This is a genomic window from Blastocatellia bacterium, from assembly GCA_035275065.1.
Classification (GTDB): Bacteria; Acidobacteriota; Blastocatellia; order UBA7656; family UBA7656; genus DATENM01.
Window position 1 is genome coordinate 1 of the sequence record DATENM010000001.1, and the last position, 57,671, is coordinate 57,671.

A 57,671-nucleotide genomic window follows, 5' to 3' on the forward strand; every position below is an offset into this window, starting at 1 on the left:
GCCGCCGCGCGCCCCTGCCGCCGAGGGCGCTGGCGCGAAAGCGGCTCCGCCGGCCGGGCAGAAGCCCGCGCCGCCGCCGCGCAAAGGCCCTGCAATCACCACAGAGATCACCGGCGACCCGCTCGTTGACCGCATCAAGAAACAGTTCGGCGACGCCATCACCGAAGCCGTCGCCACGCTCGGCCAACAGGTTTTGCGCGTCAAGAAAGATTCGTACCTGACGCTCTGCCGCTTCCTGCGCGATTCGGGCGACGTACGCTTCGATATGTGCAACGACCTGACGGCGGTTCACTGGCCTGAGCGCCAGGGCGAAGAGTTCGAGGTCGTCGTCAACCTCTACTCGGTCGCCTCTAACCGCCGGCTGCGCCTCAAGGTGTCGCTCGCCGATGGCCAATCCTGTCCGAGCATCGCGCCGCTCTGGAGCGGCGCCAACTGGATGGAGCGCGAAGTCTACGACATGTTCGGCATACGCTTTGACGGCCACCCCGATTTGCGGCGCATCCTGCTGCCGCCGGACTGGCCCGGCCACCCGTTGCGCAAAGAGTACCCGATTGAATACCGCGACAACGAGTGGACGGACAAACACCTCGACTATCGCGAAGTGGATTACGACACCAGCTTGATCGATGTGAAGTACCGCGAGCGCCGCTAAGCGCTCACGCTTGAGCCCGGGCGATGGCCAGCCGCAGGCAGGTTGATATGCAAGACCAGGAAGTCATCAACGAACACGAGCCGCTTTTCGACGCCGAAGAGATGGTGCTCAACATGGGGCCGCAGCACCCGAGCACCCACGGCGTCCTGCGCGTCATCCTCAAGCTCGACGGCGAGACCGTCACCGACCTCGACTGTGACATCGGCTTTCTGCACCGCGGCGTCGAGAAGATCGCCGAGCACGACACCTACGCGATGATCACACCCTACTGGGATCGGCTCGATTACGTCGCGGCGGTCTCGAACGACCTGCTCTACGTCGAAGCGGTCGAGAAGCTCTTGCAGGTCGAGGTGCCGAAGCGCGCTCAATACCTGCGGGTCATCCTCACCGAATTGCAGCGCCTGGCCTCGCATCTGCTCTGGCTCGGCACCCACGCGATGGACATCGGCGCGGTGACGGTTTTGCTCTACTGCTTCCGCGAGCGCGAAGAGATTCTGAAGCTCTTTGAAGATTTCATCGGCGCGCGCCTGACCGCGCATGCGTTCCGCATCGGCGGCTTCTGGTGGGACGCTTACCCGGAATTCGAGCAGCGCGTCCGCGACTTCCTGAAGATTCTGCCGTCGCGCATCGAAGAGTACGAAACGTTACTAAACGCCAATCGCATCTGGTTGCAGCGCACCGTCGGCATCGGCATCATCTCGTCGGAAGACGCCATTGACCTGAGCCTGACCGGCCCCTGCCTGCGCGGCTCGGGCGTGCGCTACGACGTGCGCAAGGCAACGCCTTACGCGGCCTATTCCGACTTTAACTTCGAGATTCCCATCGGCGAGAACGGCGACACCTATGACCGTTACCTCGTCCGCCTGGAAGAGATGAAGCAGTCGGCGCTGATCATCGAGCAGGCGCTCGACGGCCTGCCCGAAGGCCCGGTGATGGCCAAGGTGCCGAAGATCATCAAGCCGCCGGTGGGCGATGTCTATCACACCATCGAAGCGCCCAAAGGCGAGCTCGGCGTCTATCTGGTGAGCGACGGCACGGGCAAGCCATATCGCATGCGCGTTCGCCCGGCGTCATACATCAATTTGCAATCGCTCAAGAAGATGGCCGTCGGCCACCTGATTGCCGACGTCGTCGCCATCATCGGCACGCTCGACATCGTGCTCGGCGAAGTGGATAGATGAAAGTGACAAGTGACAAGTGACAAGTGACAAGATGAACCGCTTGGCTTCTTTCTTGTCACTTGTCACTTGTCACTTGTCACTGAAGCAGATTATGAACGTCATCATCACAACCCTGCTGTTTGCCGCGCCGGAGTGGGTGCGGACGGCGATCACCCGCGAGCGCCAGCCGAACGTCTTCTGGTCGGAATATGTCGTCTGGCCGCTGATTCAAATCCTCATCGTGCTGTTCATCGTGCTTACGGTCGTCGCCTATCTGGTCTGGGTCGAGCGCAAAGTGTCGGCCTTCATGCAAGCGCGGCTCGGCCCGATGCGCGTCGGCCCGTGGGGATTGTTGCAGCCGCTCGCCGATGGCTTGAAGCTGCTGCTCAAAGAAGACCTGATCCCGAGCAAGGCCGATCAAAGCGTCTTCACCATCGCGCCCATCATCTCGGTGGTCGCGGCGTTTGTCGTGCTGGCCGTGATTCCGTGGGGTTCAACCTGGGCGACCATCGCCAACATCAACATCGGATTATTGTTCGTGCTGGCGGTCTCGTCCATCAGCGTGCTGGGGCTGGTGCTGGCCGGCTGGTCGTCGAATTCCAAGTACTCACTGCTCGGCGCGCTGCGCTCGTCGGCGCAGATGGTGAGCTACGAGATCGGCATGGGCCTATCGATCATCGGCGCGCTGATGTTCGCGCGCACGCTGTCGCTCAACGGCATCATCGAAGCGCAGCAGGCCGACCGCATCTGGTACGTGCTGTTCCAGCCCGTCGGCTTTGTGGTTTATATCGTCAGCGCGCTGGGCGAAACCAACCGCGCGCCCTTCGATCTGCCCGAAGCCGAGTCCGAGCTGGTCGCCGGCTACCACACCGAATACTCAGGGTTTCGCTGGGCGCTTTTCTTTATGGCCGAGTACACTTCGGTGATCGTCACCACGGCCATCGCCGTGACCCTGTTCCTCGGCGGTTGGACACTGTTCGGACTGGAGAGCCGCATCACGCCGGTGGCCTTCAGCATCGTCGTCGCGGTGTTGCTGGCGCTGCTGGCGCTGTTGATCTTCTGGCGCGGCGTCATGGGCGAGCCGCCTTCGATCATGCGCACGGTCGGCATGGCGGCGGCGGCGCTCTTCATTCTGGCGGCCATCGCGCTGGCCGTCACGCATCCGTTCACCGAGCAAGGCGCGCGCGTCTTGTTCAGCGTCGGCGTCTTCGCCGGCAAGATACTGGTGCTGATCTATGCCTATATGTGGTTTCGCTGGACGTGGCCGCGCTATCGCTACGATCAATTGATGGCGCTCGGCTGGAAGTGGATGATTCCCGCGGGACTGACCAACATCGTGCTGACCGGCATCTGGTTTGTGCTGGCGCTTCCCAAACCGCAAGGCGTCTTCGGGTTGATGCGCGAGCAGGCGGGCCGCCTCTTGCCGACCGGCAAAGGCATCGCCTATTTCATCGCCACGGCCTTCGTGCTGACGATTCCCATCACCTGGACGCTGCTTGCGACGATCAACCGCCGCACCCGCGACTTTAACCTCGCCGAGCAGCGGCAGCTACAGATGCGCCTGCGCCGCGAGCGGCTGGAGAAACAGTTGCAGAAAGGCGCGCGGGAGAGCGAACAAGCGCAGGTTTAAGATTCCCTCGACATGGTGACTTATGGCAGCAGCAACGACACCAGCAAAGAGACGAACGTTGGGGCAGATCATCAGGCGGCTATTGCTGATTGACCTGTTCAAAGGATTGGCGCTGACGTTTCGCTACAACGCGCGGGCATTGTACGAGCCGCGCGATGGCGGTAACCCTTTGCAGGCGATCTACACCGAGCAGTACCCGAAGGAGCTGGCGCGCGTTTCGGAACGCTTTCGCGGCGCGCCGCGCCTGAATCTCGACCCTGAGAACGGCGCATCGCTGTGCATCGCCTGCGACCTGTGCGCCGTCGTCTGCCCGGTCGATTGCATCGAAGTCGGCTCGATCCGCCGCGAAGTCCGCGACGGCGATAAGGTGAACAAGAAGAAGGTGCTGACGACGTTCATCTTCGACACCTCGCGCTGCATGTTCTGTAACCTCTGCGTCGAAGCCTGCCCGACCGATTGCCTGGAACTGACGCAGAGCTTCGAGCTGGCCGTTTATCATCGCTCAGGTTTTCGCTGGGATCGCGAGATGCTCGAAAAAGGCATCAACTACGTGCGCTACACCAAATGATTTTGGATTTTGGATTTTCATGGCTTAGCGCTTCGCGCTGGCGATTTTGGATTAGCAGAACAAGTCAAGCCGTCAGCAGCCTGTAGTCTGTTCCCCAATCCAAAATCCAAAATCGAAGGGGTCTATGCAATTACACGGCTGGGAAGGCGTGCTGTTTTATGTGCTGGCGATCATGACGCTGTTTATGGCGGTCTTCGTCGTAACGGCGCGCGTCGCCGTGCATTCGGCGCTGTTTTTGATCGCCACGCTGGTCAACGTCGCGCTGTTGTTCATCTTGCTGCGCGCCGAATTCGTCGCCGGCGTGCAGATACTGGTTTATGTCGGCGGCGTCATGGTGCTGTTCCTGTTCGTCATCATGCTGGTCGAGACGCGCGCCGAAGAAGAAGCGCGCGTGCAGCTCTATACGCGGCAGACATGGCCCGCGGTCATCGTCGCTTTGCTGCTGGCGCTGTCGTTTTACTTTGCGATGAACCCGGCGCAAGCGGCTTTCCGACCGTCTGCCGAGGCGACGGCGGCGGCAGCCGCGGCGGCGACCGACACCGCCGAACGCAGCAGCGCCGGCGCCGGCCTCTACATCTCGCAAGACACCGAGAACGTCGGTGACGCGCTCTATCGCAAAGCGGCGCTGCCTTTTGAAATCGCTTCTGTGCTATTGCTGGTGGCGATGGTCGGTGCCGTCCTGCTGGCCCGCGGCACCCGGCAAGAGAAGTATTACGAATAATCTGGAGGTCGCTGTGACCAGTTTTTTGTTGGGCGCGTTCGCCCTGATTACGCCGCTGTTGCTGCAAGCGCAAGCCTCGCCGGTCAAACGCTTCGAACCGACGCTCATCAACTTTCTCATGCTGAGCTTTCTGCTCTTCGTCGTCGGCGTCGCCGGCGTGCTGTCGCGCCGCAACATCATCATCATCTTCATGTCTATCGAGCTAATTTTGAACGCGGTCAATCTGAACATGATCGCCTTCTCGCGTTATCTGGCGATGAACCAGAAGGCGCTCACCGACGCCAAGCTCATCGTCGAGCCGCTGACCGGGCCGGTCTTCACTATCTTCGTCATTGTCGTCGCGGCTGCCGAGGCGGCGGTCGGCCTGGGCATCGTCATTGCGATGTACCGCAACCGCGAAACCATCGCCATTGACGAGATCGATTTACTGAAGTGGTAAAACAAAGTGATGCGTGAGGCGTGATGAGTAACGGGTTGAGCCGCGCCCGACTCTGACCACGCCTCACGCATCACGCATCACTGACTTATGCTAAAACTTGTCTGGCTCATTCCCGTCTTTCCGCTTCTCGGCTTCCTCATCAACTTTCTGCTTGGCCGGCGGCTGCGCCTCAGCGAGCGCGCCGTCAGCCTGATCGGCTGCGGCGTCATCCTGCTGTCGCTGCTGCTGACCATCGGCGCTTTCTACGAATACGCGTCGAGCTACGCGCCGGCCCACGACCGCCAGCCGTATGTGACGAGCGGCGGCTTCCCGCAATCGTTCGAGTTCCTGCCCGGCGGCATGGCGCACATAACCGCGGGTCATGAAGCCGGACACCTGGCGGATTTCAAAGTCGAGTGGAGTTATCAGATCGATCAACTGTCGCTGGTGATGATGTTCGTGGTCACCTTCGTCGGCCTGTGCATTCATATTTTCGCGACCGGGTATATGCATGGCGACCGCGGCTTTTATCGCTTCTTCGCCTACATGAACCTCTTCATGTTCATGATGCTGGTGCTGGTGATGGCGTCGAACTTCGTCGTCATGTTTGTCGGCTGGGAAGGCGTCGGCCTCTGCTCGTACCTGCTGATCGGCTATTACTTCGACCGCAAGGAGGCGGGCGACGCCTCGAAGAAAGCCTTCGTCGTCAACCGCATCGGTGATTTCGGGTTTTCGCTGGCGATCTTTGGAATCTTTGCGACCTTCGGCACAGTGAACTTTGCCGAGCTGCGCTCGGCGGTCGCCGCTTATCCGGTCGAGCAGCTCTGGACGTGGGGCTTGATGTCGTGGCTGGCGCTCGGACTCTTCATCGGCGCGACGGGGAAGAGCGCGCAAATCCCGCTCTACATCTGGCTGCCCGACGCCATGGCCGGGCCGACGCCCGTGAGCGCGCTGATTCACGCGGCGACGATGGTGACCGCGGGCGTCTTCATGGTGACGCGCACCAACTTCATCTTTCAACATTCGGTGACCATGATGATGATCGTCGCGCTGGTCGGCTGTTTGACGGCATTTGTCGCGGCGACCATCGGCATCACGCAGACCGACATCAAGAAAGTGCTGGCCTACTCGACGGTCTCGCAGCTCGGCTATATGTTCCTGGGCGCGGGCGTCGGCGCGTTCGTCGCGGCGATCTTTCACGTCCTGACGCACGCCTTCTTCAAGGCGCTACTCTTCCTCGGCTCGGGCTCGGTCATTCACGCCATGCACCACGAGCAAGAGATGCCGCGCATGGGCGGCTTGCGGAAGTACCTGCCGACGACTTACTGGACGATGGCGGCGGGCTGGCTGGCCATCTGCGGCATCGTGCCGTTTGCCGGCTTCTTCTCGAAGGACGAGATTCTCTGGAACACCTTCAGCACCGATGTGTTTGGCGGCGCGAAGATTCTCTGGTTTGTGGCGCTGGTCACCGCGGGGGTGACGGCGTTCTATATGACGCGGCTGATGTGGCTGACCTTCAGAGGCGACGAGCGCTTTCGCCAGCGGCACGCCGGCGGCGAAGCGGATGAGGCATTCGCCGCGGCGCACGACAAAGGCTTACAGCCGCATGACGCGATGGTCGCATCGGCAGGCGACCGCCCGCATCATCAGCCCGGCGAGCACGTCGGCGCGCACGACGCCGGTGACCGGCTGGACGCGCATGGCATCCCCCACACTCATTTCGAGCCGAAAGAATCGCCGCACAGTATGACGCTGCCACTCATCGTGCTTGCGGTCGGCTCCGTCCTCGTCGGCTTTGTCGGCATCCCGCACCTGAGCGCCTTCGAGCACTGGATGGAGCCGGTGATTGCCCGCGTCGAGCAAGCACCCGTACAGGCCGAGGCGGCTCATGCGACCGCGCAGGCCGCGGCGCAACACGCCACCGCCGAGCATGCCTCGTTGGGCGGCCTTGAGCTGGGACTGATGGCGCTGTCGCTTGCGGTCGCCGGCCTCGGCATCTATTTAGGCATTCAGTTCTACGGTAAGCATCCAGAGTTGCCGAAGCAGTGGGCCGCGCGCCTCAAACCGCTTTACCGGCTCAGCTTCAACAAGTGGTACTGGGACTGGCTGCTCGACGTGAAAGGCGTCGAGGCGGGCAAAGCCGTCAACAACGCCCTCTGGCGCGTCGATGCCGGCGTCGTTGATGGCGGCGTCAACGGCACGGGCTGGCTGACGCGCGTCAGCGCAATGCTCAGCGGCTGGTGGGATAAGTGGATCGTTGACGGGCTGGTGAATGCGACCGGCTGGATCACGCGCGCCGGCTCGGTCGTCTTCCGCACGGCACAGACAGGGCTCTGGCAGAATTACGCGCTGCTGTTTGTGGTTGGCCTGTTCCTGGTCTTCGTCTGGTATGTCTATCCGGCGATCACGACGACGCTCAAAGGTTTCATTGGCAAGTAATGATGGCGCGCAAGCTGACGGCTCGCGCCACAACGCGCAAGGAGGCACTCTCGCATGCCTGAGATTAAATTTTTCGGCATCGGCATTCTCTCGTGGGTGACATGGCTGCCGGCGGTCGGCGCAATCATTCTGCTCTTTTTCAATAAGCTGAGAAACGACCGCATCCGCTGGTTTGCCAATCTCTGGATCGTCGTCTGCTTTTTGATCTCTATCCCGCTGGTCACAGGCTTTCTCGGAAGGGGCGCGGGCTATGACCGGGGCCTGGGCGGCTTGCAGTTCATCGAAGACCACGACTGGATTCCTGTCATCGGCGCGCGCTATCAGCTCGGCATAGACGGGCTCGCGCTGGTGCTGGTGATGCTGACGACGCTGTTGGGCGTCGTCTCGGTCGTCTGCTCGTGGGCTTACATCCGCGAGAAGGGGCGCGAGAAAGAGTACTACGTCATGCTGCTGCTGTTGCAGACCGGCATGCTCGGCGCGTTCGTGGCCGCCGATCTCTTCCTCTTCTTCGTCTTCTGGGAAGTGATGCTGGTGCCGATGTACTTTCTGATCGGCATCTGGGGCGGCAAGAATCGCCTCTATTCGGCCATCAAGTTCTTCCTTTACACGCTGGTCGGCTCGGTGGTGATGCTGCTGGCGGTGTTGAAACTCTTCTTCATTTTTCCGGGCGTGGTCGCGGCCCAGCGCCCCGCCGTCGAAGCCACGGCGCGGCAGCTTGCCACCAACGTCCAGACCAATCGCTTCAACGACGCGATGTACAACTTGATCGATAACGCGATGGCCCGCGTTGACGGCAAAGACAAAGCCAACGCCCAGCGGCTGCCGCCGGAATACTCGCGCGGCTCGTTCAACATCGCCGCGCTGACCGCCGCGGGGCCGCACATCAAGGCGGTCTTTGGCCTGAGCGTGGTCATCTGGATGTTCATCGGCTTCGCGCTGTCGTTCGCCATCAAAGTGCCGATGTTTCCGTTTCATACCTGGCTGCCCGACGCGCATTACGACGCGCCGACCGCCGGCTCGGTCATCCTGGCGGGCGTGCTGCTGAAGATGGGCACCTATGGCTTCATGCGTTTTTCGCTGCCGATCTTCCCTGACGCCGCGTTGCACCCGACGGTGCGCAGCGTCATGGTGGTGCTGGCCATCATCGGCATCGTTTATGGCGCGCTGGTGGCGATGGCGCAGAAGGATGTCAAGAAGCTGATTGCCTACTCTTCGGTGTCGCACCTGGGGCTGGTGATGCTCGGCTTGTTCGCACTGAACCCGCAAGGCATCAACGGCGCGGTACTACAGATGATCAACCACGGCATCTCGACCGGCGCACTCTTCATGCTCGCAGGCATTCTCTACGAGCGCCGCCACACCTACGAGATCAAAGAGTTCGGCGGGCTGGCGCATGTCATGCCGGTCTATGCGACGATCTTTTTAATCGTCACGTTGTCGAGCCTGGGCCTGCCGCTGATGAACAACTTCCCCGGCGAGTTCCTGGCCTTGAGCGGCGCGTTTCAGGCGCGACCGCTGTGGGCGGTCTTCGGGGCCATCGGCGTCATCCTCGGCGCGGCGTATTTGTTGTGGCTCTATCAGCGCGTCTTCTTGGGGCCAGCGGCGAGCGAAGCGAATCGCCATCTGCCCGACCTGAACCGCCGCGAAGCCTGGCAGTTCGCGCCGCTCATCCTGTTGATCTTCTGGATCGGCATCTACCCGACGCCGCTGCTCTCTTACATTCAGCCGCAGACCAACGTCGTGGTCGCGCAGGTGCAGCCCGATTTCTTCAAAGCGCCGCCGCTCACCGAAAAGGTCGCGGAAGAGAAAGCCCCCGCGCCGGCTGAGCCAACGCCGGTGGGCGGGACGAGATAATACCTGGGAGCGCGGGCGTCTCGCCCGCCGCTTTCGCAAGCGCAAAGTCTGCGGGCGAGACGCCCGCGCTCCCAGCAGGAAACCAAACTTATGCTCGCACTACTTCAAGCCGCCACCGACCTTTCGGCCATCGCCCGGCAGACGGTGCAGTACATCACGCCGGAAGTCATTCTCACCGTCTTCGCCTGCGGCGCGCTCATCCTCGATGTGCTGCTGCCGCGCGCCCACAAGCGATGGGTCGCATGGACGTGCCTTGCCGGGCTCGGCTTCGCCTCCGTTTCGCTTATCATTCTTTACACCGACATCGTTCGCAAAGGGTCGCCGCGCACCGCCTTCTTCGACATGATCGTGGTGGATAACTACGCCGTCGTCTTCAAGGCCGTCTTCCTGGTCGGCGCGGCGCTGTCGATCCTGCTATCGATCAAGTACCTGGAAACCGAAGGCGAGCAGCGCGGCGAATATTACGCGCTGATTCTCTTTTCGGTGATCGGCATGATGTTCATGGCGTCGGCGGTCGATCTGCTGTCGCTGTTCATCTCGCTTGAGCTGATGGCGGTGTCGGTCTATATCCTGGTCGGCTATCTCAGACGCGATAAGCGGTCGAGCGAAGCGGCGATGAAATACTTTCTGCTCGGCGCTTTTTCGTCGGGCGTGTTGCTCTATGGCATCTCGCTGATCTATGGGATGACCGGCACGACCAACCTGGCAAAGATCGCCGCCGCCTTGCCCATTGTTGCCTCGCCGAACTTCAACCCGCTGGGGACGCCCGCGGACGTGCGCTATCTGGTCTTGATGGCGATGATCCTGATGTCTGCCGGAATGTTCTTCAAGATCGCCGCCGTGCCGTTTCATATGTGGGCGCCCGACGCTTACGAAGGCGCGCCGACTCCGGTGACTGCCTTCATGTCGGTGGCGGTCAAAGCCGCCAGCTTTGCCATGTTCGGTCGGCTCTTTCTCTATGGCCTGCCCGACCTGCGCAGCGCGCTGGCGGGCGACCCGGCGACGGGGGCGCCGGTGCTGCCCGGCTGGGCATTGCTGCTGGGAGTTGTAGCCGCCATCACTATTGTCTGGGGCAACCTGGCCGCGCTGACTCAGCAGAACACCAAGCGGCTGCTCGCCTATTCCTCCATCTCGCACGCGGGCTACACGCTGACCGGACTGGTCGCCGGCAACCAGACCGGCTACACAGGCTTCATCATCTACATGGTGGTTTACACGCTGACGAACATCGGCGTCTTTGGCTGTATCATCGCGTTGCGTCGGCACGGCATCGTCGGCGACCGCCTGGAAGACCTGAACGGCTTGATGAAGAAAGCGCCGTTGCTGACCGTGATGATGACCGTCTTTCTGTTGTCGCTCGGCGGCATCCCGGCGACCGCCGGGTTTATCGGCAAGTTCTATCTCTTCGGCGGGCTGATCGAAACCGGCAACCCCTGGCTGGTGCGCCTGGCCATCCTCGCCGTCGTCATGAGCGTCGTGTCGCTTTACTACTACATCCGCTTCATCCGCGCCATGTACATCGAGCCCGAAGCCGAAGCCCAGCCGGTGCTAATGGCCGCGCCTTTGCGCGTGGCGATGGCAGTGGCCGTGCTGCTGGTCGTCTTCATCGGCGTCTACCCGCAACCGGTCATCAGCTTCACCCAGCGCGCCGCCGCTTCGCCGGGCTTCAGAACGGCGGGCAGCCCACCGCCAACGCCGCCCGCGCAGGCCGCGCCGCCCGGCAGCAAGGGACAACCCGCGCCGCCTGAAAACGACGGCGGCCCCATGCGATTGCCACAGCGATAGCCAGCCGCCGCGGTTGCATTTCGCGCCGTTCTGTTGCTCAATAACCGTATGCCGACAGACGATGAAAGCGGGAATAGCGGCGGCATCAGTTGGCGACAGGCGACGGCGACCATCGGGCTGGCGCTGGCGATTCCTTCCATGCTCTTCGTCCCGGCCTTGTTCGGCTGGTGGATAGATCGCAAGTACGGCACCACGCCGCTGTGGCTGATCGTCGGCCTGATCCTTGGCCTGGTCGGCACCGCCTTCGACGTTTACCGCCTGCTCAAACGACTCGGACAGCTCAAGTGAGGCAGGAGGCAGGAGGCAGGAAGCAGGAGGCAGGTAATAATCCACGCATGACTTGCTGTGATGCGACGGAATGTTGAGGATTCTGATAACTGCCTCCTGCCTCCTGATGACAGAGGGATGCATGCTAGATTTTGCTATTCGTGTGGCGCAGGACGCGGGGCGGCTGTTGCGCGACCGCGTCGGCACCACGATTGATATCGGCCACAAGGGAGCCATCAACATTGTCACCGACGTTGACCTGGCCAGCGAGCGCTTGATTCGTGAAGCCATCGCGTCGCATTACCCGCGCCATCAAGTGCTCGGCGAAGAAGGCGGGCTCGACGACAGCAACTCGGATTACCGCTGGGTGGTTGACCCGCTCGACGGCACAACCAACTTCGCGCACGGCTTCCCGGTGTTCGCCGTTTCGATTGCGCTCGAATACAAAAGCGAAACGATTCTGGGCGTCGTCTACGACCCGATGCGCGACGAGCTGTTTGCCGCCGAGCGCGGCGCGGGCGCAACCCTCAACCGCCGCCCGATTCGCGTGTCCAACACGGCAGAGCTTTCACAGAGTTTGCTGTCAACAGGCTTCCCTTACGACATCCGCACGTCGAGCTTCAACAACCTCGATCACTGGAAGAATTTTGCGATGAACGCGCAGGCACTCCGACGCATCGGCTCGGCGGCGCTCGATCTGTGTTACGTCGCGGTGGGGCGCTTTGATGGTTTCTGGGAGTTGAACCTTGGCGCGTGGGACAGCGCCGCCGGCGCCTTGATCGTCACGGAAGCCGGCGGACAAGTCACCGATTTTTCGGGCGGCCAGTTTTCAAAATACAAGCCGGAAATTTTAGCCAGCAACGGCTTGATTCATCAGCGCATGATGGAAGTGCTGGCAATGGCTAGGCCCGCGAATTAGTGACACCGCTCGTTTGATGAATAGAGATGCGGCGCACTGAGATCACCATTCCCGCTTCGACTTCAAACCTCGGGGCCAGCTTCGATGCGGTCGGACTGGCACTGGCGCTCTACCTGCGCGTCACGGTCGAAGAAGCGGCAGAATCGTTTATCATCAACCCCACAGGCGAAGGCGCGGCAGCGGTCGAGCGCGGCGAAGCGAACCTGATGGCTCTCGTCGCCCGCTTTGTTGCCGCGCAACGCGGGCACGCGATCAGCGGCGCGCGGCTGACGGTTGCGAGCGAAATCCCGCTGGCGCGCGGGCTGGGCAGCAGCAGCTCGGCCATCATCGCCGGCATCTCGGTCTACGAGACGCTCAGCGGCGAGCGTTTGAGCGACGAAGAAATCTTCCGCTACGCGCTGCACTTTGAAGGGCACGGCGACAACCTTGCGCCGAGCTTGCTCGGCGGACTGGTCGTCGCCTGTGTGGTGGCCGACGACGACAACCAGACGCTTGCGACCGTCAAGCGCCCCTGGCCCGAAGCGGTGAAGATCGTGCTGGCGGTGCCGGATTACGAAATGAGCACCGCCGAGATGCGCCGCGCCCTGCCGCAACAGGTCCCGCTCGCCGACGCCGCCTTCAATGTGCAGCGCGCCGCGCTCTTGCAGGCGGTGATTTCGGAGCGCCGCTTTGAATGGCTGAGCGAAGCCTTGCGCGACCGCCTGCATCAGCCGCACCGCGCGCCTTACGGGCCGGGCCTGAGCGCCGCATTAGAGCTGAACAACGAAACCCGCGAACATCCGGGCCTGCTCGGCGTGGCCATCAGCGGCGCGGGCTCGACGGTGATCGCCTTTGCCAATAATCATTTTGCTGGAATCGCGGCGTTGCTCGAAGCGCGGCTGGCAAGCGCCGGCGTGCGGGCGCGAACCCTGACCGTTGCGGTTGACAATCGCGGGCGCGTCGTTGAAAGTATTGAGCCATAAGTTTTGAGTCCCAATAGCCGAGCAGCCCCTCTCCTCAGATTGCTCGCATGCGCTCAGAGCTTGTTGTCATGAAGTTTTTCGCTTGAGGTTCATCCGGTGCGCATGATTATCCGCGTTCTTCTGATCGCCACGGCGCTGCAATGCGCAGCCTGCGGCGGCGTGACCGTTCACCAGCAATTTACCGGGGCCGCCGCCGGTCACCCGTCCGAGCAAACGCCCGCCACGCCGCAAATCAGCAGCGAATTTCAACCGGCCATCGCGCAGCTCGCCGCCGAGGGCTTGCGTCTGAAAGAGGCTCTGGAAGCCAGTTTGGAACCCGGCGCGCGGCACCTGGCGGCCACCTTTGAGCGCGCCGGCACGAAAGACCCGGCGCAACGCAGCGAGTTCCGCATCCTCGAAAGCGATGGCCGCACGGCGCGGACGATCTTTCGCCGTCCCGACTTTTATTTCTCGTTTGCGGCGACCGGCGAGTTGCAGAAGCTGAACGGCACGGACATCAACGGCGACGGCGCGAAAGAGGTCATCGTGCAAAGCTCAAGCGGCGGCAACTGCTGGAGCTGCAACCCGACGGAAATCTACCGCGTCGCCAATCACAAGGCCGAGCTGATCGCCGCCGGCCCCATCCAGCGCATCGCTGATTTGCGGGGCGACGGCATGCGTGAATTGATCGTCGTCGACACGCGCTGGGAATCTTACGACGACCTGTCGCACGCCGCTTCGCCGACCGCCTTGATGGTTTATGCGTGGCGCGGCGGGCGCTACGTTTATGCGTCGAAAGATTTCGCCGACTTCTATCGCGGCGAGATGGCTCGCCTGCGCGCCGCCATTGAAGAAGCAACCGGCCAGATCAGCGGCGAAGAGTTTTCTGACGAAGCCTACGTCGGGTTGGCGCTGGCGCTGGCCGTCACTTACGCCCATGCGGGTGAAGCCGGGCGCGGCATCAAAGAGCTCGAAGCCTTGTTCAACGCCCATGCGGGTTCCGCCGCGCAGGCGAAGCACCGCGCCAACATGCTCGAAGACTTCCGCAGCGGTGATAGCGCGAAGAAGCTGCGCGAGATGAAATCGGGCGATGCCCTGCCGCTCGGCTAATCGGCTGGACGTGTAGGGATGATGTCTTCGGCAGGCGGGAAATCTTTATCAGCGGCGGCTGATGCCTGGCCGCGCTCGTCGGGCCGCATATCGGGCGCGACGGCGCTGGCGACGGCTTCATAGGTTCGGCGCGCCAGCTCGCGGGCTCGCGATTTCAGCTCGACGCGGCTCGTGCCTTCGGGCAAGCGCTCGACCGCGACCGGCGGGTGAAACGTAACCGTGAGCTTGGCGGCGCGCGGAAAGAGCTTGCCGACCGGCCATATCTTTTCGCCGCCGCTGATCGATACAGGCACGACCGGCACACCGTAGGTCAGCGCGAAGCGAAAGGCGCCCATCTTGAACGGCATCAGCTTGCCTGTGCGCGTGCGCCCGCCTTCGGGAAAGATCACCAGCGCTTTGCCTGTGCGCAAGACATCGTGCGCCGCACGCTGCGCCGAGGCGTCAGCCGCTTCGACATTCACCGGGAACGCGCCGAAGATGCGCATGAGCTGGCCGAGCACCGGAATCTTGAACGGCTTGTCCCATGCCATGTAGTAGACCCTGCGGCGGATCGGCACCGTGACCCAGATCGGATCGGCATAGCTGGCGTGATTCGGCGTGATCAGACACGCGCCCGTAGCCGGGATGTTTTCGACGCCATGAAACTCGGCCCGGAACCAGACGCGGCACAGCCAGCGCACAAAGGGCCTGAGCAGATTAATCACCAATTTCATCATCGCGGCATTCACCCGGCGAGGCGCTTGCAACCAGAGCCGCAGCCATTAAACACTGCCGCCATACGCGTGCGCAAGCTGACCGCCCTTGCGCAGGGCCGCGCCTCAGGGCCATTCAGTTCTGTGAAACAGGGATGAAAGAAAAACACAGAGGCACAGAGGCACAGAGGCAGGGAGAAGACACGGCGTCTCCTCTGTGTTCCCTCCGTGCCTCTGTGTCTCTGTGTTTAATTCACCTTTTGAATGTCGAGAACTGAATGCCCCTGCCCGCGCCCTGCTTGAAGCCGCGGCGGGGGCTGGTTACATTTGAATATGGTTTACGAATGCACCTACGATGATCTCGCTCGCGCGCTCGCGCCGCGTCTTGACGGCGCGCAGATGGCCTTGATCCGCCGCGCTTACGAGCTGGCCGAGGCGGTTCACGCCACACAGATGCGTGACGAAGGCACGCCCTACATCGTTCATCCGCTGCGCGTCGCCCGCGCGCTTGTCGCCGAGCTTGAGATCACCCGGCCCGTGCTGATCTGTTCGGCGCTGCTGCACGATGTCATCGAAGACAGCCCCGACTATTACGCGCACGGCCCCGTGACCCGCGATGACGTCAGCCGTGAGTTCGGCGAAGAGGTCGCCGAAGTCGTCTGGCTGTTGAGCAAGTTTGCAGACGTGACCCTGCCCGCCTACCTTGCCGCTATCGAAGCTGCCGCCCCGACCGGCGCGCCCATCGTCAAGCTCTGCGACCGCCTGGACAACCTGCGCTCGCTGGTTCGCTCCTCGAAAGTTGACAAGATTCGCCGCTACATTCGCACCACCGAAATCTTCTTTTTGCCCATGGCGCGGCGCACGAATCGCTACCTCCACCGCGAGTTGACGCGCCTGGTCGCAGACGCCCGCCGCCATCTTCAGGCGATCACCGGCGAACCCTCATAAAATCGAGGAAAATGGCTGATTTTTCGCGAGGTTTTGGCGCCTTTGGGGTTTGCGAAAAAGGGCCAAAATGGGGTAAAATTAGTCTTGCCCGATAAGACAAAATTCATCTCACACGCCTCCTTTTGCGGCTCACTCAACACGGCGGCAGGAACGTCGAGCCCACGGCTCGCGCTGCTCGTGTTGCGGGCGGCAAAGGCGCGCGCGGTCGGGTGTGGCGCAAGCTGTTAGCTTGCGCAGAGTCCAGGCGCAAGCTAACCGCCTTGCGCCACATGGCTTGCGCGGCTGCCGGGCTGAGAAACCCCATAACCATCCGAGACAGTAGATAACGAGAGAGAGAAAAATGGCTGAAGCAGCACAGAAGATTCCGATCAATATTGAAGAAGAGATGCGGCGTAGCTACCTCGACTATGCCATGAGCGTCATCATTGGCCGGGCGCTGCCCGATGCGCGCGACGGTTTGAAGCCGGTGCATCGGCGCATCCTCTACGCCATGCATGAGATGGGACTTACCCCTAACAAGGCGTACAAGAAATCGGCGACGGTCGTCGGTGACGTGCTCGGCAAGTATCACCCGCACGGCGACTCGGCGGTCTATGACGCGATGGTGCGCATGGCGCAAGATTTCTCGCTGCGCTACCCGCTGGTCAAAGGGCAGGGCAATTTCGGCTCGGTTGACGGCGACGCGGCGGCGGCCTACCGCTACACCGAAGCGCGATTGACGCGCATCGCCACAGAGATGCTCGCCGACATCGATAGGGAGACGGTTGATTTCGTGCCGAACTACGACGAGTCGCGGGTCGAGCCGACGGTCTTGCCGACGCGCTTTCCCAACCTGCTGGTCAACGGTTCGGGTGGCATCGCCGTCGGCATGGCGACCAACATCCCGCCGCATAATCTGACCGAAGTCGTCGAAGCAACCATCCATCTGATTCAGAATCCGAATGCGCGGCTTTCGACGCTGATGAATTACGTGCCCGGCCCGGACTTTCCGACCGGCGGCTTCATCTACGGGCGCGAAGGCATCCGCCAGGCGTACGAGACCGGGCGCGGCTCGGTCATCATGCGCGCCAAGGCTTCGATTGATCGCGCCGGGCGCAGCGCCGAGCGCATGGCGATTGTCATCACAGAGATTCCTTACCAGGTCAACAAGGCCAAGCTCATCGAGCGCATCGCCGAGCTGATCAACGACAAGAAGATCGAAGGCATCTCGGACCTGCGCGACGAATCCGACCGCGAAGGCATGCGCATCATGATCGAGCTGAAGCGCGACGCCATCCCCGACATCGTGCTGAACAACCTTTACAAGCTGACGCCGATGCAGCAGAGCTTCGGAGTGATCAACCTGGCCATCGTCAACGGCCAGCCGCGCGAGCTGAAGCTCATCGATACGCTGAACATCTTCATCGAGCATCGCCGCGAGGTCGTCATCCGCCGCACGCGGTTTGAATTGAAAAAAGCCGAGGCGCGCGCCCACATCCTCGAAGGCTTGAAGCGGGCGCTCGATCACCTCGACGAAGTGATCTCGATCATCCGCAAGGCGAAAGCCACGGTCGAAGCGCGCGAGGCGCTGATGCTGCGCTTCAAGTTCTCTGACCTTCAGGCGCGGGCGATCCTCGAAATGCAGTTGCAGAAGCTCACGGGCCTTGAGCGGCAGAAGCTGAATGAGGAGTACAAAGAGATCATCCAGCGCATCGCCGAGCTGCAAGAGATTCTGGCCAACGAGTCGGTGCTGCGCAACGTCATCATCAAAGAGCTGCGCGAGGTGCAGCGCGAATACGGCGACGAGCGGCGCACACAGATCATCGAGGCGGGCGCGGAATTGACGCTCGAAGACTTGATCGCCGACGAAGATATGGCCATCACGGTGACGCACTCGGGTTACATCAAGCGCACGCCGGTGTCCGTCTATCGCGCGCAGCGGCGCGGCGGCACGGGTCGCCGCGGGGCGACGCTTAAGACCGAGGACATCGTGGATCACCTGTTCGTCGCCTCGACGCACAGCTACGTGATGATCTTCACCAACAATGGCCAGGTCTATAAGCTGAAGGTGCATGAGATACCGGACGCGGCGGCGGCGGGCAAAGGCAAAGCCATCGTCAACCTGTTGAACATGCCGAAGGAAGAGAAGGTCGCCGGCATCATCCCCGTGCGCGCCTTTGAAGAAGGCAAGTTTGTGCTGATGGTGACGCGCAAGGGGACGATCAAGAAGACCGAGCTATCGGAATTCGCCAACATCCGCCCGAACGGCATCAACGCCATGGGAATTGACGACGGCGACGAGCTGATCGCGGTTGAGTTGACCGACGGCAAGAAGAAGGTCTTTTTGGCGACGCACGAAGGCATGGCCATCTGCTTCGATGAGACGAATGTGCGGGCGATGGGCCGCCCGGCTTATGGCGTGCGCGGCATCACGCTCGACAAGGACGATTACGTCATCAGCGTCGCGGCGGTGCCCGACGACATCGAGATGCTGTCGATATCCGAGAACGGTTTCGGCAAGCGCACCAGACTCGAAGAGTACCGCTTCCAATCGCGCGGCGGCAAAGGCGTCATCAACATGAAGACGAGCGACCGCAACGGCCTGGTCGTCGCCGTGCTGCCGGTCAACGACGAGAGCCAGTTGATGATGATTACCAATCACGGCAAGATGATCCGCATTGACGCCCGGACGATCCGCGTGTCGGGCCGCTCGACGCAGGGCGTCAAGCTGATCGACACGTCGGACGGCGACATCGTTTCGTCGGCATCGCTGATCGAGCGCCAGCAGATTGCCACCGACGAGAACGCCGTTTAATCAGCGCGACGCGGCGACGCGGAGATAGGGCGAAAGAGAGAGGCAGGGACGCGGCGAGGGATGCAAGACTCGAACGATAGAAAGCAGTTCTCATATAAAAATCCCTCGCCGCGTCCCCGCGTCCCCACGTCTCTGTGTCGCTCCTTCCCCGCGTCCCCGCGTCCCCGCGTCGCCGCGTTTCTCTGTTTGTTGATCCTGGCGCTGGCCTTCGCCGTGGCATGTCAGCGTGGCGCTGCGAACACCCTGGAGCGCGCCGCGGCAGCCTGGGATGCCGGCGATTACGCGCAGGCGGCGGAAGCCTACGAAGGCTATCTCTATCAATACCCGACCGGCGAAGCGTCGCTCGGCGCGCGCTTCAAGCTGGCGAACATCTACTACCTCAACCTCCACCGTTACGATCAGGCGCGCACTCAGTATCAGGAATTCTTGCGCCAGGACGGCACGCGCGCCGAAGCCGCCGTCGCCCGCGAGCGCCTGGGCGAAGTCCTGGTCGAGCTAGGCCGCACCTATGAAGCCATCGCCGAATACGAGAACCTCAACCCGGCGGACCCGAGCGAGCGCCGCCGCCTGCGCTTGAAGATCGCCGATGTTTATTTCGACGAGAAGAACTTCAGCCAGGCGCTCACCGAATACCAGAAGGTGATGGATGCGGCAGAGTACGACGACCTGACCGAGCAGGCTTACATGCGCGTGGCATCGATCTACAACTTGCGCAATCAGTATCAACTGGCGCTCGACGCCTATCAGAAGCTGGCCTCTAACAGCGCCGACGCGGGAGTGCGGACGCGCGCGCAGTTCGGGCTGGCCGATTGTTACGCAGGGCTGTCGCAGTATGACGAAGCGATCAGGGCGCTGCGCGCCATCAAAGACGAGCGCGAGCAAACGCACATCGCGCAGCGCGTCGGTGAGCTTGAACGGCAGAAGCGCGAAGCCGCACAGGCGCGCAGCGGCTTGCAACACTGACACTCCTTAAACCGCCAAGACGCCAAGACCGCCAAGAGGACGCAAAGAGTTTCTTGGCGGTCTTGGCGTCTTGGCGGTTCATCTTCTCTGCCCTTTCTTGACGCCGACGAAGACGCTGACCTATAGTTGCCAACCGTCACACGCTCACCAATCAATTTCAGACTCGGAGGCCCGCTTTGATTATCAAACCCGGAAGACTGCTGTTCGCCATCCTGCTTCTGATCTTTTCGCTGCGGCCCGCGCTGGCTCAAGGTCAACAACCCACGCCGCCGGCCCGCCCGGCAGACCCGGCGGGCGTCAGGCTATCCACGTCGGTAGGTTTCAAAGCGCCCGACAATATCGATTTTCGCGTCGCCAACATCATGAGCGAAGGCGTGCGATTACATGCAGAGCTTTTCTCTTTGAAGTCGCTCGCCGGAAAACCGCTGCCGACCGTCATTATGGCGCACGGCTGGGGCGGCACGGCGGCCAACTTTCGGCGCGACGCAATTGACCTGGCGAATGCCGGCTATCTCGCCATCACATTCGATTATCGCGGCTGGGGCGAGAGCGATTCGCGCTTGCTGCTGGTCGGCCCATCGCCTGTGAAACCGATATCCGGGCAGAATCAAAAATTCACCGCCGAAGTCACAGAGGTGCGCGAGGTGGTTGACCCGCTTGAGCAGACGACCGATTGGTTTAATGTCATCGCCTGGGCGATGGGCGAGCCGATGGTGGATAAAGATCGCATCGGCCTGCGCGGCTCAAGCTATTCGGGCGGCCATGTCTTCTACGTCGCGGCGCGCGACCCGCGCGTCAAAGCCATCGTCAGTCAGGTCGGCGCGTTCGATTCCCGGCTGGTCGTCGCCGACGAGCAGCAACGGGCGCTGACTTACACGGAAGCGACCCGGCGAGCCCGCGGCGAGATGGGCTACCCGCCGCCGCGCGCCAAAGTGATCGGCAATCTTATTGGTGCGCCCATCCGCGACAAGATGCTGCAATACGCGCCGGTCGAAGAAGCGGCGAAAGTGAAAGACTGCGCGGTGCTGTTTATCGTCGCCGAGAAGGAAGAGCTGTTCGACAATAAAGACCATGCCAAGCTCGCTTACGACCGCATGCCCGGGACCAAAAAGAAGTACGTGGTCATTCCCAACATCACGCACTACGGCGTCTACACGACAGAGCGCGGGCAGGCGATGAAGCTCGCCATTGATTGGTTCGATCAATATTTGAAAAAGTAGCCGGCACCCGCAACAGAAAGGAGCGAGTATGCGAAGACTTGTTTGGCTAATGAACGCCCTGACGTTATGCCTGGCCCTGGCATGGCCCGCGCATCCGCAATCGAATGCGGCGCAGGATTACAAGGCCCAAGTCAGCCGCGACGTCGAGGCGATGAAGAAGCAAACCCAGGTCATGAATGATATGGTCTTCAGCTTCGGCGAGCTTGGCTTTCAGGAGTTCGAGACCTCGAAGTACCTGACCGACATCCTCGAAAAAGAAGGCTTCCGCGTCGAGCGCGGCATCGCCGGCATCCCGACCGCCTGGATGGCGACCTGGGGATCGGGCAAGCCTGTCATCGCGCTCGGCTCTGACATCGATTGCATCCCGCAAGCCTCGCAGAAACCCGGCGTCGCCTATCACGATCCGATGATCGAAGGCGCACCCGGCCACGGCGAAGGGCATAACTCTGGTCAGGCGCTCAATATCACGGCGGCGCTTGCCGTCAAACGGCTGATGGAGCGCGCCAAGCTTTCGGGGACGATCAAGCTCTGGCCGGGCGTCGCCGAAGAGTTGCTGGGCGGCAAGGCATATCTAGTGCGCGAGGGCGTCTTCAAAGACGTGGACGTGGTGTTGTTCACACACGTCGGCAACAACTTCGCCGTCTCGTCGGGGCCGGCCGGCGGCACCGGCCTCGTGTCCGTGGAATACAATTTCAAAGGCGAGAGCGCGCACGCTGCCGCCGCGCCCTGGCGCGGGCGCAGCGCCCTGGATGCGGTCGAGCTGATGGACATCGGCTGGAACTTCCGCCGCGAGCATCTGCGCACCCAGCAACGCTCGCATTACGTCATCAGCAACGGCGGCGATCAGCCCAACGTCGTGCCGCCGACGGCGAGCGTCTGGTATTACTTCCGCGAGCTGGATTACGAGCACATCAAAGAGATGCGCGAGATCGGCGACCAGATGGCGCAGGGCGCGGCGATGATGACTAACACTACATTCAGCTCGCGCGTGCTGGGCGCGGCATGGCCGGGACACTTCAACAAAGTCATCGCCGACGCGACCTACGAAAACATCAAGCAGGTCGGCCTGCCCGAATGGAGTGAGGCCGATCAACGGCTGGCGAAAGCGGTGCAGAAAGAGTTGAAAGTGCCGGAGACCGGCCTGGACACGCAGGTCCGTCCGGCGCGCGGGCCGGGCAGCGAAGATTCCCGAATGGGCGCCGGCTCGGACGACATCGGCGACGTGTCGTGGAATGTGCCGACTGTGACGCTGAACTATCCGGCGAACATCCCCAACCTGCCGGGTCACAACTGGTCGAACGCCATTGCGATGGCGACACCCATTGCTCACAAAGGCGTGACGGCGGGCGCGAAGGTGCTGGCGATGACCATGATTGATCTGCTGACCAAGCCCGCGCTCGTCGAGCAGGCATGGGATTATTTCCGCAACGTGCAGACGAAAGAGCGCAAGTATCAACCGCTGATCTCGGCGCAGGACAAGCCGGCAATCTGGCTGAACAAGCGAATCATGGAGACCTACCGCGAGCCGATGCGGAAGTTTTACTACGACCCGTCGAAGTACGGCACCTACCTTGAGCAACTGGGAATCACCTATCCGACCATACGGGAGGGGGCGGCGACGGAAAACAAACGCTAGGCGGCGGGCCTATTCATCGGTTGTCGCATCGGCATCAGGCGGGCGCATGGCTTCGGGGTTTTCGACCCAGACTTCGCCGTCTTCAAAGTATTCTTTCTTCCAGATGGGGACGATCTTCTTCAGCCGGTCAATGGCATAGCGGCAAGCCTCGAAGGCGACGCCGCGGTGGGCCGAGGTGATAAGGATGACGACGCTCGACTCGGTGACCTCGATACGGCCCAGGCGGTGAACGATGCCGACACGGTTGATCGGCCATTGCTCATGCACTTCGCCGGCGATCCGCGTCATCGTCTTCAAAGCCATCGCCTCGTAGCCTTCGTATTCAAGGAAGCGCGTCCGCCGGCCTTTGGTGTTGTTGCGCGCCACGCCGTCGAAGATGACCACCGCGCCCGATTCGCCCGCAAGCAGCCGCGCGCGCAAGCCCGGGATGTCAATCGGCTCGCGGGTGATCTCGATCACATCGTCGTCAGCGCCGCCGCTCACTGGCGGCAGCACGGCCAGCCGGTCGCCGTCATTCAAGGCTTGCTCGCGACTGGCGTACTCTTCGTTGATGGCAAACAACAGGCTGCGCTCCATCGCCGCGAGCTTCGGGTGCGCGGCGACCAGCGCCGCAAACGCGACGGCGACGGTCGCGGGCGGCGCGACTTCGATCTCAAGCTGCGCCGCGCCAGCGGTCTCGCGCGCCTGGCCGAATAACAATGCGGTAATTTTGATGGCGTTGTTCATGAGTCGGCAGCCGGCGCAACCTCGACTCGCAGACTTTCGACGCGCGCGCCTTCGATGCGGTAAGCGCGCAGGTCGAGTTGCGGCTCAAGCGAAATGATAAAGTAGGCGGCCTCGGGGTAGAAAGCCATCTCGACATCCGAGGCCGACGGATAAGCCGGCGTGCGCGGGTGCGAGTGATAAATGCCCAGGAGCTTCTGCCGCGCCTCGCGGATGCGGCGCATGGCGGCGAACAGTTCTTCCGGAGTCGCGTAGTAACGCGACTCCGGTCGGTCGGCGACGTTGCGCAGTGGGTGGCAATCAGTAATCACGCCATCGGCACCGCTCAACAGCCCGCAGCATTCCGCGGGCAACGCGCCATAGGCATGATCGATTATCGCCGCCCGCACCGCTTCGGTGACCTTCATCACTCGTTCACTCACGCCGTGATTGTACCACAGCGCCGGCGTCATTGAATTTCGGCGGGCAAAGGATTACGATGAGCAAGAAGTTCTAGTGTAATTGTCACCCCACAGGAATCAACCGATTGGAGAACATCATGAGAAAAACCGCTCGACATCTGTCAAACTGGCACCCTCACCTGCGCGCCGCCGCGCTGTTACTGTTGGTTTTGCTGCCCGCCGCATTCGGCGAAGAGAAGCCGAACATTCCGGCTAAAAAGGCGCTCGCACGGCTGAAGGCCGGCAACGAGAACTTCGTCAAAGGCTGGAACACGCGCGTGAATTACCGCAAAGAGCGCCCCGCGCTGGTCAAAGGTCAGCAGCCTTACGCCATCCTGCTGACCTGCTCGGATTCGCGCGTGCCGCCGGAACTGATCTTTGACGAGTCACTCGGCAAGCTCTTCATCATCCGCGTCGCCGGCAACGTCACCGACCCGGTGGCGCTCGGCAGCATCGAATACGCCGTCGACCATTTCGGCGTCAAGCTGCTCGTCGTGCTCGGCCACGCATCGTGCGGCGCGGTCGAGGCGACATTCAATGGCGACGAAGAACAGCACCACGTCGGAGCCATCGCACGTAAGATTCAACCGGCCGTTGACCGCGCCAAGGCCAGGGGACTTCCCCCCGAGGCAGCGATGCGGCTGGCGATCCAAGAGAACGTGCGCGAGCAGATAAAGAACGTGCGCAGCGAAAGCGATTTTTTGCGCGGGCGCATCGAAAAGCAATTGCTCACCGTCGCGGGCGGCGTCTACCAGCTCAAGAGCGGCGAGATCGAGTGGCTGGCGGGCGAAAAATAATTGCGACCGGCAGGCGGCGCGGCGCGTCTTAGCAGGTGTAATCTATTCTCTTGAAGAAAGGCGGACGACCAGGATGAAACGAACTCTCAGCTTGAGCCTTGCGACGATAGCCGTGCTGCTGTTTGCGGCAGCTACGTCATTCGACACGGCGAGCGCTTATGGGCCGGCGCCGGTGACCTTCAGCAAAGACATCGCGCCGATCTTCTTCAGCAAGTGCGCCGCCTGTCACCGGCCCGGCGAGATCGCGCCGATGTCGCTGCTCTCTTACAAAGAGGCGCGGCCCTGGGCGCGCTCGATCAAAGAGAAGGTCGTCAACCGCGTGATGCCGCCGTGGCACGCCGACCCGCACGTTGGCGATTTCCGCAATGACCGCCGCCTGTCGGACAAAGAGATCGCTACCATCAGCGCATGGGTGGACAATGGCGCGCCCGAAGGCAACCCGCGTGACCTGCCGCCGACGCCGCGCTTCACCAACGGCTGGCAGATCGGCCAGCCTGACGTCGTGCTGTCGATGCCCACAGAGTACAGCGTCCCCGCCGAAGGCACGGTGAGCTATCAATATTTCTCTGTGCCGACCGGCTTCACGGAAGACAAGTGGATACAGGCCGCCGAGGTGCGGCCCGGCAACCGTGGGGTCGTGCATCACGTCATCGTCTTTGTCGTCGGCCCCGAAGCGGCGCGGCAGCGCATGGGCGCATTCAGAGGCGAGGGCGGATTTGAAGGGCTGGTCGGCACCGCGCCCGGCGAAGAACCGATGGTTCTGCCCGACGGCATCGGCAAGCTGATCAAGGCCGGTTCGGTGCTGATGCTGCAAATGCACTACACGCCGAACGGCAAAGCGACGACCGACCGCACGAGCATCGGCCTGCGCTTCAGCCGCAAGCCTGTACAGCAGGCCCTCGCCGGCGGCGCGGCGATGAACCACCGGTTCGAAATCCCCGCGGGCAGCGACAACTATGAAGTGAAATCCGTCTATGCCTTTAAAGCCGATTCACACATTCACAACCTGATGCCGCACATGCACCTGCGCGGCAAGGATTTCGAGTACCAGCTGGTTTACCCTGACGGCACGGCGAAGACCATCCTGCGAGTGCCGCGCTACGATTTCAACTGGCAGACGCGCTACGAGTTCAAAGAGCCTGTGGCCGCGCCGCGTGGCAGCCGCCTGGAATGCGTCGCGCATTTCGACAACTCGACGAAGAATAAATGGAACCCGGATGCGACAAAGGTGGTGCGCTGGGGCCAGCAGACATGGGAAGAGATGATGATCGGCTTCGTCGGCTTCACGCTCGACGAGCCGGCAGCGCAGGCGGCGAGTAAGTGAGAAACGCTATGTCATCAGGCTTACCGCAGAGGGCGCAGAGGGGCGCAGAGGAGGAACGTTCAAAGTCCATTGGCGAGGCGTCTGATGCCGTCTCTCAGATGTAGGACGTTGAAGTTAATCAGCAGTCCGAGCTGCTTGCCACTGAGCTTGAGGTAAGCTAACAACTGGGCTTGATGAAGTGGCGCAAGCGCTTCAACCGCTTTTACCTCCACAACCACTGCATTCTCGACCAACAGATCGAGACGGTAGCCGACATCCATTTTAAGGTCATCGTATATGACTGGCAGACCTACCTGAGACGCGACCTGTAGCCCGCGCTTGCGCAGCTCGTACATCAAGCAAACCTCGTAAGTTTTTTCGAGCAGGCCGGGGCCAAGCGCAGTATGAACTTTCATTGCCGCATCAACCACCGTGCCACTGATTTGATTGATGTTCACCCTCTGCGCCCCTCTGCGTCCTCTGCGGTTAATTAACGTCAAAGGCGCTGCTGATTCTCAGGAAATCCCGCCGCCGCTTTGATGCGGCCAATCTGCGCGACATGGCGGCCCTCGTGGCCGCCGGCAATCAACAGCCACTGATACATATCCAGCTCGCCAAGCAGCGGGTGGGGATACTTGAGCTGTGTCAGGTCGTAGCTGCCAAGCTGCGCGACGGCTTCGAGCATGCGGGCGCGCGTCGTCTTCAGGCGCTCGATGGATTCGGCGGCGGCCAGGTGATCGTGCGGCGTGACGAAATCGGGCGCATGCGCCCGCGTGTTGCGTGTGGGCGCGAGCACTTCGTCAAGACAGTTCAGCACCGACGCGTCGGGCGTCGGGTCTGCGGGCAGGCCGCGCTCGCCTGCGTGCTTGAGGGCGCGCGCCGCGAGCTTGGCGTTGGCTTCGTCGGTGAGCGCCAGGTGGTGCAAGATATCGTTGATCGCCCATGCGCCGTTATCGGGCTTAAAAGCGAGCTGCGCTTCGCTCAACTCGGACACGGCATCAAGCAAGGCTTGCCGGTGCTGCGTGATGGCGCCGACCAGTTCTTGAACTTTCCTCGACAGCGGCATAGCTCCTCCGGTTTATCTTCGTGTTGATGGCTTCAGTCGGACGGCTGACAACCTGAACGGCGCAACAAGCATAAACGTTCGTTGCCACCAGTTCAACCAGGGCGCTACATGAAAAACGGCGCGGCGCTTCTCTGCGTGCGAATGCAGAGAAGCGCCGCGCCGTTTGCTGCTTCTAAACGCCGAGCGGTTAGCCGCCGAAGGTCACAGACAGGTCGCGCCCGAAGTTGAACTGCGGGCGGCGGCGCGACTTGAGCGCCTTAGTGCCGGTCTGCGACAGCGCCGTCACCAGTATGGGCATCGCAATCGTCGGATCGCACAAGACCGACACGGTCTTGGCATCTTTGGCGATGCGGCCCCAGGTCTGCGCTTCTTCAAAGCTGCGCGTCGAAGTGGCGCTCGACTCCGGCAGATCAAGGCCGATCTGGATGCCGTACTTGTGACCACGCAAGCCCTGCTTCATCATCCCCGCCGTCACTTCGACCTGATGCACGAAGCTCTTGGGCGGGCCGCCGCCGAACAGCACCACAGAGGTATTGACCGAGCGCGCCACCACCTGCGCCGCTTCGACGACGTCCTGAACGATGTCGAACTGGAAGGGGTTCTTGCGGTTGATGCGCGAAGTCGCCACCCCGACGGCAATGGCCGAATCGGCAATGCCGGGACAGAAGACCGGCACTTTGGCCTTGTAAGCCGACGTCAGGATGCCGTCTTCGGTGGCGATCTCCGACAGCTCGCGCCCCAGCAGGTGCAGGAACTCGCGCGTCGAGTAGGGGCGCGAATGGTCCACGGTGTTGGCGAAATTGCCAACCCACTCGTCGGCCTCGCGGTACTCGTGCTCGCTGGCCAGTGTGTCGTAGAAGCGCCCCACCTGCGCGTCCTGCAACTCTTCGTCGTCCCACTCGTCGGCGCCCTGGTAGTGGTAACGCCCAAGCGTTTCGTGCAGGTCGTGGAAGAGGTTGGCTCCGGTCGAAACGACCACATCAACGTAGTGATTCTTAATCAAGTACGAGATCAGCCGTCGCATGCCCGCGGCGACCAGCGCCCCCGACAGCCCGAGGAAGACCGTCGAGTTGTCCGTCAGCATGTCGAGCCACAGGTTGTGCGATTCCGCCAGTGAGCGCGCCTGAAAGCCCGCGCCTTCCATCTTCATCAGAATGCCCGCCACCGAGCGGTCACGGTCAATCTGGATCGGGCGCGTTGGGTTGGTCAGGTACTTCGCGCTTTTTTGCTTTCTCATCATAACAGTCATCGGCCTCTTTCGAGAGCGGCACGCGGTGGCGTTCGCTAGCGGCAGCACAGCCCGCCCGTTACGCCTCGCCCGCCGCTTCTTGCTCCTTACTCAAGATAGGTATAGCGATTGATGTCACTTTCGTATTCTCTGACGAGGACGTCGGCTTCCTCCTGGCTGAGGAATCCACCGGCGACGCGCGCCCGCGTCATGCGCTGAAAGTTGTCCCACGCCTGGCCTCGGTCATAGCGCGCATAGGTCATCATGTCGCCGACGCGCGCGCCCTGAACCAGTCGCGTGATGTGATAACGGCCATCCGTATCGATAATCACGTGCGCTTCATTGGTCTGGCCGAACAGGTTGTGAAAACTGCCCATCACTTCCTGATAAGCGCCGACCAGAAAGATGGCGATGTAATACGGCTCGCCGGTGAACGGGTGCAGTTCCAGCACCTCTTTGACGTCCTTGAGGTCAACGAACTTATCGATGTGGCCGTCGCTGTCACAGGTGATGTCAACGAAGGTCGCGTAATCCGTCGGCGGCTCGTTGAGCCGGTGGATCGGCATGATGGGGAACAGCTGATCGATGGCCCAGTGATCGGGGGCCGAGCGGAAGACCGAAAAGTTGCACAGGTACTTCGAGGCGAGAATCTTCTTCAGGTCCTCGAACTCTTCTTCCTGCACCTTGACGTTCTGCGCGAACTTCGACGCCCGCGCGCAGACTTCCCAGAACAGCACCTCGCCCTTGGCGCGGTCTTCCAGACTGATCAGCCCGAGATTGAACTGCGTGTGCAGCTCGTCCTTGTGGTCGAGCGCGTCGTGATAATACTCGCGGTAGTTCTTGGCGTTGATGTCGTCGTAGAGCGCCTTCAGCTCGATGATCACCTGCGGGTCGTCGTCGGTGACGTTGACTTCGGGCTGGTCGTCGGCAAAGGTTTCGATCTCGTCGCGGATCGACGTGACGAAGACGGCGTGATAGGCCGACATCATGCGCCCGCTCTCGGTCACCAGGTTCGGCTCCGGGACGTTCTCGTCTTCGCAGACCGACTTGATCGTGTAGATGACGTCGTTAGCGAACTCCTGCGTCGTGTAGTTGACAGAGGACTCGAAGGTCGTCTTCGAGCCGTCATAATCGACGCCCAGGCCGCCGCCGATGTCCAGGAATTCGACATCGATCTTCATCTGGCGAATCTTTGAGTAGACGCGCGCCGCCTCTTTCATCGCCGCCTTGACGCGCTTGATGTCGGTGATCTGCGAGCCGATGTGAAAGTGCAGCAGCTTGAGCGTGTCTTCCATGCCCTGCTCGCGCAGCAGGCGGATGCATTCGAGCATTTCCGACGGCGTCAATCCGAACTTGGCGGATTCGCCGCCCGACGACGCCCACTTGCCGGCGCCCTTGGCATAGAGCTTGGCGCGAAGGCCGACCATCGGGCGCACGCCGGTCTCGCCGGCCAGCCGCACGATCATTTTTAGCTCGTTGAGCTTTTCGACGACGATGACGACGCGCTTGCCGATCTTGACGCCCATCAGCGCCAGGCTGATGAAGGCTTCGTCTTTGAAGCCGTTGCAGATGAGCAAGGATTCCGGCGTCTGGTCGAGCGAGAGGGCGGCGTAAAGCTCGGCCTTCGAGCCGCACTCGACGCCGAAGTTGTACTTGCTGCCTTCGCGCAGGAACTCTTCGACGACCTCGCGGCGCGGGTTGACCTTCATCGGGAAGACGCCGAAGTGGGTGCCGTTATAGCTGAACTCGCGCGCCGCTTCGTGAAACGAGCGCTGCAATTTTTTCAGCTGGTTCGTAAGAATTTGCGGGAAGCGCAGCAGGATGGGGAGCTGCAAGCGGCGTTGGTCGACAAGGTGATCGATCAGTTCTTTGACATCGACGGAGCGCGGATCGCCTTCGGCAGGGCGTACTGCCAGATGGCCTTTCCGGTTTACCTCAAAGTATCCTGCCCCCCAATTCTCCACACCATAGGTCTGCACGACCTCGTCTAGTGTGACATTTTTCATCTATGACCTTCCCTGCCGAGCTGTTGCATGCTGTGAATACAGGCAAGCCTACAAGTGTTTGAATTTAACAGCAATGGCCTCGCAGTGTCAAAAACTTTTTTTTCTGAGGCAGAGGGATTCCGTCACCGCAGGGGCGGGCAAGTCTCTGAAATGCCGCAACTTATTTTGGACGCCGGAGGGTCGCCGGGTTGTTCGTCCGCCGGGCCAGCTCCTGAAAGCGCGGCTCGCCGCGCAAGGCGTCAAGCTGCGGGTCAACCACCAGCCAGGTGATCCAGGCGTCGCCGATGCGCACCGCTTCTTCGATCTGCGCCAGCGCCGCGCCGGTTTCGCCCAGATAGGCGTAGATCACCGCCAGGAAGTAGGGCGAAACGTAATAGCTTTGCGCCATCTCCAACAGCTCGGCCAGGCGGGCGCGCGCTTCGTCAACGCGGCCCGCCCCGGCGTAGGCCATGCCGAGCCCGGCGACATAGAGCTGCCCGTTGCCGGCAAGCTCGACGGCGCGCTCGGCCTGCGCGATGGCTTCCGCATGCTGGCCTGCACAGCGCAGCACCCAGCTAAAGACGGCTCGCTGATAAGCGAAGTGCGGCTCGGTTTGAATCAGCCGGCGGTGCGTTTCGATGGCCGCGTCGAAGTGACGCGAGTGGTATTGATGCCAGGCAAGCGCCATCGAGGTCAGCGGCGTCACCGGGTCGAGTTCGATGGCGCGGGTGACTTCGACGAGCGACTCTTCAAAGCGCCCGGTTTGCAGCAGCATGAAATTGTAATAGGTGTGCGCGTTGGCGTTGTTCGGGTTCAGTTCCAGGGCGCGGAGGTAGTGGGCCTCTGCCCCCTGCCAGTCGAAGTCGCGGCAGACCATCGCGAAGGCCAGCGCCGCGTACGCCTCGGCCAGCATCGGGTCCAGCTCGATGGCGCGCTCGGCGGCTTCGTAAGCGGCGGCGGCGCATTCGGCAAATGGCAACACGCCGAAGATGCCGACAAAGATGTAATAGTCGGCAATGCCTGTGTAGGCCAGCGCGTAATTCGGGTCGAGCGCAATGGCGCGGTGATACTCGCGCATGGCTTTGGCAAAGCCCTCTTCGCTCAGGCTGTGCCAGTAGTAGCGCCCGCGCAGATAAGCCTCGAACGCCTGCGCGTCTTCGGTCCCGCGCCGCGCCAATTGCTCTTGCTCTTCGCCGGTCAGTTGCGGGATCAATGCGCCGGCGACCTGCTCGGAGATCGAATCTTCGAGCCTGAGCACGTCCATCAGCTTTTCGTCGAAGCGCCCGGCCCAGCGGATCGCGCCTTCGCGCACCTGTAAGAGCTGCACGGTGACGCGCAAGGTATCGCCGGCGCGGCGAATGTTGCCGTCTATGATGTAATTCACATTCAGCTCGATGCCGGCGGCGAGCGGATCGCCGGTGTCGCCGCCACTATAAGCCAGCACGCTGCTGGTCGGGCGGACGACGAAGCGGCGCACGTTGCCAAGCCGCGTCACCAGCGCGTCGGCAAGACCGATGCCGAGATACTCGTCGCCCGTGTCCTCGCCGGTGCGCGGCCCGATCAGCTTGAACGGCAGCACGGCAATCGATAGCTCATCGGGCCGGGTCTTTGCGGTAATGCGCGTCAGCGTCGCCGCAGCCCGCACATAAGGCGGCGCGGCGACCGGGCGTCCTTCGAGGTAACGTGTGATGTCGTCGCGCAGCTCGCCCGCCGTCTGGTAACGCTCGCCGGGCGCTTTCCTGAGCGTCTTCATGACGATGCGCTCAAGGTCGCCCGATAGCTCGCGGCGCAAGGCATCGAGACTGGCGTTGCGCGCCCGATAGAGGCCGTCGAGTCCGGCGCTGTCGTCCGCGTAGCTCGACACCAGGTTGGCTTCGCGCGTCAGGCTGGCGCTCATTCCGAACGGCTCCTGCTCGCAGATGACGCGCGCCACTTCGTGCAGGGCGCGGTGCTTCAACTGATAAGGGCGGTGTCCTGACAACAGCTCGTAGAGCAGCACGCCGAGGCTGTAGATATCGCTCGCCGGCGTCACCACATCGCCGCGCACCTGTTCAGGGCTGGCGTATTCGGGGGTCATCAATCGCATCGCCGTCATAGTCATGTCCACGGTCTCGGCGGCCAGCTCAGGGTCTAAGAGCTTGGCGATGCCAAAATCCAGAAGCTTGGGCACGCCCTCATCGGTGACGAGAATGTTCGACGGTTTGATGTCGCGGTGGATGACCTGTTTGTGATGCGCGTAACGGATGGCGTCACAGACCGAGAGGAAAAGCTTGAGCCGCTCGTTGATCGTCGAGCCCTGCGCGTCGCAGTAAGCGTAAAGCGGCCGGCCTTCGATGAACTCCATGACGAAGTAAGGCAAGCCGTCCTGTGTGGTGCCGCCATCCAGAAGCCGGGCGATGTTCGGGTGATCGAGCGCCGCCAGTATCTGGCGCTCGTTGCGGAAGCGGCGCAACACGAAGTCTGTATCCATGCCGCGCTTGACCAGCTTGACGGCGACGCGACGGCGAAAGACATTGTCGGCGCGCACCGCTTCGTAGACCGTGCCCATGCCGCCGCGCCCGACCTCGCGCTCAATACGATAAGCGCCGACCATCTGGCCGAGCATCGGGTCATGTTCGGCGTCGAGGATTGCCGCCAGCGCATGGACGCCGCCGGGCACGCTCAGGGTCTGAGTCAGCAGGTCGCCGCTGCGCTCGTACTGCGTCAGCAGCGCGGCGACTTCATTTTTCAACGCCTCGTCATCGGCGCAGACACTCGTGACGTAACGCTCGCGCTCTTCGGGCGCAAGGTCGAGCGCCGTTTGAAAAACATTCTCGACTTGTCTCCAGCGTTCCGGCGTCATTATTTCATCTGGCCGTAGAGCCACGCCTTAGCCATGCGCCAGTGGCGCTTGATGGTGATGGGCGTCACGCCCATCACTTCGGCGGTCTCTTCGACCGTTAGGCCGCCGAAAAAGCGCAGCTCGACAATGCGCGCTTTCTGCTCGTCTATCGCGGCCAGCGCTTGAAGCGCGCGGTCGAGGGCGACGATCTGTTCGCTGCGCTCGACGGCGCTATCTATGTTCTCATCAAGCGTCAGCTTCTGAAAATCGGCGCCGCGCTTTTCGGCGTTATGCTTGCGCGCATAATCCACCAGCAGCCGCCGCATAAGCTGGGCGGCGACGCCGAAAAAATGCGCGCGGTTTTGCCAGTTGACGCGCGTCTGGTCTACGAGCCGCAAATAGGCTTCATGCACCAGGGCGGTCGCTTGCAGGGTGTGGTCGGGGCGCTCGCGGCGCAGGTAATTCACGGCCAGCCGCCGCAACTCGTCATAGATGAGCGGCAGCAGCATATCCACCTTGACGCGGTTGCCTTGCGATAGCTCGATCAACAGTTGCGTGATGTCTTCGGTTCCTTGCTGACTCATCCTGAACGCCCTGATTGTTCGTCAAATCTTTGAAATCCTAGCCCAACGGCGCGCGGCGGCGCAACCGGCGACAAAAAGCAAGCATCGCGTTTCTTCCGCGCCCGCGGGTCTGTGTGTCTTCGGGTTTATTTCGCCTCATTCGGCCTGCAAATCCGTGGAGTTCTGCCGCCGCCGCCGCGCGGAACTTGAGACTCCCCTCTATTGCTCGCTATTATTGAAGTTTGCGGACTACTGCCGACAGGCTAGCGAATGTGTCGTGCCGGTCAACAGCTCTCACCTGCGCCTTCGAGTGGCGCGCGACCGCCGCACCACCACGCCCGCATTCGCCGTTGATGCGAATATGAGTCATACAAGTTATCCCGACAGCCAACCGATTGAGAAAGGATCGACGCCATGGCGAGCAAAGCGAAAGCAGTTCAACAACACCAACTGAGCGACGTAGAAGTGCGCGAATGGCTTGAGTCCCTGGATTACATCATCCAACAGGGCGGCGCCGAACAGGTCACCCAGCTCCTTGAAAAGCTGCAAATCCACGCGCAGCAGGCGGGCATCAGCCTGCCCTTTACGGCCAACACGCCCTATATCAATTCCATTCCCGCTAGCGCGCAGCCGGTCTTCCCCGGCAGCCGCGAGATCGAGCGCCGCATCAAGAGCCTGGTGCGCTGGAATGCGCTGTCGATGGTCGTGCGCGCCAACCGCGAAGAGAGCGGCATCGGCGGCCACATCTCGACCTATGCGTCGGCGGCGACGCTCTACGAGGTCGGCTTCAATCACTTCTTCCGCGCCCGCGACAGCGAAGGCAACGGCGACATCATCTTTTTCCAGGGCCACGCCGCGCCCGGCATCTATGCCCGCGCCTTTCTCGAAGGCCGACTGACGGCCGAGCACCTGCAAAACTTCCGCCGCGAGCAGCGCTCTGAACAGAGCCTCTCGTCATACCCGCACCCCTGGCTGATGCCCGACTTCTGGGAGTTCCCGACCGTTTCGATGGGGCTCGGCCCGATTATGGCGATCTATCAAGCGCGCTTCTGCCGTTACCTCGAAGACCGCGGCCTGAAGAAGCAGTGCAACGGCAAGGTCTGGGCCTTCCTCGGCGACGGCGAAACCGACGAGCCGGAAACCCTCGGCGCAATCACGCTCGCCTCGCGTGAGCGGCTCGACAACCTGATCTTCGTCATCAACTGCAATCTGCAACGGCTGGATGGGCCGGTGCGCGGCAACGGCAATATCATTCAAGAACTGGAAGCGGCGTTTCGCGGCGCCGGCTGGAATGTCATCAAGGTGATCTGGGGCAGCGATTGGGACCCGCTGCTTGCCAACGACCACGAAGGCTTGCTGGTCAAGCGCATGGGCGAGATCGTTGACGGCCAGTGGCAGAAGTACAGCGCCGAATCGGGCGCCTACTTCCGCGAGCATTTCTTCGGCACGGACCCGCGCTTGCTCGACATGGTCAAGCACCTGTCGGACGAGCAACTGGCGCGCCTCAGGCTCGGCGGCCACGACCCGCAGAAGGTCTATGCCGCCTACCACGCCGCGACGAATCACAAAGGCTCGCCGACGGTCATCCTGGCGCGCACCATCAAAGGCTATGGCCTCGGCGAAGCCGGCGAAGGCAAGAACATCACGCATCAGCAGAAGAAGCTCAACGAAGACGAGCTGCGGCTGTTCCGCTCGCGCTTCGGCATTCCGATCTCTGACGAAGAGATTTCCGAAGCGCCGTTCTATCGCCCGACCGACGACAGCCAGGAGGTGCAATACATCCACCGCCAGCGTGAGCGGCTCGGCGGCTACGTGCCGCGGCGCACCGTCGCCGTCGAATCGCTCAAAGCGCCGGGCAATGATGTCTTCGACGAATTTCAGACCGGCACCGAAGGGCGCGAGGCTTCGACGACGATGGTCTTCGTGCGCATCCTGGCGAAGCTCCTGCGCGACGCAGAGCTCGGCAAGCTGATCGTGCCCATCGTCCCCGACGAAGCGCGCACCTTCGGCATGGAGCCGCTCTTCCGGCAGATCGGCATCTATTCGCACGTCGGCCAGCTCTACGAGCCGGTGGACGCCGCCACCCTGCTTTACTACAAGGAAGCGAAGAACGGCCAGATCCTCGAAGAAGGCATCACCGAAGCCGGCTCGATGTCGTCGTTCATCGCCGCGGGGTCGGCCTACGCGACGCACGGCATCAACACGATTCCGTTTTTCATTTACTACTCGATGTTCGGCATGCAGCGCATCGGCGATCTGGTGTGGGCCGCCGGCGACACGCGGACGCGCGGCTTTTTGCTCGGCGGCACCGCCGGGCGCACGACGCTTTCGGGCGAAGGCTTGCAACACCAGGATGGCCACAGCCACTTGCTCGCTTACCCTGTCCCGAATCTCGTCGCCTATGACCCGGCGTATGCCTTCGAGCTGGCGACGATCATTCAAGACGGCATACGGCGGATGTACGAGAAGCAGGAAGACATTTTCTATTACATCACGCTGATGAACGAAAACTACGAACACCCGCCGATGCCCGATGGCGATAGCGTGCGCCAAGGCATACTGCGCGGCATGTACCTGTTCAAACCGACAGAGAACACCGAAGCCAAGCTGCGCGCCCAACTCTTCGGCAGCGGCGCAATCTTGAACGAAGTGCTAAAAGCGCAGCAGATTCTCGCCGAGCGTTATAACGTCGCGGCGGATGTCTGGAGCGTGACCAGTTACAAAGAGCTTTACCGCGACGGCCACGACGCCGAGCGCTGGAACATGCTGCACCCCGGCGAGCCTCCGCGTGTGCCGTTCGTCACCGAAACGGTCGGCGCGGCACCGGGGGTTTTCGTGGCGGCGTCGGATTACGTCAAGGCGATGCCCGATTCGATCTCGCAATGGCTGCCGCGCCCGCTCGTCTCGCTCGGCACCGATGGTTTCGGGCGCAGCGACGGGCGCGCGGCGCTGCGTGACTTCTTCGAGGTGGACGCGCGCTATATCACGCTCGCCACGCTGGTCGCTTTGCTGCGCGACAAGAAGATCAAGGCCGATGTGGTGCAGCGCGCCATCAAAGAACTGGAGATCAACCCCGACAAGGCGCACCCGGTGCTTGCCTGATGCAGTTGATTCCTGTGTAGCGCAATCTGATAGATTGCGCTGTGACTCGCGCAATCTATCAGATTGCGCTACAGCTAAAGGAACGATATGGCAACTGAGTTGAAACTGCCGCAGCTCGGCGAGAATGTTGATTCGGGCGTGCTGGCGCGCTTGCTGGTCGAGGTCGGCGCGACGGTCAAGAAAGATCAGCCGGTGCTTGAGCTTGAAACCGACAAGGCGACCGTCGAAGTGCCGGCGTTCAGCGACGGCGTCGTCAAAGAGATTCTTGTCAAAGAAGGCGAGCGCGTCAAAGTCGGGCAGACGATCCTGACGCTCGACGCTGCGGAAGGCAATGGCGCCGCCGCGCCGCAAGCCGAAGCCAAGCCGCAAGCCGAATCTCAGGCCGCCGAGCCGCAAGCCGAAGAAGCGGCTCCGCAAGAATCCTCACAGCCGGAACCAGAGCAGGCGACGGAAGGGCTAGAACACGAGCGCCGGCTCGGCGAGCGCGCCTTGGCGCAATACGCCGGCAGCTTCCCTGATGGCGGCAAGGGAGCGCCCACCTCGACGCCACCGCCGCCGGTCGCGCCAATGCCGACGCCTGAGACCAAACGCGCGCCGGTGCCGGCTTCGCCGTCGGTGCGGCGGCTGGCGCGCGAGCTTGGCGTTGACATCTACGCGGTGCCGGGCACGGGACCGAGCGGGCGCATCTCTGACGAAGACGTCAAGGCGCATGCCAAGTCGCTGATTAGCGGCGGGCAGACCGGAGCGGCAGCTTCAGCCGGCCTGCCGGGACTTGCGCCGCTGCCGGACTTTTCGAAGTGGGGCGAGGTCGAGCGCACTTCGATGAGCGGCATCCGTCGCAAGACCGCCGAGAATATGCGCAACGCCTGGCTCACCGTGCCGCACGTCACGCAGCACGACCAGGCCGACATCACAGAGCTTGAGCAACTGCGCAAGCGCTTCGGCAAGCAGGTCGAAGCGGCGGGCGGCAAGCTAACCGTGACTGCCATCACATTGAAAGTCATCGCCGCGGCGCTGAAAGCCTTCCCGCAATTCAACGCCAGCATCGATCAGGCGCGCGACGAGATTGTCTTTAAGAAGTATGTCAACGTCGGCGTCGCCGTGGATACAGATCGCGGCCTGCTGGTGCCAGTCATCCGCGACGTGGATAAGAAGAACATCCGCCAGCTTGCCGCCGAGATGAATCAACTCGCCGAGAAGGCGCGCAATAAGAAACTGACGCTCGACGAGATGCAGGGCGGCAGCTTCACGATCACCAATCTCGGCGGCATCGGCGGCACCAGTTTCACGCCCATCGTCAACGCCCCGGAAGTCGCTATACTCGGAATGTCGCGGGCGACCTACCAGCCGGTCTATAACGGCAGCGAATTCGAGCCGCGCTTGATGCTGCCGCTGTCGCTGTCCTACGACCACCGGCTGATTGACGGAGCGGACGCGGCGCGCTTTCTGCGCTGGGTCGCGCAGGCGCTCGAACAGCCGTTCCTGCTGGCGCTTGAGGGATAGGAAGCAGGAGGCAGGAGCCAGGAGGCAGTAAGCAGTTCGGGACCGCTTTATAGCTTGCGACAAGCTGTGGAACCTTCACGATTCGGGAACTGCCTCCTGCTTCCTGCCTACTGCCTACTGGAGAAACGGATGAGTGACAACGTGAACACGACGCAAGTGGTCGTCATCGGCGGCGGGCCGGGTGGGTATGCCGCCGCGTTTATGGCCGCCGACCTCGGATTGCAGACGACGCTGGTCGATATGGAATTGAACCCCGGCGGCGTCTGCCTCTATCGCGGCTGCATCCCCTCGAAAGCCCTGCTGCACGTCGCCAAGGTGATCAACGAGTCGCGCGAGGCGGCGCACTGGGGCATCGAGTTTGCCGCGCCGCAGATTGATGTCGGCAAGCTGCGCCAGTGGAAGACGAGCGTCGTCGAGAAGCTGACCGGCGGCCTCGGCCAGTTGAGCAAACAACGTAAGGTGAAATACATTCAGGGCCGCGCGACGTTCGTTGATTCCAACACAATCAATATCGAAAAGATCAAAGGCGGCGCCGAACAACTGCGCTACGAGCACGCGATACTCGCAACCGGCTCGCGGCCCGCAACCGTCCCCGGATTATCGCTCGACAGCCCGCGAGTGATGGATTCGACCAGCGCGCTCGATCTTGAAGACGTGCCGAAGAGCTTGCTGGTCATCGGCGGCGGCTACATCGGCCTTGAGCTGGGCACGGTCTACGCGGCGCTCGGCACCGCCGTGTCGGTCGTCGAAATGACCGCAGGGTTACTCCCCGGCGCTGACCGCGATCTCGTCAACATTCTGGCCAAGCGCGTCAACGCGATGTGCAAGGCGGTGATGCTCAACACCAAGGTGACAAGCATCAATGAAGCCGACGACGGCATTCACGTCAAACTGGAAGGCGAGGGCATCGAGCAGACCGAGCAGGTCTTCGACAAGGTGCTGATCTCCGTAGGCCGCAAGCCGAACTCCGGCGGGCTCGGGCTTGAAAACACCAGGGTCGAAGTGGACGGGCGCGGCTTCGTCAAAGTCGACGCGCAGCGGCGCACCGATGACCCGGCAATCTTTGCCATCGGCGACATCACGGGCGACCCGATGCTGGCGCACAAAGCCTCGCACGAAGGCCGCGTCGCCGCCGAAGTCATCGCCGGACACAAAACCGCCTTCGAGCCGGCGGCTATCCCGGCGGTCGTCTTCACCGACCCGGAGATCGCCTGGGCCGGGCTCACCGAAACCGAAGCCAAAGCGCAGGGCCGCAACGTCAAAGTCGCGCGCTTCCCGTGGGCGGCTTCGGGCCGCGCCTTGACGCTCGACCGCACGGATGGCGTCACCAAGCTGATCATCGATCCCGAAACCGAGCGCCTGCTGGGCGTCGGCATCTGCGGGCCGGGCGCTGGCGAGTTAATTTCAGAAGGGGTGCTGGCCATCGAGATGGCGGCGCGCGCCGCGGACGTTGGCTTGACGATTCACCCACACCCGACGCTGTCCGAGACAGTGATGAACGCGGCGGATGTCTTCTTCGGCAACGCCACGGATGTCTATCGTCCGAAGCGCAGTTAAGGCTGCCAGGGCCATTCAGTTCTGCAAAAAGGGATGAGAAACAAACACAGAGACACAGAGGCACGGAGGCACGGAGTCTTCTCTTTGTTCCCTCCGTGTCTCTGTGTCTCTGTGTTTAATTCGTCTTTATGAATGTCGAGTACTGAGCGGTCCTGTATTTAATTCATCAAAGGAGACTCATCTGCAATGGCACAAGCTACTGGAAATATCCAACCATCCCCGGAAGTGTTGTTTGAAGCGCTGGCGGCGTATCAACGCACCGCCGCATTGAAAGCCGCCATCGAGCTTGATCTGTTCACCGCTATCGCCGAAGGCGCGACGACGGCTGACGCGCTGGCCGAAAAATGCAAGGCTTCGGCGCGCGGCCTGCGCATTCTTTGTGACTATCTGGTTATCGGCGGGTTCCTCACCAAAGAAGAGAATCAATACGCCCTGACGCTCGACTCGTCGGTTTTTCTTGATCGTCGCTCGCCGGCTTACATGGGCTCGGCGGTGAACTTTCTCGCCGCGCCGCCACTGGTCGAAGCCTTCAGCCATGTGACCGAGTCCGTGCGCAAAGGCGGCACCGTAATCAGCGCCGAAGGCTCGATGGAGCCGGAGCATCCGATGTGGGTAGACTTCGCGCGGGCGATGGCACCGCTGATGGCCATGCCCGCCGAAGGGATCGCGCAGTTGCTCGACGCCGATGCCGGCGAGCCGTGGAAAGTGCTCGACGTTGCCGCGGGCCACGGCGTCTTCGGCATCGCGCTGGCCCGGCATAATCCGAACGCCGAAATCTATGCCCTCGATTGGGCGAGCGTCCTGGCCGTCGCGGAAGAGAATGCCGCCGCCGCCGGCGTCAGTGATCGGCACCACAAAATTCCCGGCAGCGCCTTTGAAGTCGAATTCGGCGAAGGCTACGACATCGTTTTACTGACCAACTTCCTGCATCACTTCGACCCGGCGACGAATGAGCAGTTGCTGCGCAAGGTTCAGGCGGCGCTGAAACCCGGCGGGCGGGCGGTCACGCTGGAATTTGTGCCGAACCCCGACCGCGTCACGCCGCCGACCTCGGCGGCCTTCAGTATGGTCATGCTGGCGACGACGGCACACGGCGACGCTTACACCTTCGCCGAATTGGACGAGATGTTCCGCAACGCCGGCTTCGCGTCGAGCGAGATGCACGCTTTGCCGGCGAGCTTCCAGCAGGTGATCGTTTCGGTGAAGTAATCGGCTGTAGCCTGGGAGCGCGGGCGTCTCGCCCGCAACTTTTTGCATGCGTGAGACTGGCAGGCAAGATGCCTGCGCTCCCAGGATCAAAGGCCGAACTTTGATTGCTCATCAGCCGCGCCAGCGTTTATATTCTTCTGGTCAATCACATCCCTGGCTTATGGAGACCACCGCTATGTCGTTTACCAGAATGGATGAAGGAAAGATCGAAGACTGGAAGGGGATCGCGCAGGCCGTCAACCAGCGACAGGCAACCATGCCGCAAATCATCAAGGCGATGCTCGCGCAACTGGAGGCGCAGGTAGACGGCTTCGCCGTCAATCAGCTCGTCCACGGCTTGCAGACGGCGACGCGCGCCGAGCGCGATGGCGCCAGCGAAGAGATGATCGTCGCGGCGCTCTGCCACGACATCGGCAAAGTCATATCGGTCGAAAACCACCCGGCCATCGGCGCAGAGATTTTGAAGCCTTACGTGACGCCCGAGACCTACCAGATCGTTCGCACGCACCAGGATTTTCAGGGCCGGCACTATTACGCGCTCATGGGCAAAGACCCCGAAGCGCGCCGTCAGTACGAAAGCGAGCCGTGGTACGCGAAGGCTTGCCAGTTCACCGACGAGTGGGACCAGACGGCCTTCGACCCGGCTTATGAGACGCTGCCGCTGGCGCATTTCGAGCCGATGATCGAGCGCGTTTTTGCCGCCCCGCGTGGCCAGCAGGCGCAGGGCGCGTAACGGCGACCTGGCTTGACGGCGGCGCGTCCGGCTAGTTTTATCGTGAGGTATTGATTGATGAATCGTTCGCTACTTAACGCCTTTCTTCTGGTCGCGCTTGCGGCCTGGTTTGCCGCCTGCAACGCGCCCGCGCCGACCGTAACGGCGGCCAACAACAACGGCGCGGCGACGCGCAACGGGCCGGCAATCCCCCAGCCGACATCAAGCGTGCCGGGCGAGCTGACTTTCAAGACGCCCGACGGCTGGACGGCCGAGAAGCCGACTTCCAGCATGCGCGTCGCGCAGTACAAACTGCCCGGCGAAGGCGGCGGTGACGCCAGTCTGGTCGTCTACTTTTTCGGTCAGGGGCAGGGCGGCTCTGTGCAAGACAACTTTGAGCGATGGGTCGGCCAGATGCAGCAGACGATGGACAAGGCCAGGACTGAAAACCTCACGGTCAATGGCATGCCTGTGACCTTGCTCGACGTCAGCGGCACCTTCAGCGGCGACATGATGACCGGCTCGCAATCGCCGCAGCCGAATTCACGCATGCGCGCGGGGGTCATCGAAACGCCGAAGGGCAACTACTTCGTCAAGCTGGTCGGGCCTGAAAAGACGGTGACGCGCTGGAACGACGCCTTCGTGGCGTTCGTCAAGTCGGCGGAGTTCAAAAAGTAATCACGCGCCGGGTGCTTTGCCATCGGCAAAAAACAAGCGGCTGCTCGCATGACATTCGCGAGCAGCCGCAAATCATTTTGAAGAACAACGGTTAAGGAGGAGCGATCCGCGGCTGCTGGTCAGCCCTATCGCTCGACTTCATAAAAGACCGAATCTCAGCCGGCTTCCAGAATGGATGTAGCGCAAGGCGGTTAGCTTGCGCCGTGACTAGCGCAAGCTAACCGCCTTGCGCTACATGGCAAACCCAATCGAAATCTGCTCCAGGCAGCGCGATCCTCATCACAGGTAAGACCAGCTTGAATCTGCAACGCCGAATCTTTACCCTGCGCCGCTGGCTCGCGCCGTGCCTCAACACCCGCGCGCCGATGAGCCGGCGGGCGCGGCTGACGATCAGCCTTCTACTCTTCGCCCTTGCCTTCATTGTGCGCTCACTGCATGCGGTCGATCTGCAATCGGTGATCTACACCGCCGATCAGCCGTTCGCCGGTCTGACCATCGGCTACGACCAGCGAGCCGTGAACATTGTCGAAGGCGGCGGGCTGCTGGGGCCTTACGGCCAGCCCTGGCAGACGCAATGGCTGTCGGAAGCGCCGGGCTATGCCATCTATCTGAGCGCCATCTATCGGACAGCGGGGCGCAACTTCTTCGCCGTACAGTTGCTACAGAACGTGCTGACGGCGCTTGGGCCGGTCTTGCTCTTCTGGATTGCCGGGGCGGTGTTCGGCTGGCGCGTCGGCACGGTCGCGGGGTTCCTTGCGGCGGTCTCGCATCATCTGGCGCACATTTCGAATTTCATCTTGCCCGATGCGCTGTGCGCGCTGCCGCTGCTGGCCGCTTTTTATGTCTTACTGCGAGCCCAGCAATGGCGGCGCACTTATCTGGCCTTCGCGCTGGCTGGCGTGTTATGCGGGCTGGCGGCGTGGCTGCGGCCTCAGCCCATGCTGCTCGGCCCGTTTCTTGTTTTGATGTTGACGCTCATCGGCAGGCCGTGGCGCAAGACCGCACAACGCGCATTGATTACGGCGGCAGTCGCGTTGCTGGTGATCGCGCCGATCACGGTCAGGAATTATCTGGTCTATCATGAGTTCCTGCCGATCAGCATCGGCGCCGGCTTAAATTTATGGGAAGGCATTGCCGATTATAGCGGCGACCGTTTCGGCGCGGTGGCTAAAGACGACGAAGTGGCGAGGCAGGAAGCCGAGTTGTATAACGAGCCGCGCTATGGCGGAAGCTGGACGACGCCTGACGGCATCCATCGTGACCGCGACCGCGTCCGCAAGAGCCTGACCGTCATCAAGCAACATCCGTTCTGGTATGCCGGCGTGATGCTCGCCCGTTGTAAAGAGATGATCAACTACACGGCGCATGCGCCGCTGATTTTTCGGCGCGATCAACTGAGCCAGCCGGCGACGGCCGCGCCGGTCAGACCTGAGTGGCAAGAGCTGGCGGCGCAATCGCCGCGCCTGCCTGTGGGCAAGCCGCTCTCCTGGCTGCGGCCCGTGGCGCGCGCCGCCGAGCGAGTGACGAAAGAGACCATGCTGGTGATGATTCTGCTTGGCGCGCTGCTCGGTTTCGTGGTCGCGTGGCGGCGGGCGATGTTCCTCGCCATCCTGCCGCTTTACTATTTCATCTTTCAATCAGCCGTGCATACAGAGTTCCGCTACACCCTGCCGATGCAGTATTTTCTCTTCGTCTTTGCGGCGCTGGCGTGGGTCGTGCTGGGCGCGGGCTTCGGCCGCGTGGCATCGAAATGGATAGGCAAAGGCCGCCGCCTGATTAGTCAATCCCGCCCTCACTGAATCACCAGCTCGTAACTGCAAATCGCGATCTTGTCGCCGGGCTGCACCGCGGCGCTCTCGTTGGTGAAGACTTCCTTCTCGTCATTCACCATGATCGAGTTGGCGCCTTTGCAGGTGACGGTGAACTGGCCATCGCCGTTCTTGGTGATCTGCGCATGCTGGCGGCTGACTTCGAGATCGCCTTCGAGCCTGAGATCGACCGCCACCTGACGCGAGCCGCGACCGATGGCAATCTCGTCTTTGTAAAATGGGCGGATGTCGGGCGGCGAGGTGTCGGCATTCGGCGCGTTGCGGCGCACCAGCACTGAAAAGCTCGGCGTCACCGGCTGGCGCGGGCGCACGATGGTCGCCTCTTCGTCGGGCTGTTCGGCGACCGTCTGCGCCGACGACGGCGACGGTGCCGGCTCGGCACGCTTGCGCGGCGACACCATGGTCTTTTCGGCTTCGGCGTCCCAGACATGCTGGACGCGGAATTTGCCGGAATCGAGCGACGGGTCGACGCGCAGTTCGACGATCAGCGTCTTGGTTTGAAACTCGTTCTCGCCGGCTAGCTCTTTGGCGCGCTCCGACAGCACATGAAACAGGCCGCGCTCCAGCCCCTCGCGCTTTTCGCCCTGCCAGTCGGCATCGTCGGCGGTGCTTAGAAAGACGATATATTCGCGCGGCACATAAGTCGGCCCGCCCGGCGGCGTGAACATCTCGCGCCGCATGACCTCTTCGATCTCGCGCGCCAACGCGACCAGAAAGTCATCCCACTTCGAGCGCGGGCGCGGCTCGCCCTGCTCGTCAAAGTCTTCTTCACCATCGATCCATTTGCGCAAGCTCTCAAACCATTTCATTGTTGTTCCTCTAGTACCCTGGTTTCTCGCTCACCGCTTCCGGCAATTCTTCGACGGCCAGGAAGCGTTTCTCAATCCGTTTTAACAAACTGTCTGTTGACCCAACCGCTGTCGGGAGCGCCAGAGGGCATCCCACCCGCCCAGTTCAAGACGCGCACACGCACCCAGTTGCCATGTTCTTCCAACAGCCGCACGCGCGAGTTGAGCGGCAAGGTCGCCAGTATCACGCCGCCCGGCTCGCTGCGCAGGTTGACGTTAATCGCCCCATCAATGACCCCGTCTTTCGTGCTTTCAAAGGCGCCGGTCAATGGCTTCTCGGCATAGTAATGATAGATCGATGAGGCCAGCCCGATCAGCGCCGCGATCAGCAGCACGACGAAGGCGCGGCGCAGCCAGTCCGAGCGAATGACCGCTTGCAGGGTGTCGAAGAAGCTGCGCTCGGCAGTCGGGCTCTCGTTCATGCGCCGCGTCCGTAAGCCACCCTGCGGCTTGACCTCTGCCGCTTCGACAACGCCGGCCCGCGCCGCATGATCTCTGACCGTGGCGTAAGGCGAGCGGGGCGGGGCGTCCGCCGCGGCCCGCGCCGATTCGAGACCCGAGCCATTGCCCGCGGGCGGCGCGACCGGCGGCTTTTGCGGCAGCGGGATGTTTAGAACCGTGCGGGCTTTCTGGGCCGGCTGCGCCTCGCGCGCGCCTGTGGTGATCGATTGAAAGCGCGGCTGCGAGGCGGCGCGCTCGACGGTGCTGGTGCCGCTCAAGCGGCGGCGCACGATGGTCGCTTCGTCTGCGCCTTCGGCGACGACGGCTTCGCCGAGCTTGAGCCGCGCGAACTCTTCCCAGAACGCTTGCACCGTCTGGTAACGGTCGGCGGCGCGATCCTGCGTCGCCCGTTCGAGAAGCGCGAGCAGCCCCTTGCCCCATTCTTCGGCCAACAAGCCGGCGGGCAATTCGCTGATGGGCTGGCGCGCGAAGCGGCGCGGCGCGCGGCCTGTCAGCACGGTGTAGACCGTCTTGGCCAGCGAATAAATATCGGCGGCGGGCGTCAATCGCTCGCGCAAGCCGCCCGGCGCGTCGGGGTGATGTTCGGGCGGCGCGTAGACGTTGGTGCCGACGCGCGTCACTTCGTCAGCGCCGTCGAGGGTCATCTTGGCGACGCCGAAGTCGGCGATCTTGATGATTTTCTTGTCCGCCGAGAGCAACAGGTTCTGCGGCTTCAAGTCGCGGTGAATCACCTGCCGGCTGTGGGCATAGGCGAGCGCCTCGCAGACCTGTTGAAAGTAGGGCAGCGCCACGTCGAGCGCCAGCGCCTGATGGCGGCAGAGGCCGAGCAGGTCGCCGCCGGGCATGTATTCGAGCACCAGGTAATGAAAGGCCGTGCCTTCAAGGTCAGCCGCGGTGCCGTGACCGAGGCGGCGGATGATGTTCGGGTGGCGGACTTTGTCTAACGCGACGGCCTCGTTCTGAAAGTTCTCGACGAGCGTCTGTTCAAGCTCGGCGTCAGCCGTGCCTTGCAGCGCGACGTTGAGCGCCTTGATGATCACCGGCTCTTCCTGGTGCAACTGGTCGTAGGCAACAAAGACCTCGGCATAGCTGCCGCGCCCGAGCAGTCGCGCCACATAGTAGCGGTCATCAACGATGCTGTTTTCGAGTCTCAGTTCCGGCACGATCTTTTAATCATCCGTCGTCAACGCGGCGCGTTGGCGTTTTCGGGTCTCACGGGCGATGCCGCCTTGCGCCGTTCTTCGGCGCCGCGCTGAAGCATTTGCGCGGCCTTCAATCGGTCGCCCGCCAGTTCATACGCTTGCGCCGCCTGCGTGTATGCATCAAACAGCGTCGGGCGGCGCGTCAACGCATTTTCAAAGCTCGCCGCAGCCTTCGGGTATTCGCCCGATTCCAACTGCGCGCGGCCCAGCCAGTACTGAGCCTCCGGATTCTGCGCGTCGCGCTCGACGGCCGTGGCAAACTGCGCCGCCGCCGCCGCGTAGTTCGCCTGATCGAAGGCGGCGCGGCCCGTCTTCATCGGGTCATTTGACTGAGGCGGCTCAGACGTTCGCAGCCCCTTCCACTCTGATGCCCGTAGGCCGCCGTAAAACGCCCCGCCGATGAGCAGTAAAACCACCAGCGACCAGAGCAGCCAGCGCGACCCCGAGCGCCGCTCGACGGGCAAGGGCGAGTCGCTAACGGCGCGACGCTCTAGCTGCCGCTCGTCAAAGACCGTGGGTGGGCGCGACGACTTGCCGAAATTGACTTCGATGCGCTTGCCGCGCCCGCCGCCGCGCTGTGCCTCGGCGACCTGAGCTTTCAGCCCCTGAGCGGCGCGCGGCGCGGCAAGCGGGTCTTCGATGGCCAGCACGACGCTCTGTTTGGCGCGGCCAACCTGCACGACGATGGCCGTCAGGTTGTCATCGGCGCCGCGCTCGTGAACCAGACGCTTCAGCTCGTTTGCCGCCTGCTGCGGGTCTTTGAACTGCGCCAAGACGTGCGCCATCTCTTCGTCGGAGAGGTGGCGATAGACGCCGTCGCTACAGAGCAAGAAGCGCGCGCCGTCGCGCAGGTGCAGGGTCTTGATCTCGACTTCGACTTCGGCCTCGACGCCGAGCGCCCGGTTGATGACGTTGCGGCGACCGGCTTGCGAGCCGGCGGCCAGCCCTGCGCGCAAGTCGTCGTGGTAATCCGTATGGTCGATGGTTTCGCGGAAGAAGCGGCCTTCTTCGAGGCGATAGACGCGGCTGTCGCCGACGTGAGCGATGGTGGCGCGGTCGCCATCGATGTGCAACAGCGCCACGGTGGTCGCCATGGTTTTGTAAGCCGGGTCGCTTTCGGCCATCTCGAAGATGTCGCGGTTGGCGAACTGGATGGCGCGGCGAATCAGCTCGGCGGACGAGGTGGCGCTGCTGTGGGCGAGCGATTCTTCGATGGTTTCGGCGGCAGTTTCGCTGGCGACTTCGCCGGCGCGCTGGCCGCCGACGCCGTCAAAGACGGCAAACAGCCCGCGCTCGGCGAGCGCCAGGTAACGATCCTGATTGACCGGGCGTTTCGGGTTCAAGCCGCGGTCACAAACGAATCCAGCTTTCAACTCCATACGCTTCTCTCAACCGGCGACCGAGATGGCGGACGCCACTCCTGCCGTCAGGCGGCCCGCGCATGATAGACGATTCATTTTAGCATCGGTCGGGCGAATGAGCGAACGGCGGGATAGCTCGGATCGGTAAGAAGGTTGCCCCGTGGCCTCTGCCGGGACGGGTCTCCAGGCGTTGGCGTGAGGGCGAAACCGCCGGGCGCTGCGCCAAATCGAGCGAGCACGATGCGGACGACCTACCAGAGCCCGGGCACGAGCCGGTAGCGCACCCGCCCCGCGTACCCATCGTAGCCTGCGAGCTTAGCCCGCAGGACGCCTTCCTCAACGACAATGCGAGCGACGAGGACACTGGCCGGAACGACGGTCGCCAATGCCCCGGCATTCGTCCCGAGCCACAACCCCATGCCGGCGATCCCCGCAATAAGACCGGCATACATCGGATGGCGCACGACCCCATATACACCCGTACTCACGACCTCGTGCCCGCGGTCTTCCTGGTAGCGCACAACCGTCGTCGCATACGCGTTCGTTCGCATCGTGACCATCACGAGACCCCACCCGAACACGACGAGCGCGAGCCCCGCGCCGGCGACGACGGGGTTCGGCGAGCCGAGGATGCGAAACCTCGTCACGTCGAAGCCATCGAAGGCGACGACCAGGGCGTACGACAGCATGAAGGCCGGCAACAACACTCTATCCGACAGCGGCTGCCCGCGACGAACGGGTAGGCGGGCGCGATCTTCGAGAAGCGCGGGATTGACACGCAGGGTGCTCCATGTCCCAAGCATCCGAATGACGAGCATAACGCTCAGCAGCACCCAGGCGCGCGGCCAGTTGAGGGTCCCCGCAGCCCCGAACAGCACGACGCCGACGAGCACGTCGTTGAAGATGTCAATGAGTGCGAATTTCATCGGGCATACCCATCGCCTCGGTTTCACAAAGAGGCGAAGCGGCCGAACGCCAAGCATCAGCGGGCGCGCGAGCGGCATTAGCAGAATCATGCGAAATGAGCTTCGCGGGCTCGGGTGCATGCGTTTGTTCGGCGGCTGTCTGCCTACGAGTACGGTTTGAGCGGCAGCAACTCCGTTATCTTCATCTTGTACGGCCGTTCTAGCGTGCCGACTATAGCCTCCGCTTCCAAGCTAAAGTCGCTGATTATCTCCCTGCACCTGCCGCAAGGAACAAGCAATTTGTAGTTGCCTCTGCCGTCGCTCGTGACGGCGACGATCACGGCGATATCCCGGCAGCCGCCGCTCACCATGCAGCAGATGGCCGCCACCTCGCCGCAAATGCCGACGTTACCGACATCGGCTTCTATGTGGATGCCTGTGAAGATTTGCCCCGAAGCCGTTCGTAGGGCGGCCGCGACCTCATGGACGCCCTCAAGGTGCAATCTATCGGCTGTGCGTTTCGCTTCCTGAATCAAATCGTAATCCTGTCTTGTAAGTTCCATAGCCTCTGACTCACGTCCCCCACCCGCGAAGCCGCCGAACTAGAAATTAGATATAGCCTCACAGCGCTTGCGACCATCCCCGTCCCGCTTCATCAGCAGGGTGAACCGCTCCCAACTCAGCCAGCATCTTGTCAATATGTTCGTTGTTTCAATCCACGCCCTGCTTCATCAGCAGGGCGAACCCGACATCGCTGCCGCGTGGCAAATCGTCATAGAACTGTTTCAATCCACGCCCTGCTTCATCAGCTGGGCGAACGGGCTGGCGGGGCGCTGCAAATAGGTTTGCTCATAGTTTCAATCCACGCCCTGCTTCATCAGCAGGGCGAACACGGCGCGGATCAGTTCAATCATCGCAGATTGCTGGTTTCAATCCACGCCCTGCTTCATCAGCAGGGCGAACCGCGGCCCTTATCGCTGGCTTCCTTACTCGCTCGATGTTTCAATCCACGCCCTGCTTCATCAGCAGGGCGAACAATCCTACGGCTGGCCGTTAGCGTTCGCCGTGCAAGTTTCAATCCACGCCCTGCTTCATCAGCAGGGCGAACACCATCGTCGGCGTTACGTGGAACCCACAGGAATGGTTTCAATCCACGCCCTGCTTCATCAGCAGGGCGAACCTTGATGAGATTCTCAAGGTCATAGGATATACATAGTTTCAATCCACGCCCTGCTTCATCAGCAGGGCGAACCCACGGGCGCGCCTTTGCTGAGACCGTCAGGAAAGTTTCAATCCACGCCCTGCTTCATCAGCAGGGCGAACTGAGGCTCCGTCACCCGCATAAAAACTTCACCTTGTAGTTTCAATCCACGCCCTGCTTCATCAGCAGGGCGAACGCAGGCGGTCTGGACTCACCCGCAGAAGGTGAGAAAGTTTCAATCCACGCCCTGCTTCATCAGCAGGGCGAACACTAGCACGTTGGCACGCCGTGCCGCTTCTGCTCGTTTCAATCCACGCCCTGCTTCATCAGCAGGGCGAGCCAGGGCAAATGGTACGTCATCAGCAAGACCAATGTGTTTCAATCCACGCCCTGCTTCATCAGCAGGGCGAACCGGCCAGTTTGCCGGCGTGGTCGTCTATGGCGGCGTTTCAATCCACGCCCTGCTTCATCAGCAGGGCGAACATCAGATGGGCGAAGATTATGGCCATCAGACGCAGTTTCAATCCACGCCCTGCTTCATCAGCAGGGCGAACGCGTTTTTGCCGGATCATGATCCGGCATTTTTACCGGTTTCAATCCACGCCCTGCTTCATCAGCAGGGCGAACCTCTTGGTGATGCGCAGGTAGCCCTGCAATTCGGCGTTGTTTCAATCCACGCCCTGCTTCATCAGCAGGGCGAACGGCGAATGACGGCGGCTGAGTATGAGGCTGAGTGCAGTTTCAATCCACGCCCTGCTTCATCAGCAGGGCGAACATTGGCGAAGATGATCGACGCATTTTTAGGCGATGTTTCAATCCACGCCCTGCTTCATCAGCAGGGCGAACTCGCGCTCTGCATTCGCAACTGCGCAGCAATCAGCGTTTCAATCCACGCCCTGCTTCATCAGCAGGGCGAACGGGTGTGCCTTGCTCAGATCAGTGCCACAGTACTGTTTCAATCCACGCCCTGCTTCATCAGCAGGGCGAACAGATCCACAACAGGGATGCCGCTCTCGACGTTGCCGTTTCAATCCACGCCCTGCTTCATCAGCAGGGCGAACCTTCTTCCGTGCCGCGCCAGGCGAGGAATTCAACATCGTTTCAATCCACGCCCTGCTTCATCAGCAGGGCGAACTCACCAGATTGGGCAACTGCCAGGCACTCAAGCGGTTTCAATCCACGCCCTGCTTCATCAGCAGGGCGAACACGATTGATTCGCCGTCTTCATCCAGCACGATCAGTTTCAATCCACGCCCTGCTTCATCAGCAGGGCGAACGCGCACAGCTTCCCGCGGTCGCGCTGGGAGGTGTCAGGTTTCAATCCACGCCCTGCTTCATCAGCAGGGCGAACGGGAGCTGGTCTACCGCTTCCGCCGCCAAATCGTTGTTTCAATCCACGCCCTGCTTCATCAGCAGGGCGAACAAAATATCCTTTGACAGAGCGGGGGCGATGACGTAGTTTCAATCCACGCCCTGCTTCATCAGCAGGGCGAACCTTTGATTTTCGTGCGCTCCCATCCGTCCTGCATGTTTCAATCCACGCCCTGCTTCATCAGCAGGGCGAACACGTGTGATGCCATCGCTTCTGAGAGCCGAGTATGTTTCAATCCACGCCCTGCTTCATCAGCAGGGCGAACCTATCATCCGTTGGACGCATTTTCTTTTTGCCGCCGTTTCAATCCACGCCCTGCTTCATCAGCAGGGCGAACACACCGCGATGGCTAAAGAATACGAAGCCAGAGTTGTTTCAATCCACGCCCTGCTTCATCAGCAGGGCGAACCACTTTCACTCAGCGTGACAATGACGTGCTTGCTGCCGTTTCAATCCACGCCCTGCTTCATCAGCAGGGCGAACTTTCGGACGAAGTAATCAGAGCGCGCGGCTATAGGTTTCAATCCACGCCCTGCTTCATCAGCAGGGCGAACTCGCTCGGATGCATCGGCTCGACGGTCTCCAGCGAGTTTCAATCCACGCCCTGCTTCATCAGCAGGGCGAACTCAGCCATGCTTGCCTTTCACCCGCGCTTGATTAGTTTCAATCCACGCCCTGCTTCATCAGCAGGGCGAACCAGCATGTCGGCGGCGTCCTCGTCGCTCAATACCATGTTTCAATCCACGCCCTGCTTCATCAGCAGGGCGAACTCGCGCCGACGATCACGCGCGAGTTTGAAAAGTTCATTGTTTCAATCCACGCCCTGCTTCATCAGCAGGGCGAACCTGGCAGCGCCCGCGCACATAGGTGGCGAGTTTCAGTTTCAATCCACGCCCTGCTTCATCAGCAGGGCGAACATCCAGCCACGTGCATAGCATCGGCTATGACGCTGTTTCAATCCACGCCCTGCTTCATCAGCAGGGCGAACAGTCTTTCCGGAGCCCGACCCCGCGACCAACGAGGTGTTTCAATCCACGCCCTGCTTCATCAGCAGGGCGAACCTGACCAGTTGGCGGCATTGAAAGCCCTCTCCGACGTTTCAATCCACGCCCTGCTTCATCAGCAGGGCGAACCCATCTTAGAGCTAGGGGCCTTCGACGTGGAAGATTGGTTTCAATCCACGCCCTGCTTCATCAGCAGGGCGAACGCGAGCTGGTCTGCGCGACCCGCCCCACCAAGCGAGTTTCAATCCACGCCCTGCTTCATCAGCAGGGCGAACTTTTAGGGAAGGTGGTCGAGCTTCCAGATATAGGTTTCAATCCACGCCCTGCTTCATCAGCAGGGCGAACTCGGCGCAACGGGTAGTAGCGCATGAAAGCTGAAGTTTCAATCCACGCCCTGCTTCATCAGCAGGGCGAACTTGTCTGCCGCCACCGCACCTGCTTATGGAGAATTGTTTCAATCCACGCCCTGCTTCATCAGCAGGGCGAACACGCCGCGTTTGCTGCTTGCTGGCAGAACACATGGGTTTCAATCCACGCCCTGCTTCATCAGCAGGGCGAACTGCTCATCTGATTTGATAACCGAAGCGGTTGCAATGTTTCAATCCACGCCCTGCTTCATCAGCAGGGCGAACCATTACTTCTTCTTGCTTCAGGACTGCATTTCTGTTTCAATCCACGCCCTGCTTCATCAGCAGGGCGAACCCACTTTCTCTTCTTCAAGCATCCATTGGCGAAATGTTTCAATCCACGCCCTGCTTCATCAGCAGGGCGAACCGATAGTCATGGGCTACGCCTACTATGAATTTGAAGTTTCAATCCACGCCCTGCTTCATCAGCAGGGCGAACTTGCGGTGGCCGCTCATTTCGACTTTCTCAACATGTTTCAATCCACGCCCTGCTTCATCAGCAGGGCGAACTGTCGAGGATTTATCTATCTTCTTTCCACGACTTTGTGTGACTCCCGGCGCGAACCTCGAACCTTCCACTATGTTTTACATTGGATAGATGTGACCCGCCCTCCCAGACCTTAGTGTCTGCAATAGTTGCCGGTATCGCGAAACCTCCCGCCTTTGATCGCCACTCCAGGTTCGCGCACGTGTCACCGCACCTACCCACTATTCACCTCCTCCCAGTGTTTTCATCCTTAATTTTATAGAATCAGCGGCTCTTCCAAATCAATCGGCTTCTTTACGCCATGGTGCTCAATCGCCACATCGGCATCCAGGAAATAGAAGCGCAACGAATCTTCCCGCTCATTGATCTCTCCAAGCAGCCGCTCGCGCAACAAGGCCCAGTACTGACTGCTGACGCGGCACTCGAACACCGAATTCTGCACGCGCTGGCCATAATCCTTGCACGCCTGCGCCATCCGCCGCAGCCGTCGCGCTCCGCCTTTCTCACTCGTCGCCACATCATAAGTGATTAGCACCAGCATGGCTTCCCTCTCCCACGCTCAGCGCAATACGCACGGCAAGTATTCCGGCAGGTCGCCGCGCAGGTGTCGCGCCAGGATGCGCGCCTGGGCCAGCATCAACTGGCCGACGCGAAATTCTTGATTGAGCAACGGATGATTCACCGTCTCCTGCTTGCGCGCCTGGTAAGCGGCAATCACGGCCTTGCGCCCGGCGGCAGTGAATTCGACGGCGCCGCCTTCGCGCTCGTTGAAATCAGTCGGCCCCACCTGACGGCGATTGATCAGGGTGATCGCCAATCGGTCGGCGATCAGCGGGCGAAACTCTTCCATCAGATCGAGCGCCAGTCCCGGTCGGTTTGGGCGGTCGGCGTGCAAGTAGCCGACGAACGGGTCCAGCCCCACTGCCACTAGCGCCGCCATGCAATCGTGCCGCAACAGCGCGTACAAAAACGACAGCAGACAATTGATGCGGTCGCGCGGAGGCCGTCGCGTGCGCTTCGTAAAGGCGAACGCCTCGCGCTGCTGTTTCAAGTGCAGGGCGAAGACTTCAAAGTAGAGCGCCGCCGCCTGCCCTTCAAAGCCGCGTATCCGATCCACCATGCCGCTTGATGGCTCATCTTCCGACGGCGTATCGAGCGCGCCTGAAAGCCGGCCAAGCAACCGCGATAGCTCGGCGGCGCAGCGCTGCAAGCGCTCGTCTTCTTCCGGCGACGGGTTCTCGCGCGCCGAGCGCAGCAGGCTCTGCCGGGCGTTTTGCAGCTTCCCGGCGACCACCTGCCGCGCCACCAGCGCCGTCGCGCCCGGGTTATCGGCAGCCCGGTGCTGCGCCCGCCGCAAGCTGACGCTGGTCGCCGGCACGCCCTCCCAGCGGCCCAGCAGATAGCCCGCCTCGCTGAAGTAATTGACCGCGACGCCGTGCTCCCAGCAGAGATGCAAAGCCGCCGGGCTGAATGCCGCCTGCCCGAAGACACAGACCGATTCCAGGTGATGAATCGGCACCGCCAGCTTCAATTCCTTCTCGACCTCGACGCGTAGGTTGAGATGATCGCGCGCCACGTAGGCCCCGGCAACCGTCAGGTAGAGGGTGTTCTGTTTGATCTCCATTGTGCCTCCGTTCAATCCGACCAGAGCAATTGTTGATAAGCGCCAGACGGGTCAGCGCCCGCTTCGCCGGTCAGTTCCGGCAGACAGACCGCCCTGAGCGAGCAGCCATCGCAGCGCGGCTGGAGCCGCGCCGCCGGCACGCGGCCTTCAGCCAGCAAGCGGCGCACGGCGTGGATGGTCTTCTGCGTTTCTTCGCGCAAGCGCCAGTCGAAGAGGACTTCGCGGCGGCGACGGCTGGCGGCGTGATAGATGTAGCCCGCCGGCACTTCGCAAGCGAACATCTCTTCGAGACAGAGCGCTTGGGCGCAGAGCTGGATGTCGTCGTTATCGAAGCGCCGGCGCCGGCCTTTTTTGTACTCGACCGGCACCGGCAGGTCGTCGCGCAATTCGACGATGTCGGCCTTGCCCGCAAGCCCATAGCGCGTCGAGTAGAGCGGCACGGCGCGCAGCACCGTCACCTCGCCGTCGGTCTCATAGCCCGGCTCGTCGGCGCGGTCGTGCAAGAGCGTGCCGACGACGGTGTGCTGGTTGTCGCTCCAAATGCCTTCGACGTGCATCAAGGCGCAGCGGCGCGGGCAGAAGACGTACTGATTGAGCGCCGAGATCAGCACCGTGCCGGGCTCGCCTGCGGTAGCGTCCATATGGCTTTTACCTCATGGGACAAGGGCCGGGTTTTCCGGGCTTGGCGTCTTGCGCCGCTGTTTGCGAGTGACGTTGCTGTCGCCGCGCACGACAGTGGTGACCACCCAGTTGTGGCGCATCCGGTCAAAGACGACGAAGGCGCGAAACTCGAATGGGAACGGTCGCCGCGTGCGAATGCGCAACGTCCCGCCATCCGGCAGCAGCTTGACATTTACGGACTGCCGGATGCCTTCGCCGATGAAGAAGCGCGACCGCGCCTCGCTCATCAATGCGATGCGTTGCTGGAACTGCTCGACGGCGTGCGGCGAGATAAACAACTCATCAAGTTCCGGCATGTTTAGTCCTCGTGTCGTTTGTTCAGCTTTACGCCGTTTGGCAATGGCGTATTGTCCCATTCGCAAGTCACTTTGTAGTCGTCGAATGACTGGGGGAATTCGCGGCCTTCTTTCAAGCTCACTTTAATTCCCTCAAACAGTTTGTGGGCATGCGCGCAGCCGAGCCGCGCTTCGCGCTTGTTCTGCTCGGCATTGTTTGGCCCCTGTGTACCGATATGCTCGAAGTCGTATAGTCCGCGCACGACCATCTCGCCGCGCGCCGCCGAACGGTCATGCTCGAACATTTGCAATAGCGCTTCAAAGAGCAGCTTGAGATCATCGTCAGTAAATCCCGTGCGCTCGGCGAATGCGGGCGAGACATAACCCTTCGCCGCATAGAGCGCGTAAGGAACGATGTGCTTATTGCCCATCGTACGTTCTTTCGCGCGATCTTCTTCCTTTGTAACGGCGCAACGTGTGATGCTTATTTCGAGCGCATTTATTGAATGGAAAGACTGACCGAAAGTGAACTGCACTGGACCACGCACTTGTCCAAAAGCAGAGCCTTTCATTGGTTTTTCACCAGTGGAGATTACCGCTCCTAAAGCACGAATGTCATAGTACTCGCGGCACAACCATTTCATTGCTGCTTCAGCTTTACGCTCGTCTGTGACCTGAGTACCGATTTGGCCTTCAGCCTTTTTCACGCCCTCATTGATGCGCTCATTTAACACTGCACCCTGCTGGACGAAAATGTTGTAGCCATTGGCTTGTTCGTCCTCGCGTGCGGGGGCGAACTCCGTAATGTAGTTTCTGACTTTGCGTTTCAAGCAAACGTCCGAAACGATGCCGCGATTAGTATTCGGATCAAGGCGCGGCATATTGCCTGCATCCGGGTCGCCGTTGGGGTTGCCATTGGTGACTTCAAACAGCAGTAGAAAATCGTGGCGATTGGTCAGGGCGCTAGTCATTAATGGATTCTCCTTTCATATCAGTCTGTTGGGTGGCGGTTTGTGCTTTCTTCGCTTCCAAGTACTCTTGTCTTCCAGCACGTTCAGCAGCTTTCTGTTGATAAAAGCCGAGCGCGAATCGCCCTTGTGCTTGCAAATTGAAAGAGCGTGGAAATTGCGGCGGCAAGTTTGGCTGCGGTTGTTTGAAAAGTTTCGCGATGTCCTCGATTTTCTTCTTCAAGGATTCAGCTTTAGCCTTGCCCCCATCGCTGCGTGATAACTTTTTCAAGTGGTGTTGATGCAACCGCCACAGAATGCCAAAGGCGCTATTCGGAGCAGAAGAGGCGGTGCCGTAATAACGCTCCACAACGCCTGCGCCTTCCAGCTTGTAATCGTGCGCGGCCATTTGTAGGTCATCGAAAATCGCCAACAGCCTGCCACAGTTGTAGGCAGGGTCATCGGTTTCGGAAATAATCGGATCGATCATGCGACTCTTCTCCTTTTCATTGCGATTGATGACAAGCCTCAACAGGGCGAAGCGCGAGAGATTGTTCAGTGCAGACAAACCGTTCTTCGCCAAGTCTGATTTGAAGCGTTCCAAGATACGGTGCGCCAATAAGAGCGATGGCGCAGTACTTTCTAAAGCAGCGCGATAAAGC

At 61.5% G+C, this 57,671-nt stretch carries 47 protein-coding genes and 1 CRISPR repeat array (1 of these 48 running past the window's edge); of the genes, 27 read left to right on the top strand and 20 right to left on the bottom strand.

The window, feature by feature from the left end; genetic code table 11:
* The 13 genes from VJ464_00005 to VJ464_00065 form a co-directional block, all read left to right on the top strand.
* Positions 1–652, top strand: a 652-nt coding sequence (locus VJ464_00005) for an NADH-quinone oxidoreductase subunit C (GenBank protein ID HKQ03482.1), incomplete at its 5' end; no start/stop codon positions are given.
* Positions 653–699: 47 nt separating this feature from the next.
* Positions 700–1,833: an NADH-quinone oxidoreductase subunit D gene (locus tag VJ464_00010; protein HKQ03483.1), complete on the top strand. Its 1,134-nt coding sequence runs from the start codon at positions 700–702 to the stop codon at positions 1,831–1,833.
* Between the two features lie 91 nt (positions 1,834–1,924).
* A complete protein-coding gene (gene nuoH, locus VJ464_00015) occupies positions 1,925–3,442 on the top strand; it encodes an NADH-quinone oxidoreductase subunit NuoH (protein HKQ03484.1) in 1,518 nt (505 codons plus the stop codon).
* 22 nt (positions 3,443–3,464) lie between these two features.
* On the top strand, positions 3,465–4,010 hold the full coding sequence (locus VJ464_00020) for an NADH-quinone oxidoreductase subunit I (GenBank protein ID HKQ03485.1): 546 nt from the start codon (positions 3,465–3,467) through the stop codon (positions 4,008–4,010).
* 124 nt (positions 4,011–4,134) lie between these two features.
* Positions 4,135–4,731: an NADH-quinone oxidoreductase subunit J gene (locus tag VJ464_00025; protein HKQ03486.1), complete on the top strand. Its 597-nt coding sequence runs from the start codon at positions 4,135–4,137 to the stop codon at positions 4,729–4,731.
* 118 nt (positions 4,732–4,849) lie between these two features.
* Entirely contained in the window at positions 4,850–5,170 is a 321-nt protein-coding gene (nuoK, locus tag VJ464_00030) for an NADH-quinone oxidoreductase subunit NuoK (GenBank protein ID HKQ03487.1), read from the top strand.
* An 87-nt stretch (positions 5,171–5,257) separates the two neighbouring features.
* A complete protein-coding gene (nuoL, locus tag VJ464_00035) occupies positions 5,258–7,588 on the top strand; it encodes an NADH-quinone oxidoreductase subunit L (GenBank protein HKQ03488.1) in 2,331 nt (776 codons plus the stop codon).
* A gap of 54 nt (positions 7,589–7,642) precedes the next feature.
* On the top strand, positions 7,643–9,442 hold the full coding sequence (locus VJ464_00040) for an NADH-quinone oxidoreductase subunit M (GenBank protein ID HKQ03489.1): 1,800 nt from the start codon (positions 7,643–7,645) through the stop codon (positions 9,440–9,442).
* Between the two features lie 90 nt (positions 9,443–9,532).
* Positions 9,533–11,227, top strand: a complete 1,695-nt coding sequence (locus VJ464_00045) for an NADH-quinone oxidoreductase subunit N (protein HKQ03490.1) — start codon at positions 9,533–9,535, stop codon at positions 11,225–11,227.
* Between the two features lie 48 nt (positions 11,228–11,275).
* The gene (locus tag VJ464_00050) at positions 11,276–11,515 is read left to right on the top strand and encodes an AtpZ/AtpI family protein (protein HKQ03491.1); all 240 of its coding nucleotides are present in this window, start codon (positions 11,276–11,278) and stop codon (positions 11,513–11,515) included.
* A gap of 121 nt (positions 11,516–11,636) precedes the next feature.
* Positions 11,637–12,413 (top strand): inositol monophosphatase family protein, encoded by a 777-nt coding sequence (locus tag VJ464_00055; GenBank protein HKQ03492.1) that lies wholly within the window; start codon positions 11,637–11,639, stop codon positions 12,411–12,413.
* Between the two features lie 26 nt (positions 12,414–12,439).
* Positions 12,440–13,375 carry a homoserine kinase gene (thrB, locus tag VJ464_00060; GenBank protein ID HKQ03493.1) on the top strand — a complete coding sequence of 312 codons (936 nt, stop codon included), beginning with the start codon at positions 12,440–12,442 and terminating at the stop codon, positions 13,373–13,375.
* A 96-nt stretch (positions 13,376–13,471) separates the two neighbouring features.
* Complete coding sequence (locus VJ464_00065; protein HKQ03494.1) at positions 13,472–14,464, top strand: hypothetical protein; 993 nt, start codon at positions 13,472–13,474, stop codon at positions 14,462–14,464.
* On the opposite strand, the gene VJ464_00070 is transcribed toward VJ464_00065, so the two are convergent.
* A complete protein-coding gene (locus VJ464_00070; GenBank protein HKQ03495.1) occupies positions 14,461–15,180 on the bottom strand; it encodes a lysophospholipid acyltransferase family protein in 720 nt (239 codons plus the stop codon). The genes VJ464_00065 and VJ464_00070 overlap by 4 nt on opposite strands.
* A 309-nt stretch (positions 15,181–15,489) precedes the next feature.
* Between VJ464_00070 and VJ464_00075 the strand changes: the two genes are divergently transcribed.
* From VJ464_00075 to VJ464_00095, 5 genes are all read left to right on the top strand, one after another.
* Positions 15,490–16,104, top strand: a complete 615-nt coding sequence (locus tag VJ464_00075) for an HD domain-containing protein (GenBank protein HKQ03496.1) — start codon at positions 15,490–15,492, stop codon at positions 16,102–16,104.
* A gap of 340 nt (positions 16,105–16,444) precedes the next feature.
* A complete protein-coding gene (gene gyrA, locus VJ464_00080; GenBank protein ID HKQ03497.1) occupies positions 16,445–18,898 on the top strand; it encodes a DNA gyrase subunit A in 2,454 nt (817 codons plus the stop codon).
* Between the two features lie 213 nt (positions 18,899–19,111).
* Positions 19,112–19,861 (top strand): tetratricopeptide repeat protein, encoded by a 750-nt coding sequence (locus tag VJ464_00085; protein HKQ03498.1) that lies wholly within the window; start codon positions 19,112–19,114, stop codon positions 19,859–19,861.
* Between the two features lie 176 nt (positions 19,862–20,037).
* Complete coding sequence (locus VJ464_00090; protein HKQ03499.1) at positions 20,038–21,081, top strand: alpha/beta fold hydrolase; 1,044 nt, start codon at positions 20,038–20,040, stop codon at positions 21,079–21,081.
* A gap of 28 nt (positions 21,082–21,109) precedes the next feature.
* Entirely contained in the window at positions 21,110–22,717 is a 1,608-nt protein-coding gene (locus VJ464_00095; protein HKQ03500.1) for an amidohydrolase, read from the top strand.
* A 9-nt stretch (positions 22,718–22,726) separates the two neighbouring features.
* Here VJ464_00095 and VJ464_00100 read toward each other — a convergent pair whose 3' ends face one another.
* Together VJ464_00100 and VJ464_00105 are read right to left on the bottom strand one after the other, a co-directional pair.
* Positions 22,727–23,443: a molybdenum cofactor biosynthesis protein MoaE gene (locus VJ464_00100; protein HKQ03501.1), complete on the bottom strand. Its 717-nt coding sequence runs from the start codon at positions 23,441–23,443 to the stop codon at positions 22,727–22,729.
* On the bottom strand, positions 23,440–23,892 hold the full coding sequence (locus VJ464_00105) for a M67 family metallopeptidase (GenBank protein ID HKQ03502.1): 453 nt from the start codon (positions 23,890–23,892) through the stop codon (positions 23,440–23,442). The genes VJ464_00100 and VJ464_00105 overlap by 4 nt, the downstream gene beginning before the upstream one ends.
* Before the next feature lie 86 nt (positions 23,893–23,978).
* Here VJ464_00105 and VJ464_00110 point away from each other — a divergent pair, with 86 nt between their 5' ends.
* Together VJ464_00110 and VJ464_00115 are read left to right on the top strand one after the other, a co-directional pair.
* Positions 23,979–24,677, top strand: coding sequence for a carbonic anhydrase (locus tag VJ464_00110; protein HKQ03503.1), 699 nt, complete (start codon positions 23,979–23,981; stop codon positions 24,675–24,677).
* 73 nt (positions 24,678–24,750) lie between these two features.
* Positions 24,751–26,001: a cytochrome c gene (locus VJ464_00115; GenBank protein HKQ03504.1), complete on the top strand. Its 1,251-nt coding sequence runs from the start codon at positions 24,751–24,753 to the stop codon at positions 25,999–26,001.
* A gap of 59 nt (positions 26,002–26,060) precedes the next feature.
* Here VJ464_00115 and VJ464_00120 read toward each other — a convergent pair whose 3' ends face one another.
* The 6 genes from VJ464_00120 to VJ464_00145 form a co-directional block, all read right to left on the bottom strand.
* Positions 26,061–26,438, bottom strand: coding sequence for a GxxExxY protein (locus tag VJ464_00120; GenBank protein ID HKQ03505.1), 378 nt, complete (start codon positions 26,436–26,438; stop codon positions 26,061–26,063).
* A 38-nt stretch (positions 26,439–26,476) separates the two neighbouring features.
* Positions 26,477–27,046, bottom strand: a complete 570-nt coding sequence (locus tag VJ464_00125; protein ID HKQ03506.1) for a DinB family protein — start codon at positions 27,044–27,046, stop codon at positions 26,477–26,479.
* A gap of 187 nt (positions 27,047–27,233) precedes the next feature.
* Positions 27,234–28,286 carry a deoxyhypusine synthase family protein gene (locus VJ464_00130; GenBank protein HKQ03507.1) on the bottom strand — a complete coding sequence of 351 codons (1,053 nt, stop codon included), beginning with the start codon at positions 28,284–28,286 and terminating at the stop codon, positions 27,234–27,236.
* Positions 28,287–28,381: 95 nt separating this feature from the next.
* Positions 28,382–30,280 (bottom strand): biosynthetic arginine decarboxylase, encoded by a 1,899-nt coding sequence (gene speA / locus VJ464_00135; protein HKQ03508.1) that lies wholly within the window; start codon positions 30,278–30,280, stop codon positions 28,382–28,384.
* 160 nt (positions 30,281–30,440) lie between these two features.
* Positions 30,441–33,101, bottom strand: coding sequence for a protein kinase (locus VJ464_00140; protein ID HKQ03509.1), 2,661 nt, complete (start codon positions 33,099–33,101; stop codon positions 30,441–30,443).
* The gene (locus VJ464_00145; protein HKQ03510.1) at positions 33,101–33,664 is read right to left on the bottom strand and encodes a sigma-70 family RNA polymerase sigma factor; all 564 of its coding nucleotides are present in this window, start codon (positions 33,662–33,664) and stop codon (positions 33,101–33,103) included. The genes VJ464_00140 and VJ464_00145 overlap by 1 nt, the downstream gene beginning before the upstream one ends.
* A gap of 393 nt (positions 33,665–34,057) precedes the next feature.
* Here VJ464_00145 and aceE point away from each other — a divergent pair, with 393 nt between their 5' ends.
* The 7 genes from aceE to VJ464_00180 all read left to right on the top strand — a co-directional run bounded on the left by aceE (position 34,058) and on the right by VJ464_00180 (position 44,203).
* Positions 34,058–36,745 carry a pyruvate dehydrogenase (acetyl-transferring), homodimeric type gene (aceE, locus tag VJ464_00150; protein ID HKQ03511.1) on the top strand — a complete coding sequence of 896 codons (2,688 nt, stop codon included), beginning with the start codon at positions 34,058–34,060 and terminating at the stop codon, positions 36,743–36,745.
* An 87-nt stretch (positions 36,746–36,832) separates the two neighbouring features.
* The gene (locus VJ464_00155; protein HKQ03512.1) at positions 36,833–38,248 is read left to right on the top strand and encodes a 2-oxo acid dehydrogenase subunit E2; all 1,416 of its coding nucleotides are present in this window, start codon (positions 36,833–36,835) and stop codon (positions 38,246–38,248) included.
* Between the two features lie 129 nt (positions 38,249–38,377).
* Positions 38,378–39,805: a dihydrolipoyl dehydrogenase gene (gene lpdA / locus VJ464_00160; protein ID HKQ03513.1), complete on the top strand. Its 1,428-nt coding sequence runs from the start codon at positions 38,378–38,380 to the stop codon at positions 39,803–39,805.
* 186 nt (positions 39,806–39,991) lie between these two features.
* Complete coding sequence (locus VJ464_00165) at positions 39,992–41,014, top strand: class I SAM-dependent methyltransferase (GenBank protein ID HKQ03514.1); 1,023 nt, start codon at positions 39,992–39,994, stop codon at positions 41,012–41,014.
* A 175-nt stretch (positions 41,015–41,189) separates the two neighbouring features.
* On the top strand, positions 41,190–41,747 hold the full coding sequence (locus VJ464_00170) for an HD domain-containing protein (GenBank protein HKQ03515.1): 558 nt from the start codon (positions 41,190–41,192) through the stop codon (positions 41,745–41,747).
* Between the two features lie 57 nt (positions 41,748–41,804).
* Complete coding sequence (locus VJ464_00175; GenBank protein HKQ03516.1) at positions 41,805–42,404, top strand: hypothetical protein; 600 nt, start codon at positions 41,805–41,807, stop codon at positions 42,402–42,404.
* A gap of 296 nt (positions 42,405–42,700) precedes the next feature.
* Entirely contained in the window at positions 42,701–44,203 is a 1,503-nt protein-coding gene (locus tag VJ464_00180) for a glycosyltransferase family 39 protein (GenBank protein HKQ03517.1), read from the top strand.
* Here the strand turns inward: VJ464_00180 and VJ464_00185 are convergent.
* The 11 genes from VJ464_00185 to cas8c form a co-directional block, all read right to left on the bottom strand.
* A complete protein-coding gene (locus tag VJ464_00185; protein HKQ03518.1) occupies positions 44,197–45,042 on the bottom strand; it encodes an FhaA domain-containing protein in 846 nt (281 codons plus the stop codon). The genes VJ464_00180 and VJ464_00185 overlap by 7 nt on opposite strands.
* A gap of 71 nt (positions 45,043–45,113) precedes the next feature.
* Positions 45,114–46,706 (bottom strand): serine/threonine protein kinase, encoded by a 1,593-nt coding sequence (locus VJ464_00190; protein HKQ03519.1) that lies wholly within the window; start codon positions 46,704–46,706, stop codon positions 45,114–45,116.
* A gap of 20 nt (positions 46,707–46,726) precedes the next feature.
* A complete protein-coding gene (locus tag VJ464_00195) occupies positions 46,727–48,124 on the bottom strand; it encodes a protein phosphatase 2C domain-containing protein (GenBank protein ID HKQ03520.1) in 1,398 nt (465 codons plus the stop codon).
* Between the two features lie 233 nt (positions 48,125–48,357).
* Positions 48,358–49,032: an isoprenylcysteine carboxylmethyltransferase family protein gene (locus VJ464_00200; protein HKQ03521.1), complete on the bottom strand. Its 675-nt coding sequence runs from the start codon at positions 49,030–49,032 to the stop codon at positions 48,358–48,360.
* A gap of 143 nt (positions 49,033–49,175) precedes the next feature.
* Positions 49,176–49,574, bottom strand: a complete 399-nt coding sequence (locus tag VJ464_00205; GenBank protein ID HKQ03522.1) for a cytidine deaminase — start codon at positions 49,572–49,574, stop codon at positions 49,176–49,178.
* Between the two features lie 69 nt (positions 49,575–49,643).
* Positions 49,644–53,505: direct repeats of the CRISPR family, unit length 37 nt; unit sequence GTTTCAATCCACGCCCTGCTTCATCAGCAGGGCGAAC.
* A gap of 233 nt (positions 53,506–53,738) precedes the next feature.
* Positions 53,739–54,023 carry a CRISPR-associated endonuclease Cas2 gene (gene cas2, locus VJ464_00210; protein ID HKQ03523.1) on the bottom strand — a complete coding sequence of 95 codons (285 nt, stop codon included), beginning with the start codon at positions 54,021–54,023 and terminating at the stop codon, positions 53,739–53,741.
* Positions 54,024–54,041: 18 nt separating this feature from the next.
* Positions 54,042–55,106 (bottom strand): type I-C CRISPR-associated endonuclease Cas1c, encoded by a 1,065-nt coding sequence (gene cas1c, locus VJ464_00215; GenBank protein ID HKQ03524.1) that lies wholly within the window; start codon positions 55,104–55,106, stop codon positions 54,042–54,044.
* Positions 55,107–55,117: 11 nt separating this feature from the next.
* Positions 55,118–55,747, bottom strand: a complete 630-nt coding sequence (gene cas4, locus VJ464_00220; protein ID HKQ03525.1) for a CRISPR-associated protein Cas4 — start codon at positions 55,745–55,747, stop codon at positions 55,118–55,120.
* A 12-nt stretch (positions 55,748–55,759) separates the two neighbouring features.
* On the bottom strand, positions 55,760–56,083 hold the full coding sequence (locus tag VJ464_00225; GenBank protein HKQ03526.1) for a hypothetical protein: 324 nt from the start codon (positions 56,081–56,083) through the stop codon (positions 55,760–55,762).
* A gap of 2 nt (positions 56,084–56,085) precedes the next feature.
* Positions 56,086–57,033 (bottom strand): type I-C CRISPR-associated protein Cas7/Csd2, encoded by a 948-nt coding sequence (gene cas7c, locus VJ464_00230; GenBank protein ID HKQ03527.1) that lies wholly within the window; start codon positions 57,031–57,033, stop codon positions 56,086–56,088.
* Positions 57,026–57,671 carry the 3' portion of a type I-C CRISPR-associated protein Cas8c/Csd1 gene (gene cas8c, locus VJ464_00235; protein ID HKQ03528.1) on the bottom strand. Its footprint extends 1,307 nt past the window's final position, so only the last 646 of its 1,953 coding nucleotides appear in the window; its start codon lies beyond the right edge, outside the window; it ends in the stop codon at positions 57,026–57,028. Before cas8c ends, cas7c begins: the two co-directional genes overlap by 8 nt.

Bases quoted from the DNA above. Each gene is read 5' to 3' on its own strand.
- nuoL (HKQ03488.1), top strand. From the start codon at position 5,258: ATGCTAAAACTTGTCTGGCTCATTCCCGTCTTTCCGCTTCTCGGCTTC.
- VJ464_00125 (HKQ03506.1), bottom strand. From the start codon at position 27,046: ATGCCGCTGTCGAGGAAAGTTCAAGAACTGGTCGGCGCCATCACGCAG.
- lpdA (HKQ03513.1), top strand. From the start codon at position 38,378: ATGAGTGACAACGTGAACACGACGCAAGTGGTCGTCATCGGCGGCGGG.
- VJ464_00025 (HKQ03486.1), top strand. From the start codon at position 4,135: ATGCAATTACACGGCTGGGAAGGCGTGCTGTTTTATGTGCTGGCGATC.
- VJ464_00095 (HKQ03500.1), top strand. From the start codon at position 21,110: ATGCGAAGACTTGTTTGGCTAATGAACGCCCTGACGTTATGCCTGGCC.
- VJ464_00225 (HKQ03526.1), bottom strand. From the start codon at position 56,083: ATGCCGGAACTTGATGAGTTGTTTATCTCGCCGCACGCCGTCGAGCAG.
- VJ464_00055 (HKQ03492.1), top strand. From the start codon at position 11,637: ATGCTAGATTTTGCTATTCGTGTGGCGCAGGACGCGGGGCGGCTGTTG.
- VJ464_00185 (HKQ03518.1), bottom strand. From the start codon at position 45,042: ATGAAATGGTTTGAGAGCTTGCGCAAATGGATCGATGGTGAAGAAGAC.
- VJ464_00115 (HKQ03504.1), top strand. From the start codon at position 24,751: ATGAAACGAACTCTCAGCTTGAGCCTTGCGACGATAGCCGTGCTGCTG.
- speA (HKQ03508.1), bottom strand. From the start codon at position 30,280: ATGAAAAATGTCACACTAGACGAGGTCGTGCAGACCTATGGTGTGGAG.
- VJ464_00165 (HKQ03514.1), top strand. From the start codon at position 39,992: ATGGCACAAGCTACTGGAAATATCCAACCATCCCCGGAAGTGTTGTTT.
- VJ464_00130 (HKQ03507.1), bottom strand. From the start codon at position 28,286: ATGATGAGAAAGCAAAAAAGCGCGAAGTACCTGACCAACCCAACGCGC.
- cas1c (HKQ03524.1), bottom strand. From the start codon at position 55,106: ATGGAGATCAAACAGAACACCCTCTACCTGACGGTTGCCGGGGCCTAC.
- thrB (HKQ03493.1), top strand. From the start codon at position 12,440: ATGCGGCGCACTGAGATCACCATTCCCGCTTCGACTTCAAACCTCGGG.
- VJ464_00140 (HKQ03509.1), bottom strand. From the start codon at position 33,101: ATGACGCCGGAACGCTGGAGACAAGTCGAGAATGTTTTTCAAACGGCG.
- nuoH (HKQ03484.1), top strand. From the start codon at position 1,925: ATGAACGTCATCATCACAACCCTGCTGTTTGCCGCGCCGGAGTGGGTG.
- gyrA (HKQ03497.1), top strand. From the start codon at position 16,445: ATGGCTGAAGCAGCACAGAAGATTCCGATCAATATTGAAGAAGAGATG.
- cas7c (HKQ03527.1), bottom strand. From the start codon at position 57,033: ATGACTAGCGCCCTGACCAATCGCCACGATTTTCTACTGCTGTTTGAA.
- VJ464_00045 (HKQ03490.1), top strand. From the start codon at position 9,533: ATGCTCGCACTACTTCAAGCCGCCACCGACCTTTCGGCCATCGCCCGG.
- VJ464_00100 (HKQ03501.1), bottom strand. From the start codon at position 23,443: ATGAACAACGCCATCAAAATTACCGCATTGTTATTCGGCCAGGCGCGC.
- nuoK (HKQ03487.1), top strand. From the start codon at position 4,850: ATGCTGAGCTTTCTGCTCTTCGTCGTCGGCGTCGCCGGCGTGCTGTCG.
- VJ464_00050 (HKQ03491.1), top strand. From the start codon at position 11,276: ATGCCGACAGACGATGAAAGCGGGAATAGCGGCGGCATCAGTTGGCGA.
- VJ464_00200 (HKQ03521.1), bottom strand. From the start codon at position 49,032: ATGAAATTCGCACTCATTGACATCTTCAACGACGTGCTCGTCGGCGTC.
- cas4 (HKQ03525.1), bottom strand. From the start codon at position 55,747: ATGGACGCTACCGCAGGCGAGCCCGGCACGGTGCTGATCTCGGCGCTC.
- aceE (HKQ03511.1), top strand. From the start codon at position 34,058: ATGGCGAGCAAAGCGAAAGCAGTTCAACAACACCAACTGAGCGACGTA.
- VJ464_00205 (HKQ03522.1), bottom strand. From the start codon at position 49,574: ATGGAACTTACAAGACAGGATTACGATTTGATTCAGGAAGCGAAACGC.
- VJ464_00170 (HKQ03515.1), top strand. From the start codon at position 41,190: ATGTCGTTTACCAGAATGGATGAAGGAAAGATCGAAGACTGGAAGGGG.
- VJ464_00105 (HKQ03502.1), bottom strand. From the start codon at position 23,892: ATGACGCCGGCGCTGTGGTACAATCACGGCGTGAGTGAACGAGTGATG.
- VJ464_00175 (HKQ03516.1), top strand. From the start codon at position 41,805: ATGAATCGTTCGCTACTTAACGCCTTTCTTCTGGTCGCGCTTGCGGCC.
- VJ464_00155 (HKQ03512.1), top strand. From the start codon at position 36,833: ATGGCAACTGAGTTGAAACTGCCGCAGCTCGGCGAGAATGTTGATTCG.
- VJ464_00110 (HKQ03503.1), top strand. From the start codon at position 23,979: ATGAGAAAAACCGCTCGACATCTGTCAAACTGGCACCCTCACCTGCGC.
- VJ464_00010 (HKQ03483.1), top strand. From the start codon at position 700: ATGCAAGACCAGGAAGTCATCAACGAACACGAGCCGCTTTTCGACGCC.
- VJ464_00040 (HKQ03489.1), top strand. From the start codon at position 7,643: ATGCCTGAGATTAAATTTTTCGGCATCGGCATTCTCTCGTGGGTGACA.
- VJ464_00195 (HKQ03520.1), bottom strand. From the start codon at position 48,124: ATGGAGTTGAAAGCTGGATTCGTTTGTGACCGCGGCTTGAACCCGAAA.
- VJ464_00075 (HKQ03496.1), top strand. From the start codon at position 15,490: ATGGTTTACGAATGCACCTACGATGATCTCGCTCGCGCGCTCGCGCCG.
- VJ464_00145 (HKQ03510.1), bottom strand. From the start codon at position 33,664: ATGAGTCAGCAAGGAACCGAAGACATCACGCAACTGTTGATCGAGCTA.
- VJ464_00070 (HKQ03495.1), bottom strand. From the start codon at position 15,180: ATGATGAAATTGGTGATTAATCTGCTCAGGCCCTTTGTGCGCTGGCTG.
- VJ464_00020 (HKQ03485.1), top strand. From the start codon at position 3,465: ATGGCAGCAGCAACGACACCAGCAAAGAGACGAACGTTGGGGCAGATC.
- cas2 (HKQ03523.1), bottom strand. From the start codon at position 54,023: ATGCTGGTGCTAATCACTTATGATGTGGCGACGAGTGAGAAAGGCGGA.